The sequence below is a fragment of the Caulobacter sp. ALps2 genome, from assembly GCF_058681635.1.
Genome location: NZ_CM178743.1, coordinates 959,891 through 1,017,152, shown reverse-complemented (window position 1 = coordinate 1,017,152; position 57,262 = coordinate 959,891). Strand labels below are relative to the sequence as shown.

At 66.9% G+C, this 57,262-nt stretch carries 49 protein-coding genes and 1 pseudogene (2 of these 50 cut by a window edge); 34 read left to right on the top strand and 16 right to left on the bottom strand.

All coding sequences use genetic code 11. From position 1 onward, the window contains the following. Both ACW173_RS04560 and ACW173_RS04555 read left to right on the top strand, forming a co-directional pair. Positions 1-672: the 3' portion of an IS3 family transposase gene (locus tag ACW173_RS04560; protein WP_492083691.1), read on the top strand. Its footprint begins 441 nt before the window's first position; the window shows 672 of its 1,113 coding nt (coding positions 442-1,113); its start codon lies off the left edge, out of view; it ends in the stop codon at positions 670-672. A 473-nt stretch (positions 673-1,145) separates the two neighbouring features. Continuing rightward, a complete protein-coding gene (locus tag ACW173_RS04555; RefSeq protein ID WP_492083690.1) occupies positions 1,146-3,947 on the top strand; it encodes a beta strand repeat-containing protein in 2,802 nt (933 codons plus the stop codon). Here the strand turns inward: ACW173_RS04555 and ACW173_RS04550 are convergent. After that, complete coding sequence (locus ACW173_RS04550) at positions 3,934-4,725, bottom strand: hypothetical protein (protein ID WP_492083689.1); 792 nt, start codon at positions 4,723-4,725, stop codon at positions 3,934-3,936. The genes ACW173_RS04555 and ACW173_RS04550 overlap by 14 nt on opposite strands. A 323-nt stretch (positions 4,726-5,048) precedes the next feature. Between ACW173_RS04550 and ACW173_RS04545 the strand changes: the two genes are divergently transcribed. The 3 genes from ACW173_RS04545 to ACW173_RS04535 all read left to right on the top strand — a co-directional run bounded on the left by ACW173_RS04545 (position 5,049) and on the right by ACW173_RS04535 (position 8,327). Beyond that, on the top strand, positions 5,049-6,299 hold the full coding sequence (locus tag ACW173_RS04545) for a glycerate kinase type-2 family protein (RefSeq protein ID WP_492083688.1): 1,251 nt from the start codon (positions 5,049-5,051) through the stop codon (positions 6,297-6,299). Positions 6,300-6,309: 10 nt separating this feature from the next. Next, positions 6,310-7,392, top strand: a complete 1,083-nt coding sequence (locus ACW173_RS04540) for a tartrate dehydrogenase (protein ID WP_492083687.1) — start codon at positions 6,310-6,312, stop codon at positions 7,390-7,392. A gap of 122 nt (positions 7,393-7,514) precedes the next feature. Then, entirely contained in the window at positions 7,515-8,327 is an 813-nt protein-coding gene (locus ACW173_RS04535; RefSeq protein WP_492083686.1) for a MipA/OmpV family protein, read from the top strand. A gap of 62 nt (positions 8,328-8,389) precedes the next feature. Here ACW173_RS04535 and ACW173_RS04530 read toward each other — a convergent pair whose 3' ends face one another. Together ACW173_RS04530 and ACW173_RS04525 are read right to left on the bottom strand one after the other, a co-directional pair. Continuing rightward, complete coding sequence (locus tag ACW173_RS04530; RefSeq protein ID WP_492083685.1) at positions 8,390-10,549, bottom strand: TonB-dependent receptor; 2,160 nt, start codon at positions 10,547-10,549, stop codon at positions 8,390-8,392. Between the two features lie 150 nt (positions 10,550-10,699). Then, positions 10,700-11,458: a GntR family transcriptional regulator gene (locus ACW173_RS04525; protein WP_492083684.1), complete on the bottom strand. Its 759-nt coding sequence runs from the start codon at positions 11,456-11,458 to the stop codon at positions 10,700-10,702. A 158-nt stretch (positions 11,459-11,616) separates the two neighbouring features. Here ACW173_RS04525 and ACW173_RS04520 point away from each other — a divergent pair, with 158 nt between their 5' ends. From ACW173_RS04520 to ACW173_RS04495, 6 genes are all read left to right on the top strand, one after another. Continuing rightward, positions 11,617-12,954, top strand: a complete 1,338-nt coding sequence (locus ACW173_RS04520; protein WP_492083683.1) for a CitMHS family transporter — start codon at positions 11,617-11,619, stop codon at positions 12,952-12,954. A 113-nt stretch (positions 12,955-13,067) separates the two neighbouring features. Next, positions 13,068-14,453: an acyclic terpene utilization AtuA family protein gene (locus tag ACW173_RS04515; protein ID WP_492083682.1), complete on the top strand. Its 1,386-nt coding sequence runs from the start codon at positions 13,068-13,070 to the stop codon at positions 14,451-14,453. Next, a complete protein-coding gene (locus tag ACW173_RS04510) occupies positions 14,453-14,761 on the top strand; it encodes a DUF4387 domain-containing protein (protein ID WP_492083681.1) in 309 nt (102 codons plus the stop codon). The genes ACW173_RS04515 and ACW173_RS04510 overlap by 1 nt, the downstream gene beginning before the upstream one ends. A gap of 73 nt (positions 14,762-14,834) precedes the next feature. Then, positions 14,835-15,206: an acyl-CoA thioesterase gene (locus ACW173_RS04505; RefSeq protein ID WP_492083680.1), complete on the top strand. Its 372-nt coding sequence runs from the start codon at positions 14,835-14,837 to the stop codon at positions 15,204-15,206. Between the two features lie 4 nt (positions 15,207-15,210). Continuing rightward, the gene (locus ACW173_RS04500; protein ID WP_492083679.1) at positions 15,211-15,879 is read left to right on the top strand and encodes a YjbE family putative metal transport protein; all 669 of its coding nucleotides are present in this window, start codon (positions 15,211-15,213) and stop codon (positions 15,877-15,879) included. Further along, complete coding sequence (locus tag ACW173_RS04495; protein ID WP_492083678.1) at positions 15,876-16,952, top strand: AbrB family transcriptional regulator; 1,077 nt, start codon at positions 15,876-15,878, stop codon at positions 16,950-16,952. Before ACW173_RS04500 ends, ACW173_RS04495 begins: the two co-directional genes overlap by 4 nt. Here ACW173_RS04495 and ACW173_RS04490 read toward each other — a convergent pair. The 4 genes from ACW173_RS04490 to ACW173_RS04475 form a co-directional block, all read right to left on the bottom strand. Next, complete coding sequence (locus tag ACW173_RS04490) at positions 16,949-19,276, bottom strand: TonB-dependent receptor (protein ID WP_492083677.1); 2,328 nt, start codon at positions 19,274-19,276, stop codon at positions 16,949-16,951. The genes ACW173_RS04495 and ACW173_RS04490 overlap by 4 nt on opposite strands. Before the next feature lie 37 nt (positions 19,277-19,313). Beyond that, a complete protein-coding gene (locus tag ACW173_RS04485; protein WP_492083676.1) occupies positions 19,314-20,261 on the bottom strand; it encodes a FecR family protein in 948 nt (315 codons plus the stop codon). Between the two features lie 82 nt (positions 20,262-20,343). Next, complete coding sequence (locus ACW173_RS04480; protein ID WP_492083675.1) at positions 20,344-20,898, bottom strand: RNA polymerase sigma factor; 555 nt, start codon at positions 20,896-20,898, stop codon at positions 20,344-20,346. Between the two features lie 97 nt (positions 20,899-20,995). Further along, entirely contained in the window at positions 20,996-21,688 is a 693-nt protein-coding gene (locus tag ACW173_RS04475) for a Crp/Fnr family transcriptional regulator (protein ID WP_492083674.1), read from the bottom strand. Between the two features lie 103 nt (positions 21,689-21,791). Here ACW173_RS04475 and ACW173_RS04470 point away from each other — a divergent pair, with 103 nt between their 5' ends. Next, positions 21,792-22,571 (top strand): class II aldolase/adducin family protein, encoded by a 780-nt coding sequence (locus tag ACW173_RS04470; RefSeq protein WP_492083673.1) that lies wholly within the window; start codon positions 21,792-21,794, stop codon positions 22,569-22,571. Between the two features lie 257 nt (positions 22,572-22,828). Here the strand turns inward: ACW173_RS04470 and ACW173_RS04465 are convergent, their stop codons facing one another. Continuing rightward, entirely contained in the window at positions 22,829-23,749 is a 921-nt protein-coding gene (locus ACW173_RS04465) for a LysR family transcriptional regulator (RefSeq protein WP_492083672.1), read from the bottom strand. A gap of 42 nt (positions 23,750-23,791) precedes the next feature. Beyond that, positions 23,792-24,805 carry a phosphoglycerate dehydrogenase gene (locus tag ACW173_RS04460; protein WP_492083671.1) on the bottom strand — a complete coding sequence of 338 codons (1,014 nt, stop codon included), beginning with the start codon at positions 24,803-24,805 and terminating at the stop codon, positions 23,792-23,794. A 263-nt stretch (positions 24,806-25,068) separates the two neighbouring features. Here ACW173_RS04460 and ACW173_RS04455 point away from each other — a divergent pair. Beyond that, positions 25,069-25,977, top strand: a pseudogene (locus ACW173_RS04455) (transposase); the annotation flags it as partial. 281 nt (positions 25,978-26,258) lie between these two features. Here the strand turns inward: ACW173_RS04455 and ACW173_RS04450 are convergent. The 5 genes from ACW173_RS04450 to ACW173_RS04430 all read right to left on the bottom strand — a co-directional run bounded on the left by ACW173_RS04450 (position 26,259) and on the right by ACW173_RS04430 (position 30,098). Continuing rightward, positions 26,259-26,456: a hypothetical protein gene (locus ACW173_RS04450; protein ID WP_492083670.1), complete on the bottom strand. Its 198-nt coding sequence runs from the start codon at positions 26,454-26,456 to the stop codon at positions 26,259-26,261. Next, the gene (locus tag ACW173_RS04445; RefSeq protein ID WP_492083669.1) at positions 26,410-27,060 is read right to left on the bottom strand and encodes an RNA polymerase sigma factor; all 651 of its coding nucleotides are present in this window, start codon (positions 27,058-27,060) and stop codon (positions 26,410-26,412) included. The genes ACW173_RS04450 and ACW173_RS04445 overlap by 47 nt, the downstream gene beginning before the upstream one ends. Positions 27,061-27,163: 103 nt before the next feature. After that, positions 27,164-27,538 carry a flagellar protein FliS gene (locus ACW173_RS04440; RefSeq protein WP_492083668.1) on the bottom strand — a complete coding sequence of 125 codons (375 nt, stop codon included), beginning with the start codon at positions 27,536-27,538 and terminating at the stop codon, positions 27,164-27,166. Beyond that, complete coding sequence (gene fliD / locus ACW173_RS04435) at positions 27,525-29,213, bottom strand: flagellar filament capping protein FliD (protein ID WP_492083667.1); 1,689 nt, start codon at positions 29,211-29,213, stop codon at positions 27,525-27,527. The genes ACW173_RS04440 and fliD overlap by 14 nt, the downstream gene beginning before the upstream one ends. A gap of 60 nt (positions 29,214-29,273) precedes the next feature. After that, positions 29,274-30,098, bottom strand: coding sequence for a flagellin (locus tag ACW173_RS04430; RefSeq protein WP_492083666.1), 825 nt, complete (start codon positions 30,096-30,098; stop codon positions 29,274-29,276). 236 nt (positions 30,099-30,334) lie between these two features. On the opposite strand from ACW173_RS04430, the gene ACW173_RS04425 reads away from it, so the two are divergent. From ACW173_RS04425 to ACW173_RS04405, 5 genes are read left to right on the top strand one after another with little or no spacing between them, the layout of a single operon-like run. Continuing rightward, positions 30,335-30,613 carry a flagellar hook assembly protein FlgD gene (locus ACW173_RS04425; RefSeq protein WP_492083665.1) on the top strand — a complete coding sequence of 93 codons (279 nt, stop codon included), beginning with the start codon at positions 30,335-30,337 and terminating at the stop codon, positions 30,611-30,613. Between the two features lie 3 nt (positions 30,614-30,616). Continuing rightward, positions 30,617-31,894: a flagellar hook protein FlgE gene (gene flgE / locus ACW173_RS04420; RefSeq protein WP_492083664.1), complete on the top strand. Its 1,278-nt coding sequence runs from the start codon at positions 30,617-30,619 to the stop codon at positions 31,892-31,894. 2 nt (positions 31,895-31,896) lie between these two features. Then, positions 31,897-32,199, top strand: a complete 303-nt coding sequence (locus tag ACW173_RS04415) for a hypothetical protein (protein ID WP_492083663.1) — start codon at positions 31,897-31,899, stop codon at positions 32,197-32,199. A gap of 5 nt (positions 32,200-32,204) precedes the next feature. Next, entirely contained in the window at positions 32,205-33,917 is a 1,713-nt protein-coding gene (gene flgK / locus ACW173_RS04410; RefSeq protein ID WP_492083662.1) for a flagellar hook-associated protein FlgK, read from the top strand. Further along, positions 33,918-34,817, top strand: coding sequence for a flagellin (locus ACW173_RS04405; protein ID WP_492083661.1), 900 nt, complete (start codon positions 33,918-33,920; stop codon positions 34,815-34,817). A 321-nt stretch (positions 34,818-35,138) separates the two neighbouring features. Here ACW173_RS04405 and ACW173_RS04400 read toward each other — a convergent pair whose 3' ends face one another. Beyond that, positions 35,139-36,101, bottom strand: coding sequence for an MBL fold metallo-hydrolase (locus tag ACW173_RS04400; protein ID WP_492083660.1), 963 nt, complete (start codon positions 36,099-36,101; stop codon positions 35,139-35,141). 304 nt (positions 36,102-36,405) lie between these two features. Between ACW173_RS04400 and ACW173_RS04395 the strand changes: the two genes are divergently transcribed. From ACW173_RS04395 to ACW173_RS04385, 3 genes are all read left to right on the top strand, one after another. Further along, complete coding sequence (locus ACW173_RS04395) at positions 36,406-37,458, top strand: hypothetical protein (protein ID WP_492083659.1); 1,053 nt, start codon at positions 36,406-36,408, stop codon at positions 37,456-37,458. A gap of 211 nt (positions 37,459-37,669) precedes the next feature. Then, positions 37,670-40,912 (top strand): TonB-dependent receptor, encoded by a 3,243-nt coding sequence (locus ACW173_RS04390; RefSeq protein WP_492083658.1) that lies wholly within the window; start codon positions 37,670-37,672, stop codon positions 40,910-40,912. Positions 40,913-40,978: 66 nt separating this feature from the next. After that, complete coding sequence (locus tag ACW173_RS04385) at positions 40,979-42,577, top strand: adenosine deaminase family protein (protein ID WP_492083657.1); 1,599 nt, start codon at positions 40,979-40,981, stop codon at positions 42,575-42,577. A 129-nt stretch (positions 42,578-42,706) separates the two neighbouring features. Here ACW173_RS04385 and ACW173_RS04380 read toward each other — a convergent pair whose 3' ends face one another. Further along, positions 42,707-43,171, bottom strand: coding sequence for a MarR family winged helix-turn-helix transcriptional regulator (locus ACW173_RS04380; RefSeq protein WP_492083656.1), 465 nt, complete (start codon positions 43,169-43,171; stop codon positions 42,707-42,709). Positions 43,172-43,920: 749 nt separating this feature from the next. Between ACW173_RS04380 and otsB the strand changes: the two genes are divergently transcribed. The 13 genes from otsB to ACW173_RS04315 form a co-directional block, all read left to right on the top strand. Continuing rightward, positions 43,921-44,694, top strand: coding sequence for a trehalose-phosphatase (gene otsB / locus ACW173_RS04375; RefSeq protein ID WP_492083655.1), 774 nt, complete (start codon positions 43,921-43,923; stop codon positions 44,692-44,694). Then, on the top strand, positions 44,691-46,106 hold the full coding sequence (otsA, locus tag ACW173_RS04370) for an alpha,alpha-trehalose-phosphate synthase (UDP-forming) (protein ID WP_492083654.1): 1,416 nt from the start codon (positions 44,691-44,693) through the stop codon (positions 46,104-46,106). The genes otsB and otsA overlap by 4 nt, the downstream gene beginning before the upstream one ends. A gap of 230 nt (positions 46,107-46,336) precedes the next feature. Next, the gene (locus ACW173_RS04365) at positions 46,337-46,726 is read left to right on the top strand and encodes a hypothetical protein (protein WP_492083653.1); all 390 of its coding nucleotides are present in this window, start codon (positions 46,337-46,339) and stop codon (positions 46,724-46,726) included. Between the two features lie 305 nt (positions 46,727-47,031). Beyond that, the gene (locus ACW173_RS04360) at positions 47,032-48,405 is read left to right on the top strand and encodes a chloride channel protein (RefSeq protein ID WP_492083652.1); all 1,374 of its coding nucleotides are present in this window, start codon (positions 47,032-47,034) and stop codon (positions 48,403-48,405) included. Then, complete coding sequence (locus ACW173_RS04355; RefSeq protein ID WP_492083651.1) at positions 48,402-48,710, top strand: hypothetical protein; 309 nt, start codon at positions 48,402-48,404, stop codon at positions 48,708-48,710. Before ACW173_RS04360 ends, ACW173_RS04355 begins: the two co-directional genes overlap by 4 nt. Positions 48,711-49,015: 305 nt before the next feature. Then, positions 49,016-51,430, top strand: coding sequence for a TonB-dependent siderophore receptor (locus ACW173_RS04350; RefSeq protein WP_492083650.1), 2,415 nt, complete (start codon positions 49,016-49,018; stop codon positions 51,428-51,430). A gap of 62 nt (positions 51,431-51,492) precedes the next feature. Continuing rightward, a complete protein-coding gene (locus ACW173_RS04345) occupies positions 51,493-52,797 on the top strand; it encodes an MFS transporter (RefSeq protein ID WP_492083649.1) in 1,305 nt (434 codons plus the stop codon). Between the two features lie 18 nt (positions 52,798-52,815). Continuing rightward, on the top strand, positions 52,816-53,880 hold the full coding sequence (locus ACW173_RS04340) for an LLM class flavin-dependent oxidoreductase (protein ID WP_492083648.1): 1,065 nt from the start codon (positions 52,816-52,818) through the stop codon (positions 53,878-53,880). A 5-nt stretch (positions 53,881-53,885) separates the two neighbouring features. After that, the gene (locus ACW173_RS04335) at positions 53,886-54,530 is read left to right on the top strand and encodes a cysteine hydrolase family protein (protein WP_492083647.1); all 645 of its coding nucleotides are present in this window, start codon (positions 53,886-53,888) and stop codon (positions 54,528-54,530) included. 3 nt (positions 54,531-54,533) lie between these two features. Continuing rightward, positions 54,534-55,919, top strand: coding sequence for a zinc-binding metallopeptidase family protein (locus tag ACW173_RS04330; RefSeq protein ID WP_492083646.1), 1,386 nt, complete (start codon positions 54,534-54,536; stop codon positions 55,917-55,919). After that, positions 55,919-56,413, top strand: coding sequence for a flavin reductase family protein (locus ACW173_RS04325; protein WP_492083645.1), 495 nt, complete (start codon positions 55,919-55,921; stop codon positions 56,411-56,413). Before ACW173_RS04330 ends, ACW173_RS04325 begins: the two co-directional genes overlap by 1 nt. A gap of 12 nt (positions 56,414-56,425) precedes the next feature. Continuing rightward, the gene (locus tag ACW173_RS04320; RefSeq protein ID WP_492083644.1) at positions 56,426-57,238 is read left to right on the top strand and encodes a TauD/TfdA dioxygenase family protein; all 813 of its coding nucleotides are present in this window, start codon (positions 56,426-56,428) and stop codon (positions 57,236-57,238) included. Further along, a protein-coding gene (locus ACW173_RS04315; RefSeq protein ID WP_492083643.1) for an NAD-dependent epimerase/dehydratase family protein crosses the window boundary here: on the top strand, positions 57,235-57,262 show its start. 779 nt of this gene lie beyond the right edge of the window; only the first 28 of its 807 coding nucleotides appear in the window; it begins with the start codon at positions 57,235-57,237; the stop codon falls past the right edge of the window. Before ACW173_RS04320 ends, ACW173_RS04315 begins: the two co-directional genes overlap by 4 nt.

The window sequence follows — 57,262 nt, the reverse complement described above, 5'->3', positions numbered from 1 at the left end:
CGCGAGGAGAAGCTGACCGTGCGCCGGCGCGGCGGGCGCAAGCGGGCGATCGGCACGCGGCGGCCTCTGGAGGTCCCGCTGACGCCCAACCAGCGCTGGAGCCTGGACTTCGTCTCCGACCAGATGACCGACGGCCGCCGCTTCCGGATCCTGACGGTGATCGACAACTGCACGCGCGAGTGTCTGGCCCTGGTGGCCGACACCTCGCTGTCAGGCCGGCGAGTGGCGCGCGAGCTCGATGCCATCATCGCCCAGCGCGGGCGGCGGCCCGACACAATCGTCAGCGATAATGGGACCGAATACACCTCCAACGCCATCCTGGCCTGGACCGACGACAGCGGCGTGGGCTGGCATTACATCGCACCGGGCAAGCCCCAGCAGAACGGCTACAACGAAAGCTTCAACGGCCGGCTACGCGACGAACTGCTGAACGAGACCCTGTTCCGGTCCTTGCCGCACGCCCGCGCCGTACTGGAGACCTGGCGGCGCGACTACAACGAGCGCCGGCCGCACTCCAAGCTCGGCTGGATGACGCCCAGGGAGTACGCCAGCGCCTTCTGCGGAGAGACCGGCCGGCACGCTGCGCAGGCTGATAGCTCCGCGCGCCGGCCTCTTGCCACCCACCAACACCAAGGCTCAAATCAACCCAGGACTCTCGTTATGGCTGGATGAGAAATGGGGGTCACGTCACCGCGCTACGGTCACTAAACGATCTGCAACAGGATTGCGCATGAGTACAAGACCCCTCTCACCTACGAAGAGGTTCATGCTTACGTTGCGGTGCTGGAGGCTGCTAACGTCGACTTTACAGGCCATTTCGCTTCTAGTCCTAAGGCCGCTCGGGAACTCGGTTACGACGACATCTTTGGCTTGATGCATGAGTCAACAAAGCATCTATTCTTCGAGTTAGGCTTTACATTGGACGATGCCGGTGGCGACAATCTAATCAGTTGAGCGATAACTAAGCGCCCGGCCAATCCATCGGCGAGACCGCCGGCCAATTCTGGCAATCCACGGAATCTACTAGATTGTGCACAAAGACACGAATATCCGTTCGATTGCCCCGCGAACGGAGATAGGTGTCGCGATTATCTTGGTCGCAGAGGCCTATGAGAGGTCCTGCTTTTCATAAGAGAGCACCGGCAATGGCCTATACGTTAGACCAACTAACCGCAGCCTACCGGGCCGCCAACAATGGCGTGCAGCCCGACGCAGCCGCTTCGGTCGAGCTGCAGGTGATCGCCCACAGATTGCTAACCGGCTGGATCACAGACCAGACCGCCATGTCCTATGTGGTCAACAGCGCCGACAACGATGTTTCCGTCGCGGTCCAAGTCTACCAGTTCTTCACCGCCAGAACCCCGACCAAGGCCGGCCTCGACTATCTGGTCAACTCTCCCGCCAACCCCAACGACCTGAACGACTCCTATTACGCGAAGTTCGGACTGGAAGACCGCTACATCAATTTCGCGCTCAACCTCGGCGTATTGGGTGAAGGCGCCTCCCACTTCAGCGCCGTCTATGGCGGTCTGACCTTCGACGCCTTCGTCACCGCCGCCTACCAGGCCATAATCGGCTCCAGCTACGCCATCGCCGCCGGAATCGATCCCGCCGCCGCCATCGCAGACATCACCAGCCGCAAGGCCAATTTCGAAGCTATCGCCCGTCAGGCCGGCGTGATTGGCGCCACCTCCACCGCGGCCCAGGTCGACATCGCCGTCAAGGCGGCGCTGATCGGCTATCTGATGGGCGAGGGGGTAAAGGCCGACGTGGGCCTGTACGCCGCCGGCGCTAACAACTTCATCCACGCCCTCGTGACAGGCAACGCCCAGTACGGCGTCGACCTAACCACGGTTTATTCCTCGCTCGGCGGCGGCATGGGCAACAACAACGTCCCCCCGCCGCCGCCGCCGCCGCCGCCGCCGCCGCCGCCGCCCGAGGAGGAAGAGCCGGTCAGCCAGTCTTTCACCCTGACCACGGCCGCCGATACCATCACGGGCGGCGGCGCCGACGACACCTTCACCGCCTATATCTCCGCCAGCGGCCCGAACAGCACGCTCAATGCGACCGACGTCCTCAAAGGCGGCGGTGGGACCGACACATTGGTCCTGACAGTGGACGGGGCCGGCGCGGGCGCCTTCCCCGCAGCGACCATCACCGGCATCGAGGTGTTCAGGATCAACGAGACCGGCGGCACGGACGGCGTCTACGACTTCGCCGCTGTCTCTGCTGAGACCTCTGTGGTCAACAACAAGAGTACTGACGCCGTCACCTTCAACAACATCGGCACGGGCGCGTCGCTCAGCATCGTCGGCGACGGGGCGGTCACCAACGGGGCCACCACCTTCACCATGGCCGCGGCCACCAACGCCGTGACCCTGAACCTGCAGGGCGGCCTGAAGGGCGGGGCCAACATCACTCGCAACCAGACAGGCGCGGCCACGGTGGAGATCAATTCCACCGGCGGCGCCAATGCCGTCGGCGTAATCGACCTCGACACAGCCACCGCCCTGAGCGGCCTCACCATCAACGCCACGACCAACCTGACCGGCGCGCTCGCGGCTGACTACGCCGCCGCCTCCACCCTGACGGTAACGGGCGCGGGTCAGGTCGACCTCTCCGCCGCGACCCTCAGCACCAACTTCAGCCAGATCAGTTCCGCGGCGCAGACGGCGGGCGGTCTCATCGTGAAGGTCGGCGCGCTGACCAATTTCACCGGCGGAGCGGGGAACGACGGCGTCTATGTCGACGCCCTGGTCTATAACAACCCGGCGATCACCGCCGTTGGCGGCGACGGAACCGACACAGTCCGTTTCACCGATCAAGCGGCGCTGACCGCCACCACCGCCCTCTACCTCACCGGCTTCGAGGTCATCGCCCTGGCCGACGACAACGACGGCGCCCTCGACACCTTCGACGCCTCACTGATGGCTGGGATCCAATCGTTCGTCCTGGGCGCCGACTCCGCCGGCGACGGCTATTCGGTGACGAACCTCAGCGTGGCCCAGGCGGGTGCGATCACCATCAGCGGCGCCCAGACCGTGGCCCCGACCCTTGCCCTGGCCAACGCTGCCGGCGGGACCGACGTGGTGTCCATCACTGTCAACGACGGCCTGGCGGCGGTGAACACCCTGAGCGTGGCAAACCTCAACATCGCTAGCGTCGAGACCGTCAACCTAGCCCTCACCGACAACCTGACGCTGTCCTCGATCGCCGGCCTGACGGGCTTCACCAAGCTCGCGGTCACCGGGGCGGGGGCGCTCAACCTGACGACCGGGGCCCTGGCGGTGAACCCCGCCACGACCATCGACGCCTCGGCGGCGACCGGGACTGTGACCATCAACGCCTCGGCCGCCACAGGCAACGGCCTGACCCTCAAAGGCTCGGCCACCCAGGCCAACACCCTCACCGGCACAACACAGGCGGACACCATCGTCGGGGGGGATGGCGTCGACATCCTCACCGGTCGTGGAGGCAACGACACCCTCACAGGCGGAAATGGCGCCGACATTTTTGTCGTCACAAACCTTACGCAAGCGGCCAATGGCACGGACAGCTACACCGACTTCAACTTCGGGACCGCAACCACCGCCGTCGACCAGATTCGCGTCGACCTCACCTCCACCACCATAAGATTCGGCACCGCCAGCAGTGGCATCACCGCCGCCTCGGGTACGGAAATCCTAGTCTTGGATGTTAACACATACGCAGACGCCAACGCGGCCCAAACCGCGGCCCGTTCGCTCTTCGGCAACAACGACAACGCAGCCGAGGCCATCGTGATCTGGCAACTTGACGGTGGGGATCTACAACTGTCGCTCTATACGGACTTCAGCGCAGACGCGACCGCCAACGGCGCCTTGCAAACCCAGATGGTCACCTTCGTTGGCCTGACCCTGGCCAACGCCGCATCGCTGATCAACGCGGGCGACTTCAGTCTGGTCTAATCCCCAGATCTCGGTTCTCCAGTCTACGCGAAAGCCTGAACCCGCCCCTCAAGGGCGGGTTCTTCGTGCTCTGGCGGGACCGAAGGCGAACGGACAGGCCGTCGCTGAAGAGCGATTTCGCCGATAGAGCCGCGCCGAAGCGCTTGTCACGCCTCACGACGCCACGCGCCAGCCCAGAAAACGGAGGCGCCGCCTTTGTGTGCGGAAGACTGAGCGATGCTGGAATGGTGCGGGCGATCGGAATCGAACCGACACGAGCCTTGGCGTCCGAGAGCCCATCGTGTCGAATCATGTAGTCCAAGAGCGCCGATAGAGGCGGCGGTTGGGGTTCGTCAGCGAATTGTGGAAGGGCCTCCTCGGGCGGCGGCGACTTGGGCGCACACTTTGGTGCGGGATGGGACTTGCCAATTGCGGCCTGAGTTTTGCGATCGAGCTGAAGCGCTCGGACCCTCTCCCCGTACTGGTCGCGGACGGCCAGTTCCATGGCGCCATAAGCGGCGGCTTCAGCGATTACGAGTATGTCTGCGTCGACCCACGCCGCGAGATAGACCTTCAGGGCGCGCAGATACTTTTCCCGGACGACAGTTGGGATCGCTGAAGACTGGTCAAGATCGAGGGAGACCAGGGCCTCAAGCCATTCTTGCAATGACTCGAAAGTCCGGAAGGGCAATTGATCCAGTGGCAAGACCCAAGGCACCGAGAGCGTTCCGCCGGCACGGAGCCGCTTGGCCGCCAGTTCGAGCGGGTGCTTTGGCTTCGTCGCAGGCCTCGTCGCCATCTCGGGCCTTCTCCATGACCTAAGACGGTAGGTTTACCCTGGTTTTCTCAATGTCGTGCTGAATGTCTAGTTTCTGGAGCGGCACCAACGTCTCCTCATGGCGCGAGATGACCCCGCCAAATCTACACAGCGCGGGCGCTTGGCCGAGGGCGCCATGCGATTGCGGCGACATCTCGGACTATGCCTGCTTGGCCCCCGAGAAGCTTCGCGAATTCCATTCTTGAAGCTGCGATGTGCGCTTGGCCGATGATTTGATGCGTTTTGCGCATTGGCATGAACGATCGCCGCCAGCCTACCTGGGCGGAAACGAAAGGCTAGGCGACGTGACCAACGAACAGTCCCAGGCGGCTCTGGAGGCGCTTTTCAAAGCCGCGGTCGCCGTCGCCTCGCCCGCGCTTTGCCTGCCGTCGCATCTGCCCACGCCACCCAAGGGCCGCACCGTCGTGGTCGGGGCGGGCAAGGCCGCCGCCGCCATGGCTGCGGCGGTCGAGGCCCATTGGGAAGGGCCACTCGAAGGGGTAGTCATCACCCGCTATGGTCATGGCGCGGTCTGCGAGCGGATCGCCGTGATCGAGGCGGGCCATCCGATCGCCGACGCGGCGGGGGCGGCGGGGACCGCAGCCATGGTCGATCGGCTGCGAGGGCTTACCGCCGACGACCTAGTGCTATGCCTGCTGTCGGGCGGCGGCTCAGCGCTACTGGCCGCCCCAGCGCAGGGCCTGACCCTGATCCACAAGCAGGCGGTCACCAGGGCTTTGCTGCGCGGCGGCGTGCCCATCGATGAGATCAACTGCGTCCGCAAGCACCTGTCGTCCGTCAAGGGCGGGCAGCTGGCCCTGCTGGCCGCGCCGGCCCGGGTGGTGACGCTGGCGATTTCGGATGTGCCCGGCGATGAGGTTTCGACCATCGCTTCGGGCCCGACCGCGCCCGATCCGACGACGCGCCAGGACGCGCTGGCGATCCTGGAGCAGCGGGGGATCGCCGTCCCCGAGGCTGTCCGGGTCTGGCTGAACGACCCGCGCAGCGAGACGCCAAAGCAGGTCCCCGGGGCGGAGGCCATGCTGATCGCCCGGCCGCGCGACGCCCTGTCGGCAGCGGCGCGCGAAGCCTCTGCCCGAGGATACACGCCCATCGTCCTGGGCGACGCGATCGAGGGCGAGGCGCGCGAGGTCGCGCGTGAGCACGCCCACTTGGCTCTTAAGGTCGCCGGAGAACGGCGTGGTCCTTGCGTGCTGCTGTCGGGTGGCGAGACGACGGTGACCGTGCGGGGCAAGGGGCGGGGTGGCCGCAACGCCGAATACCTGCTGGCGCTAGCGACGGCGCTGGACGGCTGCCCCGGGATCCACGCCCTGGCCGCCGACACCGATGGCGTCGACGGCTCGGAAGACAATGCTGGCGCCCTGCTATTTCCCGACAGTCTGGCGCGCGCCACGGCCCTGGGCCTGAACGCCGCGGAGCGCCTGGCCGATAACGACGGCTACGGCTTCTTCGCTGCTCTGGGCGACCTCGTGGTCACCGGCCCGACCCGCACCAACGTCAACGACTTCCGGGCGATCCTGATCGACGCCCCCTAGGAGAGTTCGCATGAGCCAGCGTCGTTATCGGATCGCCGTCATACCAGGCGACGGGATCGGTAAGGAGGTCGTGCCCGAGGGGCTACGGGCGCTGGAGGCCGTTTCGGCGCGTTTTGGCTGCCGCTTCGCCTTCGACCACTTCGATTTTGCCTCGTGCGACTACTATCTCGAGCACGGGGCGATGATGCCGGCTGATTGGAAAGACCGGATCGGCGGCCACGACGCCATCTTCTTCGGCGCGGTCGGCTGGCCAGACAGCGTGCCCGACCACGTTTCGCTCTGGGGCTCTCTGATTCAGTTCCGGCGTGAGTTCGACCAGTACGTCAACCTGCGCCCCGTCAAGCTGATGCCTGGCGTGCCCAGCCCTTTGGCGGGCCGCCAGCCGGGCGACATCGACTTTTACGTCGTGCGCGAAAACACGGAGGGGGAATATTCCTCGATCGGCGGCCGCATCTTCCCGGGCACCGAGCGCGAGGTCGTGATGCAGGAGACGGTGATGACCCGCGTGGGTGTCGACCGGATCTTGAAATACGCCTTCGAGCTGGCCGCGCGGCGAGAGAAGAAGCACCTGACCTCGGCGACCAAGTCCAACGGCATCTCGATCACCATGCCCTACTGGGACGAACGAGTCGAAGCCATGGCGCCGTCCTATCCGGGTGTGCGGTGGGACAAGTACCATATCGACATCCTCACCGCGCACTTCGTGCAGCATCCTGACTGGTTCGACGTGGTGGTCGCCTCGAACCTCTTCGGTGACATCCTCTCGGATCTGGGACCGGCCTGCACCGGCACCATCGGCATCGCGCCCGCCGGCAACATCAATCCCGAGCGGACCTTCCCGTCGCTGTTCGAGCCGGTGCATGGCTCGGCGCCGGACATCGCCGGGCAGGGAATCGCCAATCCGGTCGGCCAGATCTGGTCGGCGGCGCTCATGCTGGATCACCTCGGCGAGCACGAGGCCGCCGCCGCCGTGGTCGCTGCGATAGAGACGGTTCTGGCTCGGCCCGAGTTGCGCACGCGCGACCTGGGCGGACCCCTGGGTACGGAAGCCTGCGGGCGGGCCATCGCCGAGGCGATCGCGGCGAGCCGCTAACAGGCTCGATGCAAGAAAGTGAGATTTTGGACGCAAAACTGAGAGGGTGATCTTCGACGGGTGGCGTCTTGGCCGTATCCCAGCGCCTGGATGTCCCGGGCGTCTCCCGTCAGGAGATATCGATGCGGCTTCTACCCTTGGGCTCCATGCTCGCGCTTCTTCCCTTGCTGGCCACGCCTGTCGCGGCCCAGGTCGCGGGAGGCAAGAGCGAGCCGCGCGCCTGGTCGGGCGACATCGCCGTCGGGGCCGGCGTGCGCCCGGACTATGTGGGCTCGGACGACCTGGAGGCCACGCCCTACATCGCCGGCCGCATCAACTACGGCGCATTCTACCTGGACTTCCAGGGCCAGCAGGTCCGGCTGAACCTTTCGCCGTTCGAAGGCGTGGCGTTCGGCCCGATGATCGACGTGGAGAACAAGCGCGACGATGACGTCAAAAGCCTGCGCGTCGCCAAGCTGCCCAAGCTGGACGACGCGCTCGAGGCGGGCGGCTTCATCGCCTACTCGCGCCGGGGCGTGCTGTCCGAGCAAGACCAGTTGACCTTCATGGGCTCGTACATGGTCGACACGTCCGACACGTTCGATGGCGCGGTCGGCGGCATGTCGGTGATCTATGGCCGGCGCCTCAACAGCCGCTGGTCGATCGGCGGCTCAGCCAAGATCGACATCGTCGATAGGAAGTACGCCCGCGCCTATTTCGGCGTCACGCCATCCCAGGCAGCCCTCAGCGGCCTGGCGGCCTATGACCTCAAGGGCGGCGTGCGCGACATCGCCCTCAGCACCAAGGTCGCCTACGCCCTCACCGAGCGCTGGAACCTCCAGTTGCTGGGAAACTACAAGCGCCTGACAGGCGACTTCGCCGACAGCCCACTGGTCAAGGGCGAGGGCTCGGCTGACCAGTTCAGCGCCGCCATCGCCGTCGGCTACCGCTTTTAACCCCCGGACCGGAAAGGCCGCCGCCCGTGCGAGGGGGCGGCCGATCCGTGCGCGAGAGAGTCTCAATGCTTCCAGTTCAGAGTGACGCCGAAGGTGCGCGGCGGGTTGTAGGCCCCGAAGTTGGCCCCGAGGAACACAGCCTGGAAGGTGCGGGTCACCTCATTGGAGAGGTTCTTGCCCCACAGCGACACCGACCAGTGGTCACCCGGCGCGCTGTAGACGATGCGCGCGTCATAGAAGTTGGTCGGCGGACGGCGCTCGGGCCCGTCGTTGGAGTTGTCGTCGAAGATCATGCTCTCGTAGTGATAATCGACAGCGAAGCGGACATCGCCGCCGCCGGCCAGCGCCAGGTCGTAGGAGGGCGAGAGCACCAGCTTGTGCCTGGGCGTGCGCGAGATGCGGTTGCCGGAATAGTCCTCGCCCGGCTCGGGGCTGAACTCGTCGAACTTGCCGTCGGTGTAGCCGTAGCTGGCGACCAGGCGGGCTCCGGCGAACGGACGCCAGGCCAGATAGGTCTCGTAGCCCTTGATGGTGGCCTTGCCGGCGTTGTCGGTGACGACCGACAGGTTGGGCAGGGTGCGCCGCGTCTGCAGGTCAGTGTACTTCATTACGTAGACGGTGTTGTTCCAGACCAGAGTCCCGTTCAGGAACGTGCTCTTCTGGCCGATCTCGTACTGGGTGGCGTATTCAGGCTCGAAGCCGTCGGCCGCGTCGGCGGCGCTGGCCGGAGTGTCCTGGAAGCCGCCGCTTTTGAAGCCGCGCGACGCCATGGCGTAGAGCATGTGGTTGTCGACGGGCTTGAAGTCGAGGCCGGCCCGCCAGGTCCAGGCCTTGTAGGTGTCGGACACCGAGACGTTGAAGCGCTCGCCGGCGCGGAACAGCGTGTTGCCGGCCAGGTTGTCGACCCGATAGTCCTTGTCGTCCTTGGAGTAACGCAGGCCGCCGATCAGGGAGAACCTGTCGCCCAGTGGCACGGTGACGTCGCCGAAGGCGGCGTAGCTCTTGAGGTTGGCCGACTGGGTGTAGATCTCCGTGCCTGGCCGTCCCAGGTTGATGACCAGCGAGTCCTTGCGGTCGGTGTCGCTCTTGAAAGTGTAGAGGCCCGCAACCCAGCGCACGCCTTCGCCTGGCAGCGAGGACAGTCGGAGCTCGTGACTGGAGAAGTCGCTGGCCTCGTCGTTGCCGCCCGAGATGCCGGCCGGATTGAAGGACGGGTTGCCGCCGTCGAAGTCATAGGCGGCGTGATAGTCGAGGTCGCGGTACGAACCCAGATAGGTGAGGGTGGCGAACGGCAGGTCCCAATCGGCTTGCAGCCGCAAGCCCCAGGTGTCACGGTCTTGGTAGCCGTCGTCGGAACCGGCGGTGTGCTTGCGGTCGCGATTGATCGTCCACAGCGCCGAGGTCGGATCGCTGGTGTCCAGGTCCAGGACGTGCTGGGCGGGACCCGTGCCCCTGTCACGCGTTCCGTCGACCGTGGCCTGGACCCGCAGGCCCTCGCCAGGATCAACGAGCAGCGAGACGCGGCCGCTGCGGGTGTCCTGGTCCTCGACATCGTTGCCGGTGAAGGTGTTCTTCACGTATCCGTCGTGGGTGCGCCAGGCGCCGCTGGCGCGGATCGCGGCCTTGCCATCGGCGAACGGCGCGTTGATCACGCCCGCGCCTTCCAGGCGGCTGTAGTTGCCGACGGTGACCTCGGCGGCGGCGTCAAAGGCGCCCAACTGAGGCTTGCGGGAGACGATGTTGATCGCCCCGCCCACGACGTTGCGGCCGTAGAGCGTGCCTTGCGGGCCCTTCAGCACCTCGACGCGCTCGACATCGAAGGCGTCAAAAGCCACGGCGGCGGGGCGGCCCAGATAGATCTCGTCGAGGAAGACGGCCGAGCTGGGATCGCCGGCTGCGCCCCGGTCGGACGAACCGATGCCGCGGATCGAGATGCGGGGTTGCGAAGCGGGGAAGGCGTCGAACTGGAGGCCGGGGGTGAGACCGGCGACATCGTCGATCTGGCGGATGCGGGCCTGCTGCACCTGCTCGGCCCCGAAGGCCGTCACGGTCACCGGCACAGCCTGCAGGCTTTCGCTGCGGCGCTGGGCGGTGACGACCACCTCCTCGATTTGGCTGACCTCGGACGTGGTCGCGGGTATCGCCTGGGCTAGGGCGCCCGAGGCGCCAAGCAGCGCTACGAGCGCCGGCGCATAGGTCAAGGCTTTGCGGCTGACCGGCATGTTTCAACTCCCCAATTGTTGTTCTTGCGGCGCGGGTCATGCCTCGCCGTCGAGCAACCTTAAGAGAGGTGGATCACATCGGTCAATAAAATGGATGCAATTGATATGTTGTTTGGATGTGTCTATGACGAATCCTGGGAGGGCCGTGGCTCATCGCCGAATGGCGAGAGCATGCAAGCGGGTCCGTGTAGCGAGAACGTGGTCCGACATGAGACGTCCCGCCTCGATGCTGTCCTCGGCCTTGATCGCCGCCAGGATCTTTTCGTGATCGTCCTGCGACTGGCGGATGTGGTCGGGCGGCGTGGCGGGCACTTGGCGCAGGCGCGGCGGTACGCAGGCCGAGACCGTGGGGCAAAGGCGGGCCGCATCGCCAAACAGCGGATAGACCAGGGTCATGCGGATGGCGTTGCGGAGAGCGGTGTTCTGGGCCGCGTGCAGGATCTGGGCATGGAACTGGCGATTGATCGTGTACCATTTCAGTTCGATCGCCTCAGACCACTGGCCCGCCTCGACGATCTCGCGGCCGGCGCGGGCAAGGCCCTCCAGGCGCTCGAGCGCTTCTGGCGCCCAGCCCAGGTCCACCGAGGCCCGCGCCGCCAGGCTTTCCAGGGCCCCGCGGGCCTCGATCGCATCGAAGATGTCGCCCAGCGACATGGTCCGCACGGTGTAGCCGCGATTGACGCTATAACTGACCAGGCCCTCGGCCGAGAGCACCGCCAGGGCGCTGCGGATCGGCGTGCGCGAGACGTTCATCTCGGCCGCCAGTCCCTCGGCGCGCAGGCGTGTGTCGGGCGCGATCTCGCCGGTAACGATGCGCTCGCGCAGGCTTGTCAGCACCGTATGGGTGGCCGGCTCGGTGTGCGGCGTGTCGATCACGCCCGCCTCTTGCCCCGCTTCAACCGCCGCCATGTCCGTCCCCTGATCGATGCGCTCGTCGGCGCGCATCAAGGCGCGCCGTTCTTTCTCTACACCGGTCCGCCCGCGACCGCGCAAGTCACCGGTAACATCAATCGCCAAGACTGGATTCATTCTGGTCTTTGGCCTGCACCCCCAATGGAGATCGCTTCGTGATCGACGTTCTGCGCCAGCCCGCCGTGCTGGGCCTCCTGATGGTCGTGACCTTCATGACGCTGATCATGACCAAGCGAATGTCGGCGGTCGCCGCCCTGCTGATCGTGCCCATCGTCTTTGGTCTGCTGGCGGGCGCCGGGGCGGGCCTTGGCGACATGATCATCAAGGGCGTGCTGCAGGTGGCGCCAACGACGCTGATGCTGTCGTTCGCGGTGCTCTATTTCGCCGTGATGATGGACGCGGGCCTTTTCGAGCCCCTGGTGCGCAAGGTGCTTTCCATCGTCGGCGATGATCCCATGAGGATCAGCCTGGGCACAGCGATCCTGGCGACGACCGTGTCGCTGGACGGCGATGGCACCACCACGGCCCTCATCGTCATCACCGCCTTCCTGCCGGTCTATCGGCGCGTGGGCATGAACCCGCTGATCCTGGCCACCTTGCTGGGCCTGACCAACGCCCTGATGAACTACGTGCCCTGGGGCGGACCCGCGGCGCGCGCGGCGGCGGCGGTGCATGTCGACCTGGGCGCTGTCGTCGGCCCAATGCTGCCGGCCGCCGGGGTAGGCCTTTTGGCCGTCTTTGGCCTCGCCTGGCATTTTGGGCGGAGCGAGCGGCGCCGGCTGGCCGGACGCGGTGCGGTGTCCGCAGACGACGTCCCATCCCTTGCGGTCCTGGCCGCCGTTCAGGCGATCGAAGTCGAGCGCGAGGTCCGCCGACCCAAGCTCTTTTGGTTCAACCTCGCCCTGACGCTCGTGCTGATCCTGGGCATGGTCTCGGGCCTGGCGCCGCTGCCGGTGCTGATGATGAGCGCCTTCGCCATCGCCATGACCGTCAACTACCCCTCGCTGAAAGACCAGAAGGCGCGCATCGCGGCCCATGCCGAGAACGTCGTCAACATCGTGGTCCTGCTGTTCGCCGCCGGCGCCTTTACCGGCATTCTCAATGGCGCGGGCATGGCCGACGCGATGGCCAAGTCGGCCCTGTCGGTAATCCCGCCGCATATCGGGCCGTACCTGGCGCCGATCACCGCCCTGGTGAGCATGCCCCTGACCTTTGTGATGTCCAACGACGCCTACTATTTTGGCGTGGTGCCCGTCGTGGCCCAGACCGCCGCCAGCTTCGGCGTCGAGCCGGTGGAAATCGCCCGCGCCTCGCTGATCGGCCAGCCCGTCCATTCGATGAGCCCGCTGCTGGCCCCAATCTACCTGGCCTGTGGCCTGCTGGGCGTGGATGTCACCGACGCCCAGCGCTTTAGCCTGAAGTGGGCGCTGATGATCTGCTTGGTCGTGCTGTGCGCGGCCTTGGTCTTCGGCGCGTTTCCGCTGCGGGCCTGAGGATGTAGCTCCAATCAACAAATTGGATCCAATTTGTTGACATAGTGGATCCTAAGACGTTAGGCACTCTCATGAGGCGGCTGACTAGGCCGCGCCCTTTGCTGGTGAAGTCAATGTTGGAAGGTCCGATCAAGATCATCGTTCCGTGCGGGTCGCTTGGCGCGGGCGTTCACGAGGACGAGGTCCGCCGGGGCTTGGCGATGGGCGCACACGCCATCGCCACGGACGCAGGGTCGACCGACAGCGGAGCGGCCTACTTGGCGCTCGGTGTCTCGAAGAACAACCGCGCCTCGGTCAAACACGACCTGGCCATCCTGATGAAGGCTGGCGCCGGGGCCGGCATCCCGGTCATCGTCGGGACCAGTGGCCAGGCCGGGGGAGACAAGAACGTCGACTGGACGCGCGACATCGCCCTGGAGATCGCCGGCGAGCTGGGCCTCAAGCCCAGGATCGCGCTGCTCTATTCCGAGCAGGACAAGGCATCCCTGAAGGCCCGCAACGCGGCTGGCGCGATCAAGCCGCTGCCGCCGCTTGGGCCGTTGGCGGATACGACGATCGATGCCTGCGACCACATCGTTGCTGTCCTGGGCGCCGAGCCCTATGTCGCGGCCCTGGAGGCCGGCGCGGACCTGATCCTGGGCGGGCGCACCACCGATACCGCCGTGCTGTCCAGCTTTGCCTTGATGAAGGGCGCGCCGTGGGGACCGTCCTGGCACGCCGCCAAGATCGCAGAATGCGGCAGCCAATGCGCTGTCTACCGGACCAAGGGCGCGGGCGTGCTGATCAGCATCGACGCCGACGGTTTCGAGGTAGAGACGCTGAGCCTGGAAAACCACTGCAACCCGCATAGCGTCTCGGCTCACATGCTTTATGAGAACGCCAACCCGTTCCGGCTGACCGAGCCTGGCGGGGTGCTGGACGTCACGCAGGCGCACTACGCCGCGCTTGACGATCGCAGGGTGCGGGTGACGGGCTCGGCCTGGGACGAAAAGCCTTACACGATGAAACTGGAAGGTGCCGGCTCGGGCGGCTTCCAGACGATCATGCTGATCGGCATCCAGGATCCCGAGGTCCTGTCGCGACTGAATGAGTTTCACGACAAGATGCTGGCGGCGATGTACCACCGGGTGCGCACGACGATCGGCGAGGCCGCCGGCGACTTCAATATCTCGCTGCGGATCTATGGCTGGAACGCCGTTTCGGGCGATCGTCCGCCCGAGGGCACGCCAGCGCCGCGCGAAGTGGGCGTGATGTTCGTCGCCACCGCCGCGACCCAGGAGATGGCCTCGCAGATCGCCAAGGCCTGCAATGCCTGGTTCTTCCACTTCCCGATCGTCGAGGACGAGGAACTGCCCAGCTATGGCTTTGCCTTCACCCCTGCCGACATCGAGCGCGGCGCGGTCTACGAGTTCAAGCTGAACCACGTCGTCGAGGTCGATGACCCGATGGCCCTCGTCCGCACCGTCTGGGTCGACCTGAAGAAGAAGGAAGCGGCGTGATGACGACGCTCAGGGATGTTTGCCGCCACGTGCGCTCCAAGAACGCCGGCCCCTACTGGGTGACGTTCGACCTCTTCTTCGACGGGGCAGAGACCTTCGAGAAGTACCAGGGCAGCGAGGCCTTAGGACCCAAGCTGTTCGAGCGCCTGTTCGGGGCCGACCCGTCGCTGGTCCGCCACTACCCTGTCCCCGACCTCAATGTGGTCAAGATCTCGTATGCGCGCACGAGCGCCCAGGGCGGGGTGGTCGAACGCGACATGCATTGCGGCCAGCAGTTCGTCCGGCTGCTGGACGTCAAGCTCGACTGATCCGGTCTCGATGTCCTCTTCTCGCCGAGCGTCCCCTGGGGCTCCGCCGCCAGGACCGCTGACCGAGTATCCGGTGACCATCCGGCTCGAGGACATCGATCACCTGGGCCACGTCAACAACGCCGTCTACCTGCAATGGGTGCAGGCGGCCGTCATCGCCCATTGGGAACGGGTCGCCGACGCTGAAGCAGTGGCCCGCCACCTGAGGGTGGCGCTGAAGCACGAGATCACCTACCGCCGCCCTGCCTTCCTGACCGACGCGATCGTGGCCACCACCGGCATCGAGGCGGCGGCCGGCGCCAAGGCCCAGTTCCAGACCCTGATCCGGCGCGGCGATGAGCTACTGGCCGAGGTCACCAGCCTCTGGTGCTGCATCGACCGCCAGAGCCACCGGCCGGTGCGGCTGCCCAAGCCAACCCTGGCTCGGTTCGTCGCTCCGGCTTGACGTGATGCCGGCCAGCGCGATCGCGGAATTGACGGCCCTGGGCCAGGTGCTGATGATCGACTTGGTCCTGGCGGGCGACAACGCGCTGGCCGTGGGCTTGGCGGCCGGAGGCTTGCCGGCGGCCCAGCGGCACCAGGTGATCGCTTGTGGCCTGGCCGTTGCGGTCGCGCTGCGGATCGGCTTCGCCCTGGTCACCACATGGCTGCTCGGCGTCGTGGGCCTCCTGCTGGTTGGCGGGCTCCTGCTGCTGTGGGTGTGCTGGAAGATGTGGCGCGACCTGCGCGCCGGCGAGGCGGCGGCCGAGGCAGGCAAGGTCGCGCCGACAAAGAGCTTCGGCGCCGCCTTCGTGCAGGTGCTGGTCGCCGACGTCTCGATGTCGTTGGATAACGTCCTGGCCGTGGCCGGCGCGGCGCGGGAGCATCCCGGCGTGCTGGCTGCGGGCCTGCTTATCTCCGTGCTCCTGATGGGTCTGGCCGCCAACCTGGTGACCGGGCTCCTGCGTCGTCACCGCTGGATCGGCTATGCCGGCCTTGTGGTCGTAGTGTGCGTCGCCGGCCGGATGATGTGGGAGGGGCATCGGGAGGTCGTGGCCGATCTTGGCGCGGCCCAGGCCTATAACCGTCTTATGCCAGGAGCGCTGGCGATCACCTCGGCCGATAAGGTCGCGCCATGACCCTGCGGGATCATCTCAGACGTCCTTGGGTACAATGGACGCTGCTGGTCGTCGCCACCGCTCTCGCCGACGCCGTCCTGGCGGCCGTTCACGCGCCGGCGGCGCTCCTCCTGGGTCCACTAGCCATCGGGATCGCCTTCGGGGTCGCCGGAGCAGACATCCGGCCGCCGCCGCTGGTGCGAATGGGCAGTTCGGCGCTGATCGGCTGCTTGGTCGCCGTGTCGCTGGGCGCGGCGATGGGACCGGCCATGCTGGGCCACCTGCCAACCTTCCTCGCTATCAACGTCTCGACCCTCGCCTTGAGCCTCGGCCTGGGCTGGCTCCTGGCGAAGGTGGGGTGGTTCGAGGGCGCGACCTCGGTCTGGGGCCTGTCGCCCGGCGGCGCGGCCAGTATGATCGCCCTGGCCCAGGACATGGGCGCGGACGCCCGAACAGTGGCCATGATGCAGTACTTTCGAGTGCTGCTGGTGGCGGCCGCCGCCATCGGTCTGGCTCATCTGGCGGTTCCGGCGACGCACGCGGCGCCGGCGCGCGACTGGTTGGGCGCAATCCACTGGCTGGGCTTGGCCGAGACCTTCGGCCTCGCGCTGATCGGCGCCGTCCTGTCCAAGGTCCTGAAGTTCCCCGCCGGAATTTTCCTTATCCCCGGCCTACTGGGGGCGGGACTGATCGCGGCGGGCTGGCTGCATCTCCAGGCCCCGCCGCTGTTGGGCGCGGCGGCCTATGCCGTGGTCGGCTGGAACATCGGTCTTAGCTTCACCCGCCCGACCCTGGCCCATAGCGCCCGCGCCTTGCCCAGGATCATCGCAGCGACGCTGATTCTGATCGCCTTTTGCGGACTTTCGGGTCTGGCGCTCAGTCGGATGTGCGGCGTCGATCCGCTCACCGGCTACCTGGCCACCAGTCCCGGCGGGGTGGACTCCATCCTGATCATCGCCGCCTCCACGCCCGTCGACCTGCCGTTTATCCTCGCCGCCCAGGTCATGCGGATCATCCTGGTGTTGATGGTCGGTCCGTGGGCGGCGGGTCAGGTGGCGCGCTGGACGCAGGCGCCCATCGAGACGAGCGACTAGAACCGCGCCGACAGCCGCACGCCCGCCGTCCGGGGTCGCAGCGGCGTCACCTCGGCGTCGGCGCGATTGAACGGATTGCCGAATGCGAAGCTGTCGGAGGTCCGGTCAAACAGGTTGTCGGCATAGGCCGTCAGGGTCCAGCGTGGGGTCTCCCACGAAAGGCTCGCCGAGGCCTCGATGAAGTCGGGCGCGGGGGGCGCCTGGGGTTCCAGGTTCAGGACGGCGTGCCCGACATAGCGTGCCCGGCCCTGGAGACGGATCGTCGTCTCCGCGGCGAGGGACCGGTGGTAGTCGAAGGCGACGCTCGCTGTGGCGCCATTGATCCCGGCCAGGGCCACGCCCGCCGGGTCCAGCGCCGGGTCGCGCCGCTTGAGGCTAGGCTGGCTGATCAGCGCCGCCGTCCGAACGTCCAGGCTTGGCGTGACGCGCCACGTGGTTTCCAGCTCGAGCCCCAGATTGTGGCCCGCGCCGATATTGGCCGTGTAGGCCAAGCCGTCGGGTCGGTACTGGTCGCTCTGGATCGAGGTCCAGTCGGCCGCGAACAGGGCCGCGCGCATCTGCAGACGCCCATTCAGCCACCCGGCCTTGACGCCGATCTCATAGTTCCAGAGCTCGTCGGGATGGTAGCGGCCGGCCGCGGCGCCCAGGCGACCGGCGGTGTTGAAGCCGCCCGCGCGGTAGCCCTCGGCGGCCTGGGCGTAGAGCAGGAGGTCGGGAGAGGGCGCGTAGCTCAGCAGCAGCTTGGGCGACAGACCGTTCTCGTCAATGCGTCCAGAGAAGGCGCGCAAGCCTCCGCCCTGCGTCACCCGCGAGGCCGTGTCCAGGCCGTAGTCAAACCATCGCAGGCCCGCCGTCAACGACAGCCGCCTAGCCAGGGCGTAGGTGAGCTCGCCGTAGAGCGCCGCCTCGCGGATATCGTCAACGCGGGTCTCGGCGTAGGCTGCGTCCGTCTGAGCGCCGCGCGCATCGAGGCCGCCAAGCGCGGCGCCCATGCGGGTCTTGCCCGCCGAGACGAAGGCGCCGGCCAGGCCTTGAAGGCGTCCGCCGACTGGCGTGGCGTAGGTAACCTCGGCGACGGTCAGGTTGGTGCGCCTGGCCTCGTTGAACGCGGCGGTGACCGGCGGCAGGCCATACAGCGCCGTGGCTCCACTGGCGTCGAAGCGACTGGCGAAGTGGTGGCCCAAGCGCGAGGCGCTGGCGGTCAGTCGGCCCCAGGCGCCTTCGCCCGATACGGTCAGCGAACCCTGATCAAAACTGTTGTCATGGGGCTCGCGCACGGCGTTGTCGCGCAGCAGGGGGCCTAGGCGTCGCAGGCCATACTGGGTGTCGTCGTTGTGGATGGACTGGTGGGTCACCACCAGGTCGACGCTCCAGTCCTGGGCCAGGATGGCGCGCAGGGAAAGGCGCCCGCCGTGGCGATCGGAGTCGTTGGCGTGGGCCAGGCCCAGGGCGGGATTGGCGATGTAACCGTCGTTGCGCTCCCGGTAGGCGACCACGCGCGCCGCCGCCTTGCCCGCGAGCAGCGGCAGGTTGGCCGTCCCTTCCAGCTCGCTGCCCAGGCCCGCACCGCGCGTGACCGAGGCCCCGACGATCAGGTTGAGCGAGGTCTCGTCCAGGTCGGGCTTGCGCGTGACGATGCGGACCACTCCGCCGATCGAGCCGCCGCCGTAGAGCGTGCCCTGCGGTCCGCGCAGGATCTCGACCCGCTCGACGTCCGCCAGGCGCAGATCAGGATCGGGGGCGTTGTAGGTGACCGGGACCTCGTCGAGATAGAGGGCGACGATCGACTGGGTCTGGCCGGTATAGGCGCCGTCCGACAGGCCCCGCAGCAGGATCTTGTCGCGGCCAGGGCCAAGGTGGGTGGTGCTCATGCCGGCGACCTCGCCCCCCAGATCGCCCAGGTCCGCGACCCGGTCGCGGCGGGCCTGCTCGCCCGACAGCACTGATAGGGAAAAGGGCGTGCGGCCGGGCAGGTTCGGCTGACGCTGTGCGGTGACGATGATCTCTCCGAGCGGCGCTGTCGCCTTGAGCGCGCGGGGCGCGGGCTTGGGCGGGGCTTTCGCGACGGGGCGGATGATGATGGTGTCGGCGTCGATGCGCGTCCAGGCGCAGGCCGAGCCGGCGAGGACCCTGTCCAGGGCCTCGTCCAACGGCATCACGCCCGCGAGTCGCGGCGCGTGGCCACCGCAGCGTTCGAGATCGCCGCCCAGCGAGAGGTTGGCCTGCAGCGCCAAATCCAGCAGGGCGGCGCGCACCGGCTTAGCCGCCAGGCGCAGGCGGACCTTGGCCGGCGCGGCGGCCTGGGCCGGGGCGGGGATAAGCATCGCCGCGACTGCCGCCGCCAGGATCCAGCGGGCGGCCTTAGCGGGCCTTAAGGATGATCTCATCGCGACCGAACTGCGCCCGGATCGGCGCGAAGGCTTCCAAGCGGCGAACCATGGCCGCCTGGTCGTCCTGTTTGAAGACGCCCGTCACTCTGACGGAGAGGACACCCACCTCCACCCGCACCTTGCGCGGGCCATAACGACTGAAGTCGGCGGCCACCTCTGCGAGGGGCGTGCGGTCGTAATAGAGCTGGCCGCGCGTCCAGCCGAAGGCCTGGTCTGGATCGGCGGCGCGAACGGCCTGGGCGAGCGAGCCCTCGCGGTGCGCCAGCTGCTGCCCCTTGCCGAGCCGGACAATGCTCCGGCCATCGAGATCGCCGACGGCGACCAGGCCGCGCCGGACGGTCACGGTCGTCTGCCCGGCTGCGCGCACAATGTCGAATTCGGTCCCCAGCACCCGCACGCTCCGATCGCCGGCGGTGACCACGAACGGGCGATCGGGGGCATGCGCCACGTCGAAGGCCGAGGCGCCGGCAACCAGCTGTACCTCTCGTAAGCCTCGGGCGAGGCGCGCGCGGACGTGCGTCGCCGGCCCCAGGGTCAGGCGTGAGCCGTCCTCCAGCACCACCGTGCGCAACTGGCCCGGTGCGGTAGCATAGTCGCTCCAGGACGAAGAGGGCGGCCGAGCGATCAGCACGGCTGCCAGGATCGCGGCGGCCGCAGCCAGGCCGCCGAGCAGCCATGCCCGCCTGCGTGGCCGGGCGGATGTCCGGACCCGCCGCGCGGCGGGGGCGATCGGCTCCGCCGCCGGCGACTCAAGGTCCTCCCAGAAGGCCTCGACCGCGTCATAGGTCTCGCGGTGACCGGGCGAGGCGTCCAGCCACGCGGTGAAGACGCGCCAGTCGTCGACCTCCATGTCGCCGCGCACGCGGGCGCACCAGCCGATGGCCTCCCGCTCCACGGCGCTGATCTGTGGCTTGGTCATGCGCATCCGCCCACGGCCCGGCCTTGGTCGGCGCGGGGCTCGGCCACAAAGACGCCGCGGTCCGCCCTCCACCCTACGAGGTTCATCGTCCCACCTTTGCGTAGAGATGGGCCAGGGCCGCGCTCATGTGCTTCTCGATCGACTTCTTCGCGAGGCCCAGGCGCTGGGCCGTCTCGGCGTAGGACAGGCCCTCGATCTTGTGCAGGCGGAAGATCTCTTGCGTACGGAGGGGCAAGGCTCGCAAGGCCTCGCCGATCCGCTCCAGTCTCTGGCGGGCGATCAGGGCGGTTTCGGCGTCGGGATCCTCGGCCACGTCGACCCGGCCCGACGCGCTGTGGCTTGCCTGGCGCCAGGCGTCATCGCGGACACGGCTGCGGCGGCCGCGCCGCAGCCAGTCCAGCATGTGATTGTGGGCGAGGCGGTAGAGAAAGGCGGGAGCGTTGCGTACCTCCTGCTCCTCGATGCCGCGGATCTTCACATAGAGGTCCTGGACCAGGTCCTCGACATCGGCCTGCGGGCCAAGGCGCGCGCGATAAAAGCCTCGCAACTCGTCCTGGCGCGCCAGGTAGGTTTCGAGGAGCCGCGTTGCAGCCGGCGCGGGATGGGCGAGCGGAGCTTTTTCGTCGGTCGTGGACAAGTCTTACGCACGCGATCCTGAGCCAGAGCTTCTTGCCTCAAGGATTCTATTTAATCAATAACTGGATCCAAAATGGTCGAATGTGGATGCTTTCTGCTCAGGCCCAGGAACCACCGGGTTCGCCCAGCCGGGTCAGGCGCGTCTGGTCCAGGATGGTGATGCTGGCGTAGCCCAGCGCCACGACACCCGCATCTTCCAGCGCGCGCAGGCCCCGGTTCAGCGTCTGGCGACTGACGCCGACCACGCTGGCCAGTTCGGTCTGGCGGATGCAGAGCGGACCGGGCGCGCCAGCCTCGGCGGCGGCCTTGGCCAGGGCGCGGGCCAAACGCACGGCGGTCGGCTGGGCGGCGCGCTGCTCGATGAAGGCCAGGGCCGCGCGCTGGTTGGCGCAGACCAGTAGTCCAAGGTCCCGCCATAGGACGGCCGCCTGCTCGCCCAGCCGCGTCACCGAAGCTGGCGACAGGTGCAGCACGCTGGCCGCGCCAAAGGCGATGGCGTCGTGCGGCCTGGGCCCTCCGTCCAGGGTCGAGAGCTCCCCGAACCAGGCGCCCGCGCCCAGGATCCGCACGAGGATCTCCAAGCCGCTAGCTGGATAACCGACGAGCCGCACCTGGCCCTCCAGCACCGCCCACAGGCCGTTGGGGGGATCGCCGGCCCCGTAGAGTCGCGTCCCTTCGGGCGCCAGCGTGACGCTGGCCTCGCCCAGGATCAGTGCGCGTCGCTCGGCGGGGAGGGCGGCGAACCAACCGCCGGTCTCCAGGATGCGGCGATGCTCGATAGTGGGGCGCATGGCGGTATTCTAGCGAGGTCTTCCGACGAGATTGTCGCGGGCGCGACAATCTCGTTCTCGGCCGGGTGCTAGCTTCGCGTCAAACATAACGGAGGATATCGATATGACGGCCACCCTGAAAGTCGCCCCTGGTGTGCGTGAACGGGTCTCGTCGGCGGAATGGGCCCTGCGGGTCGACTTGGCCGCAGCCTTCCGCCTGGCGGCGCTCTATGGCTGGGACGATCTGATCTTCACCCATATGTCGGTGCGGATCCCCGGACCAGAGCACCACTTCCTGATCAACTCCTACAGCAACATGTTCGAGGAGGTCACCGCCTCCAACCTGGTGAAGATCGACCTGAATGGCGACAAGGTCATGGACTGCCCCGGTGCGGTGATCCGGGCGGGCTTCGTGATCCATTCGGCGATCCACAGCGCCCGCGAGGACGCCAACGCCGTCATCCATCTGCACACCCCGCAGGGCCAGGCCGTGGCCGCCTCGGCTGATGGCCTGCTGCCGGTGACCCAGACGGCGATGATCATCCACCCCGAGGTCGCCTATCACGAATCCGAGGGCATCGCGGAGGACATGGCCGAGCGCGAGCGCTTGGTCGCAGACCTCGGCGCCAAGAACGCCATGATCCTGCGCAACCATGGCACCATGGCGGTGGGCGAGACGATCCAGCAGGCCTTCCTGCGCATGTACTTCCTTGAACGCGCCTGCCAGGCCCAAGTGATGATGCCCGGCGCTGGCGCATGGGGAATTCACTCGCCACAGGCCGGGGTGGCCGAGGTGATCAGGCGACAGGTCAGCGGCCCGGCGACCAAGCTGATTTCCGAGCAGTTCGCCTGGCCGGCGCTGCTGCGCAAGCTGGACCGGATCGACCCGACCTTTCGCGACTGAGCATACAGGGCGATAGAAAATCCGCATCGAACCATGCTTGGCGCAAAGTTGGAAAATCGCCCTTGGAACCAGGCGGCCGGGCTAGGATCCGTCGTCAGTCGAAGACTGGTTCCCACCTCGCTGAGCCGCTCGTCCCTTCCGGTTCTGGGGAGCGCCGACCTTGTCCTCTTGCACGTCGTGGACGAGGCGTTGGCCGCAGGGGCGACTCGGACCGGGCGCGTCGATGCCCTGTGGCGCGCCCGGTCTTTCTTTTCTTTTCAGGTCGCCTCGGCCCGGGTCTTCAGGCGTACCCAAAACGCCTCGGCGGCGACCGTCTGACGCGCGCGTGGGCGATACAGCCGGATGTCGATCGGCACGTCCCACGTCTCGTCGCCGGCCCGTACGAGGCCGCCGTCTGCCAAGTCGCGGGCGATCAGGCTCGTGGGCAGCCACGCCAGTCCACGACCGGCCCGGGCCATCGCCGCCAGCACCGTCGCCACGTGGGCGGTGAAGCGAGGCGTCAGCCACATTGACGGACCATCCAGCGCGTGGGTCGAGGCCAGGATTCTACCCATGCCCGAGACCTCGCCGAACGCCAGGTATGGCGCAGGCGCGTCCGGCCGCCCGGGCAGGGAGAACCGCGGCCGCATCGGGGTGTCGAGGGCCGGCGCGCTGACCGGGACCAAGACGTCGCGACCGATGTCGATCCAGGTGAAGTAGTTTGGCCGGAACGAGACCGGCGTCGAGGGATGGTGATGGCAAAGCAGGAACTGGGCCTGGCCCTGCTGTATCAGCCGTTCGCACCCGGTCATGTTGTCGGTCACCAGGCTAACGGACGAGCTGAGCGGGGCCTCGGTCTCTATCGCCTCCAGCCACTGCGGGAAGAAAGTGATCGACAGGGCGTGGGTCGAGGCGAAGCGCAAGGTCGAGACGAAATCCTCGGCCATGGCCCGGGTCTGTTCGCGGCCCAGCTGCAGGCGGCGCAGCAGGTCCTCGGCGGTCGGTTTCCACTGCTCGCCGGCCGGGGTCAGGGCGACGCGATGGGTGTCGCGGTTGAACAGTGGCGCGCCGAGCCAGGTCTCGAGCAGGCGGATCCGGCGGCTGAAGGCGGGCTGGGAGAGGTTGCGCGCCTCGGCCGCGCGCCCGAAATGCTGGTGGTCGACCAGCGTTAGGAAGTCTTCGAGCCAGTCCAGTTCCATGAGGCGCGGTGCTTTCCGCGGTTCACCCGCGGTCCTTGTCGATCAGTGGCCGGAGCGGCCGGGGCGACCGTCGGCGACAACACACTCTGGCGCGGGATCGCCACCGTCAAGGACGGCTACAATCGAGCGGGCCGCGACCAGGTTGGTGCGGTCCAGGCCTTCGCGCGACGAAGCTCCCGCGTGCGGCGTGCCGACGACGTTTTGCAGCGCCAGCAGCGCCTGGGAGATGGGCTTGTAGGCTGGGTCGCTCTCGCTGGCAAAGACGTCCAGGCCGGCTCCGCCTAGCCGTCCCGCGCGCAGGGCGTCCAACAGGTGTGCGTCCTCGACGAGGCCGCCGCGCGCGGTGTTGATGAGGATAGCGCCCGGCTTCATCGTCTCGATGGCGCTGGCGTCGATAAGGAACCGGGTTTGCGGCGTCAGCGGCGCGTGCAGGGTGACGTAGTCGCTGCGCGCGAGCAGCTCGGGAAGATCGACGACCTCGACACCGGAGGTCTTGGCATAGTCTGGATCGGGGCGCGGCGTGCAGACCAGCACCCGGCAATCGAACCCGGACAGCCGCTTGACCACGCTCCTGCCGATCCGGCCCAGGCCCACGACGCCAACGGTCTTCTCGCAGAGGTCCGAACCCATCAGGATCGACCAGTCGCCGTCCAGCATCCGCTGTTGAGATTCGCGGAAGCGCCGGCCGACAGCCAGCATCAGACCAATCACATGGTCGGCGACCGAGGCGTCGTTGCCGCCCGCCGCGATGGCCACCACCCGGCCTAGATCCCGCGCGGCTTGGAGATCGACCCGCTCGTAGCCCACGCCCCGCCGAGAGACGACCTGCAGATCCGGCAGGGCCTCCAGCAGCGCCCGCGTCACCCGCGCATGGCCGACGATCCAGCCCGACGCGCCGGCCAGCATCGCCACCAAGGCGTCATGATCCAGGTCGCCGTCGGCCTTGCCCGTCGGCAATGACGCGATCTCGACCTCGATCCCGTTGGCGCGCAGATAAGCCAGAGTCCTATCGTCGAAGAAGCGCTGTGTGATGACGATTTTCCGAGAGCGAGGCATGTCCTGCGATTTCCTGACGCGTATTCCAAAGCCCAGAAAAAGGCCATGGTCGTGAAGCGTGCCACCTCGTCATGCGCATTGTTCGATGCAAATATTGGAATGCCAGTCTGATCGGCCAGATTGCGGCGTTCCCAATGGGCCCACGCGAACATCCGCTTCCCGGAGCGAAGGCAATGTCAGCAATTGACTGATTGTGTTGAAAAAGGCCGTTGAGGCGGCGCCTGCGGCCTGATTCACTCCTGTTGTAGCAGGAGGTCGCGGCCATGATGGGCGAGCGTCGGATCGAGCAGCCGGCTCTGTTCTACGAGTTCTCGCTCGATGGGCACGTGCCCCAGGATCACCTGCTGCGCGCCATCGATCGGTTCGTCGATCTGGAAGGCGTGCGGGCCCATTTGGCGCCGTTCTACAGCGTGATCGGCCGGCCCTCGATCGATCCGGAGCTGATGATCCGGATGCTGCTGATCGGCTACTGCATGGGCGTGCGCTCCGAGCGCCGACTGTGCGAGGAGGTCCACCTCAACCTCGCCTACCGCTGGTTCTGCCGCCTGGGCCTGGACGGCGACGTGCCCGATCACTCCACCTTCTCCAAGAACCGCCACGGCCGCTTCCGCGACAGCGACCTGCTGCGCGAACTGTTCGAGAGCGTGGTGCGCCGCTGCATGGCCGAGGGCCTGGTCGGCGGCGAGGGCTTCGCCGTCGACGCCAGCATCATCCGCGCCGACGCCAGCCGGCACAGGACCGCCGTCGACGGCGCCGCGGGCTTGCCGGCAGAGGCCGCCGGGCGGGCCATCGAGGAGTATCTGGCGGTCCTGGACGACGCGGCCTTCGGCGCGGCCACGCCCGTCACGCCCAAATACATCTCGCTGTCGGATCCGGCCTCGCGCTGGACCACCGCCCAGGCCGGGCCGGCCAGCTTCGCCTACTGCACCAACTACCTCATCGACCTGGATCATGCGGTGATCGTCGATGTCGAGCCCTCGACGGCGGTGCGCCAGGGCGAGCTGGCCGCCTGTCGCACCATGATCGAGCGGGCCAACGACCGCCTTGGTCTCTATCCCGAGCGCCTGGCCGCCGACACCGCCTACGGCACGGCCGAGATGCTCGACTGGCTGGTCCATGATCAGGGCATCGACGAACATGAGCCGGCTCTGGGTGAGCGAGGCGCGCTTGACGAGCTGGCGCTGCCGCTCTGTCTCGCGCTGGTAGGCTCGGGTCTGTACCGATGCCCAGACTTGATCCGGCTCTATGTAACGTGGGGGCTGTCACGTTAACCGCGCCAAGTCGCGAAGGGTGAATACTTGACCGCCTCGGGCGGTAGCTGTCGCCCACGCCGCGTGGGCCTGCGCGCGGAAGCGCCGAAGCGTTGGGCGGCTGATCAGATGAGGTTGGGTGTTGAAGGTGTTGTAGAGGGCGGCGTGAGGGGGGGGGAGAAAGCGCTGGGCGGCGGCGCTGCTCAGGGATGGTCGCGAACGGCGGCGACGATCATCTCGGTCAGGTCTTGATCGGCGCGCGCGTTGTCGCTGGCCGCCGCCAGCAGAGCCACGGCCTCGTCGCAGCGCGCGAGGAGCTCGATCGCGTCATCGCGGTCGGTCCAGGCCGAGAGGTCAGGGCCGAGCGCCGAGAGGTGTCGTCGAAAGTCGGAAAGATCCATGACCGCTGAGGCTCTTCTGCCTTTGGATGAGGGTCCGTAAGCTCTGCTTGCCCCGCTTGAGGAGCGAGCGCACGGCCTGTTCGGTTGTGTCCAGTGCGCGCGCTATTCTAGCCACGTCCTGGTCCTCGAAATAGAACATTGTCAGCGCCCGGCGCTGACTGTCGGGCAGCCGGGCCAAGCCGTCGCGCAGGGAGATCGCGCGCTCGCGCCGTTCCAGCGCCTGGTGCTGGTTCTCGACGTCGCCGGCCGGCGCCGCCTCGGCCAGGCGGGTGATGGTCTCATGCGATTCCGGGATCGCGCGGCGGGCCCGATAACGATCGATGGCCTTGTTGACCGTGATCCGATGCAGCCAGGTCGTGAACCGCGCCTCCTGGGTCCAGGTCGCCCGCGCCCGCCAGGCGGCGACGAAGGCCTCCTGCGCCACGTCTTCGGCCTCGTGCGCGTCGGCCAGGATGTTGAGCGCCAACCGCCGCACGACGCCGGCGTGGCGGTCGACCAGCACACGAAAGGCAAGCTCGTCACCATCGCGGCAGGCCTTGAACAGAGCCTCGTCCGGCAAAACGGAAAGCGTCTGGGCATGATCGGTGGCGGTGTGCGTCGACATGAGAATTTCCGCAGTTCTGTGCGAATTCCTCAGAGCAACGACCGTGCCAGAAATATGTATTCACCGGCGATTCAAGCGACAATCTATCATAATATTCTGCGAGTTATCCCTGAGTAGATTTGTGAAACTCTTTGCACAGGGGCTGAAGCAATTGGATAGCTGCTTCGTATGATCTGGATGCATTTTCGCCACGATCGCCACCATTCATCAGGTTCAGCAATCTTTGGTAGAAGGCTTTGAGCGCCGCTCCATCTCGTCCGACTGCGGAAAAATTCAAAGTTGCAATAAGAATAGTAAGTATGCGTACCGAGCGAACGACGTAATCGCACATAACATCGAGTCTTTTTTGCTCATGGGCATCTTTTGCCGAGATAATCGCGCGATATAGGTCGGCATGGACATTCGCCAGAATGTCACGAGGGTTTTGATTTAGCTGCCGAGAAGCGTTGTATGCTCTCAGAGCGCTATTCATCGTCATTGCTTGAGCTCCCGAGTATGGCCTTGATTTGCTGCTGTAGTACCTGGGCTGCATACAGCTCCTGCTCCATGGCCGCGTATTTCTGGACCAGCTTGGTGCGGTAGGTTTCGGCGTCGTCACGGATCTGGCCGGACTTGTCCGAGAGGGTTGTGTTGGCGTCGTTCAGGCTCTGGATCTGCTGCTGGATCATGCCTGTCGCGCTGTCGGCGTAGCTGTTGAGCAGGGTGGTCACGAGGTCGGCGAAACCCTGCCGCAGGCTGACGTCGATCGAGGTGCTCTGAGTGGCGACGAGGGCGAACGACAAGCCGTCGTAGATCGTGCCGCTGGCCCCGACGATGCGGTTGCCCGAGACGGTGAAGAGATCGCTCTGCCCGCCCACCGTCACGTCGGTGATCGCCCCGTCCACCACGGTGACGTCCATCGTGAACGCCAGCGAGGCCGAGGTGTCGTTCTTCAGCCATTTAAGAGCGCTGTCGCTGCTCGAAAACTTGGTCTCGAAGAAGCTCCGCAGGCTATCCAGGTTCTCCAGCAGCAGGTTGTCCAGCGTGGTCTCGTCCGAGAGTTCCAGCTGATTGTCGGCGTTGAGCGTGATCCCCAGCGAGGCCAGGGCGCCGACCGTGTCGTCGGCCGAGGCGGGGCTCTCGCCCAGCAGGTCCGACAGTTGCTTGGTGACGCCGCGCAGGATGGAGTCGGCGAACAGAACCGCGTCGTCGGCCACCGCGCCGTCGGCCGAGACCGTCTGGTTGGTGTCCACGAATTCGCGCAAGGCGTTGTAGGCGTCGACAAAACCGGTGATCGCGGTTTTCACGTCCTCGTAGTTGGGCTCGATATCCAGCGTGATGGTCTGGCCGGAAGTGGCCTGGAGCAGCGAGATCGACAGGCCCGGAATGGTGTCGGTCAGCTGGTTGCCGGAACTGGTCACCTCCAGCCCGTCGATGGTGACGACGGCCGGCTGGGCCGCTTGCAGCACGTTGGCGAAGGCGCCGTCGCTGTTGGTGAGGCCGATCGCCTGGGCCGCGCCGCTGGTGTCGCTGACCTGGATGTCGACATCGGTGTCGTCGGCCGACAGCACCAAGCGATAGTCGCCGTCGGCCACCTTCAGCAGGGAAGCGTTGACGCCGGTCGTTCCGCTCTGGGCGTTGATCGCGGCGGCCAGGCCCGTGAGCGTCATGTCCGAGGTCAGGGCGATCGTCGCGCTGGTCCCGCCCTCGACGCCGATCGTGAAGTCGCCGCTGGCGCCCAGCGCCGCCGCGGCGTCCTGGGCGGTGGAGGCGACCTTCATCGCCTTGGCCAATTGGGTGACGGTGATCTCATACGAGGCGGCGACGGCGTCGTCGTCGGCCGCCACGGCGATCACGTCGGTGGCGTCCGAGCCGTCGGAGGCCGTGAGATAGGCCGCCTTCTCGTTGAACGCGTTGCCGTCGGCCGAGAGGCTGGAATAGGCGACCGACTTCAGCGAAGACAGTGAACTGGTGATGTTCGACAGCAGCGACCGCAGGCTCTGGTAGGCGCTGATCTTCGTCGTGTTGGTCGTGACCTTGGCGTCCAGCGTGTCGGCGCGCGCGGTCTTCTGGGCCACCGCCGCCGAAACCAGCGAGGCGGTGTCCATGCCTGAGATCGTGCCGCTGATGTAGCTGGTCGACCCGTTGGTCGAGACGGAACTGGTGGAGGTCATTGGGGGCGCCAAGAAGCGGCGGGAGGACGCCTAAGCCCTCCCGCCAAGAGGAAGAGCCGACTACTGCAGCAGCTTCAGAAGCGACTGGCTCATCGAGTTGGCCTGCGAGAGGGCCGAAATCGCGGCGCTGGTCAGCGTCTGGTAGTTGGTGAAGTTGGTCTGCTCGGTCGCGATATCGACGTCCGAAATCGCCGACTCCGCCGACTGCAGGTTCTCCAGCGAGGTGCTGATCACGTCGCCCCGGAACTCGAAACGCGACAGGGTCGCGCCGACATTGGCCCGCATCTCCGACACCTGGGTGATGGCGGCCGAGATGAGGTCCATGTTCGCCGCGGCCGAGGCCGCGTCCGTGATCGCGGTGCCGCTCAGCGACAAGTCCGACGTGGTGGCGCCGTCCAGCTTCACCGTGATGGTGTCGGTGCTGGCGGTGCCGACCAGGAAGTCCACGCCCGTCGAGTAATCGCTCGCGCCATCCAACAGGGCCACGCCGTTGAAGTTCGTGGTGTTGGTGATGTCGTCGATTTCCTCAAGCAGCTGCTGGTACTCCGCGTCGATGTAGCCGAGGTCGTCGGCGCTGGAGCTGCCCGACTGGGCTTGGGCCGTCAGCGAATTCATGCGCTGAAGGATGTCGGCCACGTTGGACAGCGCGCCGTCGGCCGTGTTCAGCACCGAAGTGCCGCTGGTGACGTTGGTGGCGGCTTGGTTGAGCACGGTGATGTCGGCGTTCATGGAGGTGGCGATAGCGAGGCCTGAGGCGTCGTCCTTCGCGCTTACGATCCGCGAGCCGCTCGACAGCTTGGCCAGGGATTCGCTCTGCGCCGTCGAATTGTTGTTCAGATAGCGCAGGGCGGTGTTGGCCGCCGTGTTGGTCGAGATAACAGGCATTTTCTAATCCGCTTCTCTTCGGACGCCGGTCGGGGAAATCCCGACCGGAAAGCGACGCCCGCGGTTCTTCGCAAGCGTGCTTCGAAGGCTTGAACGGCGCGTCCCACGAGGATGGGGCGGTTTTTCTTGGCCTGAATTTTTCTCGAATTTTCTGCGCCCCATGGGTCGGGGAGCCTCCGTTCAACAGGTCATCGGCGCCGGCAGGGCGTCGCACCGCTCGAACCAAGAGGCGTCCGATGACCGCCATCACCTCCACGACCAGCGCCGCGACGACGACCGCCACCACGGCGTCGACTTCGCTGAAGCTGGGCACGACCGATTTCCTGCAGCTGCTGATGACCCAGCTGACCAACCAGAACCCGCTGGATCCGAGCGACCCCACCGAATTCACCAGCCAGTTGGCGACCTATTCGGGGCTCGAGCAGCAGATCTCGATGAACGACACGCTGACGACGATGTCGGACAGCCTCTCGTCGCTGCTGACCCAGGTCCAGCTGATGTCGTCGGAGGGCTGATCCATGTCGCTTTCCGCCGCCCTCTCGACCGCCGTCTCGGGCCTGACCGCCCAGAGCCGCGCCCTGTCGGCGATCTCCGAGAACATCGCCAACTCCTCGACCACCGCTTACAAGACCACCGACGTCTATTTCCAGACCCTGGTCAGCGGCTCCAAGGGCTCGGCCACCTCGACCAGCGCGGTCACCGCCAAATCGTCCCAAGGCATGAGCGTCCAGGGCACGATCTCTTCGACCAGCACCGCCACCAACGTCGCCATCCAGGACGCCGGCTTCTTCGTCGTCACCGCCAACCCCGGCAGCGCGGCGTCCGAGGACATGTACACGCGCAACGGCAGCTTCGAGAAGGACGCCGACGGCTACCTCGTCAACACCGAGGGCTACTACCTTATGGGCTGGCCGACCGACGCGGACGGCGACGTTCTGGCGTCGAACACCAACGACCTGACGGGCCTGTCGGCGATCAACCTGTCCTCGATCGGCGGCACGGCCAAGGCCACCACCACCATCGAGATGACGGCCAACGTCCCGGCCGACGCGGCGACGGGCGCTTCCTATACGACCAGCATGCAGCTGATCGACTCCCTGGGCGTCAGCCACACGGTCGGCCAGACCTGGACCAAGACCGCCAGCAACACCTGGGCGCTATCGCTGTCGGACCCGGTGCTGACCTCGGACGGCGTCACGACCTCGGGCACGATCAGCGGCGGGCCCTATACGGTCAGCTTCAACACCGATGGCTCGCTGGGCTCGATCACGCCGGATCTCGACTTCTCGATCACCGGGTTCGACAGCGGCGCGGCCGACAGCGCCATCACCCTGGACATCGGCGACATCGGCGGCACCGATGGGGTCACCCAGTACGCCTCGACCTCGTCGACCCTGGGGTTGGAGAACGTCTCCACCGAGCAGGACGGCGCCCTCTATGGCGAGCTGTCGGGCATCAGCATCGACTCCAACGGCCTGGTCACCGCCAATTTCGACAATGGCATCAGCCTGGCGATCTTCCAGATCCCGATCGCCACTTTCAGCAACCCGAACGGCCTGACCCTGGTCTCGGGCACCACCTATGACGAGAACACCGCCGCCGGCCAGGTGCACCTGAACCTGCCCGGCGAGGGTGGGGCCGGTTCGCTGGTCGCCAGCGCGCTGGAAGGCTCGACCACCGACATCGCCAGCGAGTTCAACAAGATGATCATCGCGCAGCAGGCCTACTCGGCGGCCTCGCAGGTGGTCAGCACGGCCGGCGACATGTTCGACACCCTGATGCAGGCCGTGCGCTGACCATGGCCGTGGTCGAGAAACTCCAAGCCAGGGTCCGGGCCTCGCGGGCCAGCGGCGGCGAGACGCCGGTCGTCGAGACGGTGGCCGACGCCATCGCCCTGGCGCGCGCGGTGTCCCAGCGGCTGGACGACCTGTCCGGCGACGAACGCCTGCTGATGCTGTCGAACCTGGACGAGGTGCGCCGCGCCCTGGATGGCCGCATGGCCCGGCTGGAGGCCGACATGGCCGAGCGGCGCGGACGCCTCACGGCGGTCAGCCAGGGCCTGCGCGCGATCGACGGCTATGCCGGGCGGCGGGGAGGCTAGAGCCGATGTCCCTGACCTCCATCCTGGTCTCGGCGGGCGCGGGCCTGACGACCGCTCAGTACCAGATGGCGGTCTCGCAGACGAACGTCGCCAATGCCGACACCGCCGGCTACAGCCGCAAGACCGTCGCCGCCACCGCCACGACCACGACCCTGGCGGTGTCCTCGGCCACGGTGACGCGGGCGGCGGACGCCTACCTGGGCAAGACCGTCGACAAGACCGCCGCCGCCAACGGCCGCGACGCGGTGATCGACACCTACCTGCAGGCCTATGACGCGAGCCTGGGCTCGGTGGGCGGCGGTGACGACATCTCCAGCCTGCTGACCACCTTCCAGACGGCTTTGACCAACCTGGCCGCCTCCAGCACCGCCTCGACCAAGGCGGCGACGGTCTCGGCGGCGTCTGGCCTGGCCTCGTCGATCCGCGCGCTGTCGGGCGAGATCCAGTCGCTGCGCACCCAGGCCAACAGCGACATCGCCGACACGGTCGACACGATCAATGCGACGCTCTCGACCCTGAAGACCCTGAACGACCAGATCGTTTCCACCACCGCCTCGGGCGGGGACACTAGCGACCTCTTGGACCAGCGCGCCGCGGCGGTCACCACCTTGTCCTCGCTGGTCGGGGTGACGACCTACACCACCTCCGACAACCGGGTGATGGTCTACACGACCGCCGGCCAGCAGCTCCTGGGGACGGCGGCGGCGACCCTGTCCTACGACGCCTCCAGCGCCCTGTCGGCCAGCGCGACCTATCCGGGCTCGATCTCGGGGATCACCGTCAACGGCCAGGACATCACCACATCGATCACCACCGGCAAGCTGGGCGGGCTGATCGCCCTGCGCGACGACACCCTGGTCGACGAGCAGGCCGGCCTGGATCAATTGGCCGCCAGCCTGATCGCCCAGGTCAACGCCGCAGCCAACACGGGCTCCAGCAGCCCGGCGGCGTCCAGCCTGACCAGCGCGTCGACGGTCTCGGGTTCGGACGCCTTCAGCGCCTCGGGATCGCTGCGCGTGGCGGTGACCGACTCCAGCGGGAAGGTCACGGCGACGGAGGGCCTGGATCTCTCGGCCTATGCCACGATCGACGACCTGGTCACCGGACTGAACACCGTTGGCGGGCTCAACGCCACGATCACCGACGGCAAGCTGGTGATCGCCACGACCTCGCCCAACGGCGTGGCCCTGGGTGACATCGACACCTCGATATCGGGCCAGGGCTTTTCGAACTGGTTCGGCTTTAACAACGTCTTCAGCGGATCCTCGGCCAGCGACATCGCCGTCTCGTCGAGCCTGGCGGCGGACTCCTCGACCTTTCCGACCGCCAGGCTGGACACCGCCGGGACGCTGGGCGTCGGAGATGTCGCCATCGCCTCAGGCGCCTCGACCACGGCCGACGCGATCTCGGCGGCGCTCTCGGCGGACATGTCGTTCACCTCGGCCGGCGGGCTGGCGGCCGGCAAGTCCAGCCTGATCAACCGGGCCGCCGGCTTCGTCTCCGCCGCCGCCACCCTGGTCTCGAACGCCGCCACCCAGGCGACGACCTCCAGCGACGCCTACACGTCGGCGACCACGCGGCTCTCCAACCTGACCGCCGTCAATCTGGACGAGGAGTTGGCCCAGCTGGAGATCTACCAGCAAGCCTATCAGGCCAACGCCCAGTTGGTGTCGATGGTCCGCGACCTGTTCGACGCCCTGATGAGCATGGTGAGCTAGATGATCACCCGGATCGGCTCCTTCGCCCATTCCAGCGCCCTGATCGCCGCCAGCCTGCGCACCCAGGCCAAGCTGGCCAACCAGCAGACGCAGGAGGCCACCGGCCTCAAGTCGACCTCGTTCGGCGGACTTGGCGCGGACGCCGCTTCTCTGCTGCGCCTGTCCAGCCAGTCCTCGCGCCTGACCGCCGACAACGCCGCCGCCGGCATCGCGGCCAGCTATGTGCAGTCGGCCTATGCGGCGGTCGGCGACATCGCCGACCTGGCCTCGACCATCAAGACCCAGCTGGCCGCCCAGATCAGCGGCTCGAACCTCGACGCCAGCGGTCTGGCCGCCTATGCGCGAGGCTGGCTGGATGACCTGCAGACCCAGCTGAACAGCCAGGTCGGCGGGGTCTATCTGTTCGGCGGCGAGGCGGTCGACCGCGCCCCCGTGGACGTTAGCGATCCGGACTATGATCCGACCACGGACGGCGACACGGGCTACTACCAGGGATCCTCGTCGGCTCGGACCTTCACCAGCGTCGACGGCACGAAGATCGCCCTTTCGACCACCGCCCAGGCGGCCGGCTTCGAGGCGCTGGCGCGCGCCCTCTCGGCGATCATCGCCAATCCCGACGACAAGACGACACTGGCCTCGGCCTTCGACCTGGTCGGCCAGGCGGTGACCGACATCGGCGCAAGCCAGGCCGCCCTCGGCGTCCAGGCCGACCAGCTCGCCAGCCTGGTCAGCCGCAACGAGGCCAAGATCGGCACGCTGGATGACCTGGCTTCCCAGCTGCGGGGCGCGGACCTGGCCCAGGCCGCCGTCCTGGTCACCAACTATCAGACCCAGCTGGAAGCCCTCTACTCGACGATCAGCACTCTCTCCTCCTCGAGCCTGCTGCAGTACCTTCGATAGAGCTGGTCAAGCCCTTCAGCTTCACGATTGGGATTCGTGGGAAACGACCCGCGCTTTGCGCGCGGGTCTGACGGGGGCGTCTCGCCAGAACTCTCGCGGGATAAAATCGCCAGGCGTCCGAATGCCAGTCCGTCGCTCAACCCGTGCCTTGAGTTCGCTCAATGCCATCGCACGGCGCTCTTGGCGGTCCGATCCCGATTTATTCTCTTCCGGATACGATTGGCATGGTCCGAGAACGAGGCGTGCGAGGCTTTCTGGCCACGCGTATTTGAGAGATCCAACTGGCCCGGCTTGCGCCGGGCCTTTTTCGCGACGGGCGTGCTAAAGCGCGTATCGGCGCCCTTCCTCCGCGATGACGAAGTTGAAGAAGCCGATCTTTTCGAGTTGTCGCTTGACCGACCCGCGGCTCGATCCCGGCGCTCCCGAAGGCTTTATGTGCGTGATGAGGATGGGCAGAGCGCTCATGCGCGCGTCGTCGTCTGTCATGCCGCGCAAGGTCTGAAGCTCGTTGTTCAGCCACATCGGGGTCAGGTGCCCGTAGAGCCTGGCGGTCGGAACGGGGTCGGGATAGGAGACCTCGATCAGCATTCCCCTCAGCCGCCCTTGCCGCACCAAGGGGGCCACGGCGCGCCAAAGATCTTCCAGGTTCGTGGAGTGCTCAACCGCGTCGGGCCCGGTATCGCCGAGGCAGAGAAAGGCGTCCGGTCCGCTTCGGAGCAGGAACGCGGTCGACGTCACGCCTCCGTGGGAAAGCGGGTAGGCGGTGACGGTCATGCCCGTTCCGGCGATCGGCGCGGGCGTCCCGCCCGGTTCCAGGTCCTTGTAGTGATACTTGGCGATGCGTGGCGGGGCGCCGCGGTCGCCCATGTTGGGCCATGCGACCCAGTTGAAATAGTGATCGGCAAGCGCCTGGTTCACTTGTGGCAGGCTCATGATGTCCTTGCTGGTGTCGTCCGGAGACGCCAGCACAAGTCCCGCGACATGGTCGAGGTGGGCGTGTGTGATCAGGTAGGCGGCGATCGAGCCCATCACTTGTTCGCGCGAGTTCGACCCTGGATAGCGCCCCGCGCGCACGGCCCGATCAAGGCCAGACGCGAGCGTGCCCGCGTCGCACATCACGCCGGACCGGGCCCCGCGGGCGACGATATGGTAGGCGCTGGTCGGCTCTTCCACGCCGCCCTTGACGCCCAGCGCGACCACCTCGAAGGCCGATGGCGGAGGCGCGGCCGCCGTGAGCAGGAGAAGCGCCGGAAGAAGCGCCCGCGAAAAACCTCGACCTTGCATCGCGCCTTGCCTGGAAAAGATTCGGAGCTTGTCGCGCCGGCGGCTGAATGACCAGCGTATCGGGCCTGGCGGCGTCGCGACGGGCGAGCAGCTTCATCTTGTCGCCGCCCGAAGCAGCAGGGCGCGCACGGGGGCGCCCGGTCCGGCGTCACACTGAAGTAAGATTTTATTTCCCACCTCGCGCTCGCTTGACCGGTATGCGTCCGACGCAGTTGCTTCCGGCCGGAACAGATGTTTCGGCGATACGCTGCGGCGTCGGGATCTATGTGCGGTGTTGCTGGGGCCGGTTGGGGAATTTGCGAGCATGTTGAACCTGTCCGTCTGGACGCGCCGATTCCTTCTGGCCGCGGCCTTCGCGGGGGCGATGACGACGTCGGCTCTGGCCCGGGCGCCCGTTTCGTCGCCCGCGCCGGCCGTGGCCTCCGCGCCCATTCCGATCCGCGTCGTCGTGGTGACGGCCTATGCGCTGGAAGACAAGGCCTGGATGGCCGAGGCTCCCCAGACGCTCGACTTCCCTAACGGTGTCGCGCCGTTGGGCTACGACCCGGCCAAGGGCGTGCTGATCCTGCGCACCGGCGTGGGCACCAACCATGCGGCCATCACCACCTTCGCGCTGGCGACCGATCCGCGCTTCGACCTTTCCAAGGCCTACTGGGTGATCGCGGCCATCGCCGGGGTCAATCCGAGCGAGGCCTCGCCGGGATCGGCGGCGTGGATCGGCAATGTCATCGACGTCGACTTCGGCAAGTGGGTCGATCCGCGCGAGGCCCCGCCGGAATGGACGGGCGGCTATCCACCGTTCCAGGCGCCGCGCGCCGACCGTCCGAGCAGCGTCTATTATCCGCTCAACATCGGCCTGCGCGATTGGGCCTACGGCCTGACGAAAGACGTTCCGCTTCCAGACACCGAAGCTCTGAAGACGGCGCGGGCGCGCTTTTCCAGCTATCCGAACGGTTCCAAGCCGCCGTTCGTGCTGACTGGGGATGAGATCTCCGGCCAGGCCTACTGGCACGGCGAAATGCTGACCAAGCGCTACGCCAAGCTCACCACCGACTTCAGCGGCGGCAAGAGCCGGTTCGTGATGACCGCCATGGAGGACACCGGCGTCGCCAACGCGCTGCGGCGGCTCACCGCGGTTGGCAAGGCCGACTACGATCGGCTGATCGTCCTGCGCACCGCCAGCAACTATTCACAGCAGGCCCCGGGCGAGAGCCCGGTCGACAGCATGAACCGCCCCTATGCCGGGGTCGGCGACGCCGCCGCCTACGCCGCGCGCGTCGTGGCCGGCAAGGTCGTCGACGAGCTCTCGGGCGACTGGGTCAAGTATCGCGACAAGATTCCCGGCGACGGGAAGTGAAGACCTGAGACGGCGGACCGCCCCCTCGCGGGTCGGTTCAGCCGCGAGGACGCGCCAAGCGTCCCGACCGTTGGGGGAAACACCGCAGGTTCCGACCTCACGGCTCGCCGTGCGCTCCGGCGCGTCGGCGAAGCGAGGGGGGCGGGGACGTAACGGCTTCAGTTCGGTGTGGCTCGGGGGGACCGCGGCGCACCACCACAAGGGGACCCACATGCGACATCTTTATGCCGCGAGCGCCATCGCGCTCGCCTTGTCGGCCACCGCGACAGCGGTCGTCGCGCAGGAAACGACCTCCTCGATCCGCGGCTCGGTGACCGCCGGCGGCGCGGCCGCCGTCAACGCCAGCGTCAGCGCCGTGCACGAACCCTCGGGCACGACCGCGAACGCCACCACCAACAGCGCCGGCGCCTTCAACCTGACCGGCCTGCGTCCGGGCGGCCCGTACACCGTGACGGTAACCGCGCCTGGCTTCGCGCCGGTGACCTCGCAGAACCTGTTCCTGAGCGTCGGTCAGCCCTATGTCCTGCCGATCAGCGTGGGCGACACCCAGGTCGACGAACTGGTGGTCACCGCCACGCGGGCGGAAAAGAGCGGTCCCCTGGTCACCGTGTTCGACCGCGATAGCATCGCTGGCGTGGCCTCGGTCTCCCGCGATATCCGTGACATCGCCCGTCGTGACCCGTTCGCCTCGTTCAACCCCAGCACCCGTGGCGTCTCGATCGCGGGTCAGAACGGCCGGACCAACCGCTTCTCGGTCGATGGCGTGCGCTTCTCGGACAACTTCGGCCTGAACCAGGGCGGCCTGCCCAGCGCGCGGGGCCCTATCCCCCTGGACGCCGTCGAGCAGCTGTCGGTCAAGATCGCGCCCTACGACATCTCCGAAGGCGACTTCCAGGGGGGCTCGATCAACGTGGTCCTGCGCTCGGGGGGCAACAAGTTCACCGGCGCCGCCGGCTATACCTATTCCGACGACAGCCTGATGGGGACGAAGTCCAAGGGCAGCACCTTCTCGCAGGAGATGACCTCCAAGACGCGCAACGCGTTCATCTCGGGCCCGATCATCAAGGACAAGCTGTTCTTCGCGTTCGCCTACGAGAAGCTCGACGAGACCGTCCCGTCGGTCTTCGGCCCGCCCGGCTCGGGCAACGCCGTGCCGAACCTGACCCAGGCCCAGGTCGATCAGGTCACCTCGATCGCCAAGTCGGTCTACGGCTACGACACGCTGGGCGTCCTCACCAGCCGTCCGGAGAAGGACAAGAAGTGGACGCTGAAGCTCGACTGGAACATCAACGACAACCAGCGCCTGTCGTATTCGACCATCCAGAACAAGGGTGAGACGATCGCGCTGAGCGGCGGCAGCTCGTCGATCACCTCGCCGGGCCTGGGCCTGGGTTCCTACGCCACCCATGAACCGGAACGGGTCGAGACCCACGCCCTGCAGCTGAACTCCAGCTGGACCAACGCCTTCAGCACCGAGCTGCGGGTCAATTATCGCGACTCGATGAAGGCGCCGATCTCGTTCGGCTCGCCGGGCTATAGCGACATCACCGTCTGCCTCGACCCCGTCACGGTCGGTTCGCTGAACCAGTGCACCCAGACGGGCACGCCGCGACTGGTCTTCGGCACCGAAGCGTTCAGCCAGGCGGACATCGTCGGGCAGAAGCAGTACGGCGCCGAGTTCGTCGCCCGCTACAACCTCGGCGACCACGCTTTCAAGGTGCATGCGTCGTATAGCCGGCTGAAGATCACCAACACCTTCGTGGCCAACTCGCTGGGCACCTACTATTTCGACTCCCTGGCCGACTTCCAGGGCCGCCAGGCCGGCCAGCTTCTTTACCAGTATTCGATCACCGGCTCGCTGGCGGATGTCAGCGCCAGCTTCGACTATGACCAGCTGACCTTCGGCGCCCAGGACAGCTGGGACATCACGCCCGACCTGAACGTCACCGCCGGCTTCCGTTTCGACGGCTACGAGATGAAGGACAAGGCGCCGCTCAAGACCTCGTTCGTCAATCGCTACGGCTTCGCCAACAACGCCAATATCGACGGCAACCTGGTTGTCCAACCCCGCGTCGGCGTGACCTGGCGGGCGACCGATCGTCTGACGGTCCGCGGGGGCTTCGGCCTGTTCAACGGCGGTTCACCGGACGTCTTCGTCGGCAACAGCTTCTCGAACGCCGGCGTCTTCACCAACACGGTGACGATCGGGCGCGCCGTCAGCGCCACCGGCTGCACCATTCCGGTCACGGTGACCAACGCCGCGGCGATCTGCGCGGCGGCCCTGAACAATGTGCAGGGCAACAAGATCGACCCGCTGGTGTCGGGCTACCTGCAGACCAACACCGCCGCCCTGGGCGCCTCGCCGACCTCGTTCTTCCTGCCGAGCTTCAAGCTGCCGGCGCAGTGGAAAACCAACCTGTCGGTCGACTACGTGGCCGATCTGGGCGAGCGCCTGGGCGACGGGTGGCGCTTTGGCGGCGATCTGTTCTACGGTCACGCCGACTCGGCGGCCTATTATACCGACCTGCGTCTGACCAAGGTCGGGACGGCGCCAGATGGCCGTCCGATCTATGCCGACACCTACACCAACACGGCCAACAGCGACCTGGCCATGCTGAGCACCGACAAGGGCAAGTCGATTATCGCCGTCGCCCGGGCCAGCAAGTCCTTCGACTTCGGCCTGGATACCGGCGTCAGCTACACCTACTCGGACGTGAAGTCGTTGTCGGACATGGGCAGCTACGCCTCGGGCGGTTCGACCGCCAGCGGCACCTATGGCGGCCAACCGATGGGCGATCCGAACCAGCCGGCGTACGGGACCTCGAGCTACGAGGTTCGGGACAACTGGAAGTTCAACATCGACTACGCCCACGCCTTCTTCGGTGACTACAAGACGAGTTTCAACCTGTTCGGCGAACTGCGCTCGGGCTCGCCCTACAGCCTGACGATGAACACCACCTCGTCCAACAGCCGCTCGACCCTGTTCGGCACGACCGGCGGCACCAACCGCTACCTGCTGTACGTGCCGGACGTCTCCAGCATCACCGCCGACTCCAAGGTCAGCTACGCCTCAACGGCCGTCTATGAAGCGTTCCGCGACTTCGTGAAGGCCAACGACCTGAGCCAGGGCATCATCGGCAAGAACACCGAGAAATCCCCGGACTACTTCAAGGTCGACTTGCACGTCGAACAGGAAATCCCCGCCCCGTTCCTCGGCTCGGCCCGCTTCAAGCTGTTCGGCGACGTCGAGAATCTGCTGAACCTGATCAACAGCGACTGGGGTTCCTACCGGACCTACAACCCGCTGACCTCGGTGGTGAACGTCGCCTGCGCCCAGCAGGCTGGCACGAGCTGCAACCAGTACTCGTACACGGCCTTCACCAAACCCACCCTGCAAGCCAACGCCCAACTGGGCGTCTGGCGCGTGCGCCTCGGGGCCCGCTTCGAGTTCTAGTTTTTACCGCTTAAGCTTCGGCCTCGGCGTTCTCGCCGAGGCCGATTCCATATCAGGGGGCAGCGCATGATGTCCGGATCCATGAGGGGCGTCGCGGCCCTGTTCGCCGCCAGCTGCCTGGCGTCCGCCTGTCCGGCCATGGCGGAAACGCCCGTGGACGCCGAGCTGGACGCCCTGTTCGCCAAGGCGGCGGCCTCTCCACCCTTGCTGCGCATCCTGTTGACCAAGCTGCCAAAGGGCGCGGACCTGCATAACCACGCGGGCGGCGGCACCTATGCCGAGGATTTCATCGCCTGGGCCGCGGCCGCCGATGGCTGCTTCTCCAGGTCGACCCAATCCCTGGTGTCGGCTCCCTGCGCCGGCGAAGCCGACGCCGATCGGGTCCCGCTGAAGGGTCTGCCCGAGCGCGACCCCGACCTCTATAGCGACATCGTCGATGCGCTCTCCACCCGCCGCTTCGAGCAGGGCGTGGGAGATCCGCAAATCTCCGGCCACCGTCGTTTCTTCCGCACCTTTGGTCGCTCGGGACGGGGCGGCGGCGAGGATCGCGGCGTGAGGATCCAGGCCGAGGCCCTGCGCCAGGCCGCGCTGGACAATACGCTGTATCTGGAGCTGATGGCCGGCTCGAGCGCCTCGCGCGCGGTCGTCGAGGCCTCGGTCGCCATCCCGTGGGCCGATCCGTGGGTCCAGACCGCCGACGGCTCGCCGCCCCAGCGCCTCGACGCCAAGATCCTGCAGCACCGCCTCGACCAGCTGAAGCCGGCGATCGCCAAGGCCATGCCGGCGGCGACCGCGGGGGCTGACGCCAATGACAAGGCCATCGCCGCCCTCAATCGCTGCGGGACCGCGAGGCCCGAACCAGCCTGCGACGTAACGCTACGCTATCTGCTGTCGATCTCGCGCCAGCGCCCGCCCGAGGTCGTGTTCGGCCAGATGGCCGCCGCCTTCGCCCTGGTGAAGGCCGATCCGCGTTATGTCGGGATCAACATCCTTGAGCCCGAAGACGGCCCGGTGTCGCTGCGAGACTACCGGCTGCACATGCGCCTCTTCGCCTTCTTCAAGACGCTGTATCCCGATGTGCCCCTTACCCTTCACGCGGGCGAGCTGGCGATGGGGCTGACTCCGCCGCGTGACCTGCGTTTCCATATCGCCGAGGCGGTCGAGATCGCCGGGGCTCGCCGCATCGGGCATGGCGTCGATATCGCCTACGAGGACGACGCCGAGAAGGTGCTGGCGCGCATGGCCCACGACAAGATCGCCGTCGAGATCAACCTGACCAGCAACGACGTGATCCTGGGCGTGAAGGGCAAGGACCATCCGCTGGCGCTGTATCTGGCCGCCGGTGTGCCCGTCACTCTGTCGACCGATGACCTGGGCGTCTCGCGAAGCGATTTGACCCACGAGTATATGCGCGCGGTCGTGGAGCAGGGCGTGCGCTACGGTCAGCTGAAACAGATGTCTCGCGACAGCCTGACCTATTCGTTCCTGCAGGGCGCGAGCCTGTGGGATGGTCCGTGCGCGGGCGCCCGCGGCCCGACGCCCTCGGCGGCGTGCGCGGCGGTGCTGGAAACCAGCCCCAAGGCGCGCGATCAGTGGCGCCTGGAGCGCGCCTTCGAGGCCTTTGACACCAAGATGAGGACCATCGTCTCCAAGCTCGCTCCGTAGGGCGCGGCGTCGACCGCCGTCATCCAGACGATGGCGCGCGGCCTTTTACCAGTGCGGGCGGCGGAGGGTGCGAATTTCGCCGAAACTCCAGGGGCATTCGCTAGCGTTCCGCCCTGGTCAGTCGAAGCGCTAGCGGACGGGCCGCGCCGCGCGTCGAGCCGCGGCGATAATGTCGGAGAGGATGTCGGCGCCCTGGCCAAGGCGAGCCAGGTTGCGGCGCGAGATGGCTTCTAGCGCCTCGGCGCCCTCGGGCCGAAGCTCCAAGACCACGCGCCGGCGATCGGCCTCGGAGTCGCGCCTCGCGACCAGGTCGTGCTCGACGAGCCGGGCGACGAGTTCGACGGCGCTGTGGTTCTTGATCATCAGGCTGTCGGCCAAGTCTCCGATCGAGATCGGATCAGGGCCGGGATGGGCCTTGATCGCCAGCAAGGCCTGGTGCTGCTGGCTCGTCAGGCCATAGGTCCTGGCGCCTTCTTCGCTGAACGCGAGGAACTGGCGGATCGCCCGCCGAAACTCGCCCAAGGCCCGATAGTCCTCGGGCGTGAGCGCCTCGTCGTCGGAGAGGGGCTTGGCGGTCGTCGAACGAGGCGGCAACGAGTTTGATCCTGCGTCGCGGAGGCTGCGACGTCGTCGTTCTATCACGGCTGGCGAGTCGTGCGACCGTCGGTCGTTTGACGAATGTATCGTGAAACGATATTTATGACCGATGGCTGTTCTGGACGACGACTTGGCCAGGGGCGCGGGGGCGCCGGCGCGATCCTTTCGGGTCCGGCTCGCGCCGGCGCTTCGCACGCGGCGGTTCTGGTTGACGCTGGCCGGCGCGGGCGCCATGGCGCTCGCGGGCGCGGTGGCCGGCGCCCAGATCAAGCTCGACGAAGGGGAGTTACAGCCTTTGAGAGGGCCGCGCCTGCGGATCTCTCCGGCGGCGACGCTCACTCCAGCGTCACTATCGCGTGACCCGGCGTCCATCGGCCGTCTAGCCTGCTAGGCTCAGCCCACCCGGAGTCCAACACACCGGTTTGGAGCCCTTGGCTCCCGTCGCATCGGGCGACAGGGTTCGCCGTCCTCTCGACGGCCGATCCTTCAATCTGGAGACCTCCTCACGCCGCGCACGGCGTCAAACCTGTCAGGGGCTGTTCATGCGATCACCGATCCCGTCCGGCGAACCTCGCCGTCCTCGCGCTCACCGCGCCAAGCCGCGCCGCAAGTCCGCCGCGACCGTAGGCCGATAAGCCGCATCATCGCCCGACGGCCCGCCCGTCGCTCAACGCCGCCGCGCCTTTCGGCGCGAGCGTGCCGCTGCGTCCGAACCTGCGCTTTCGGCGCCTGCCATGGAGATCGCCATGACGGCCCAGATCATTCCCTTTCCCGACCCCTTTTCGCCGCCGCCCTTGATCGAGACCGCGCGATGCGCGCTGTTCCTGGATCTTGACGGCACCTTGGCGCCGATCGTCGCGCGACCGCAGGACGTGCGCCCTGACCCACGTCGGACCTTCATCCTGCGGCGCTTGGCGGAGCGCCTGGACCGGCGCCTGGCCATCGTCAGTGGCCGGACATTATCGGAGATCGCGGCCATCACCGAGGACGCTGTCGCCGCCTTGGCCGGCGTGCACGGCCTGCAGCGCCGCACCGTCCTGGGCGATGAAATCACCGTCCCGCCCGATCCGGATCTCGGCGAAGCCGCCGCCGTCTTCCAGGCCCTGGCAAGGGCCCAGCCGCAGCTGGTGGTCGAGGAAAAGGGTCTGAGCGTGGCGTTGCATTATCGCGCCATGCCGAGCGCCTGCGAAGCGGTGCGCGACGCCGCGCGCCGTCTCGAGGCGGCCACCAGCCTGGTGATGCAGGAGGGGGACATGGTCGTCGAATTGCGCACGGCGGGCGCCGACAAGGGCCAGGCGGTGGACGCTTTCATGGCCGAGTGGCCGTTCAGAGGCGCGCGGCCGATCTTCGTTGGCGATGACCTGACCGACGAGGACGGCTTCCTGGCCGCCGAAGCGGCCGGTGGCTATGGGGTGCTGGTCGGCCGTCCCGGGCGTTCGTCCGTCGCGCGTCATCGCCTGCCCGATGTGGCGGCGGTGCTCGACTGGCTGGAGGCGGCGACCGCCGAGCGCGCCTCGTGAGCCGGCTGATCGTCGTCTCCAATCGTGTCAATCCGCCAAGCGACGCGGGCGTGGGTACGGCTGGGGGACTCGCCATGGCCCTGGCCGCGGCCTTGCGGGAATATTCCGGCGTCTGGTTCGGCTGGAGCGGCGAGACCATCGAGACCTTCACGGGGCAGATCTCGATGCAGAAGATCGGCGGCGTAACCGTCGCTCTCGTCGATCTGGAAGAGCAGGATCGGGAGGAATATTACGACGGCTACGCCAATCGCACGCTGTGGCCTCTGTTCCATTCCCGGACGGACCTAGCCGCGTACGAGCGGTCGTTCGGCGAGGGTTATGAGCGGGTCAATCGCCGGTTCGCGGAGACCTTGGCGCCGTTGATCGGTCCAGAGGATGTGGTCTGGATCCATGACTATCATCTGATCCCGCTGGCCGCGGAATTGCGCCGCCTGGGCGTGGCCAATCGCATCGGCTTTTTCCTGCACATTCCCTGGCCGGGTCGCCGGCAGCTGACCACCTTGCCCCAGCACCGCCAGTTGGTGGAATCGCTGCTGTCCTACGACTTGGTCGGCTTTCAGAGCCGCGACGCCCTGGAGGCCTTTGGAGACTATATCAGCCGCGAGCTGGAGATGATCATTCATGACGGCGCGATCATCCACGATAGCCGCCGGACGCGGATCGGCGCCTTCCCGATCGGTATCGAGGCGGCCGCCTTCGCCGAGCTCGCGACTCAGGATGTGGCCCGCGAGACCTTCGAGCGCATCCGCCTCAGCCAAGCGGGCCGCAAGATGATCCTGGGCGTGGATCGTCTCGACTATTCCAAGGGGTTGGAAGAGCGGTTCCTGGCCTACGAACAGCTGCTGGCCGATCATCCCGACTGGGCCGAGCGGGTGTTCCTGCTGCAGATCGCCACCCCCAGCCGGGACGCCGTCCAGGCCTATCAGGAGATCCGCGCCCGGCTCGACGGAGTTTCGGGGCGGATCAACGGGGCCTACGCCACGATAGACTGGGTGCCGATCCGCTATGTCAACCGCGCTCATCGGCGCGATGAACTGGCGGGGATCTATCGCGCCGCTCAGGTCGGCCTTGTCACCCCGCTTCGCGACGGCATGAACCTGGTGGCCAAGGAGTATGTCGCGGCCCAGGATCCGGAAGATCCCGGCGTCCTGGTGCTATCGCGCTACGCTGGCGCGGCCGAGCAGATGGAAGACGCCCTGATCGTCAATCCGTTCAGCCGGGAGGAGACTTCCGAAGCGCTTGGCCGCGCCCTGGCCATGCCGAAACGTGAACGGATCACGCGGTGGCGGCGGCTCATGGATGGGGTTCTCCGCGACGATGTCGCCGCCTGGCGCGATTGTTTCGTCGCGGCCCTGCGGCTGGACGCGGGTGGCGATGTCGCGGAAGGCGGCGGTAACCGAAAAGCATCGTGATGCGATATTCATCTGGGGAAAGACCGCCGATGAGCGATCTTGATCGGGTGGACGCGCGCGAGATGGTCGTTGCGTCCGTGAGCGGTCTGGGGCGTCAGCGCGCCGGCGCCAACCCATGCCGCGACCATCCGGCGGGATTGGGCCAGCCCTTCGCGGATCTCGGGACGCCCTCTTTTCAAATCGCGCCTTCACGCCGGGATCAACGTGTCCGCGCGGGCGCGGAATTCTAGATGCCGCGTCGCGAAAATCCGGGGTTCGACGAGGACGTCGTGCGGTTCGTCCTGAAGGACCTTCGCACGGTCTGGACGCTCGAGCTCCTGCTTCTGATGCGCGGCGGGCCGGAGAAGATCTGGACGGCGGCGGCGCTGACGGGAGAATTGCGGGCCAGCCTGCCGATGGTCGAGGACATTCTTCGGCGGCTGGAGATCCTGCGGCTGATCGGGCGCGAGGGAGAGGACTGGACCTATCGGCCCGCGACCTCCGATCTCGACAGCCTTTGCGCGCGCGCCGAAAGCGCCTATCGGCAAAAGCCGTTCGCGATGATCAGCATGATCGGTCGCGGCGAAAGCGTGCTTCGCGATCTCGCCAACGCCTTCCGGTTGCGGGACGAGGCGCCATGAGCCTCCTGGCGCCCAAGCTCGTCTATCTCCTTTGTCTGGCGACCAGCCTAGTTCGCGCCGGGCTACTGGCGCGGGCCTATCGCCGCGCGAGGGGGAGGTTGTTGCTGTGATGCGCGATCAGCTTCTCGCTTTTCGCCCTCAATAATCTCCTGCTGGTCGCCGATCTGCTGATCTTCCCGACCCACGACCTTTGGGCCTGGCTTGACCCGGATCGCCGCCACCTTTACGGCCTGAAGCATCGTAAGGCGATGTAATCGTCTTTCGCCTTCACCAATCTGGCGCGCACGCGCCGAAAGTCGCTGCCCATGAACTTGCCCTTCGAGACCCTTGGCCGTCAGCGCAAGCTGGTCAGCCTGCGGGCGCGACGCTCCATGCGTACGGGCGCGGTGGTCGCGGCGGCGGTGGCGGCGGGCGCGGCGGCGGTCGGCTTCGCCAAGCTCTGCGACGCGGCGATGGCGATGCATGCGAGCCTGATCGCGGGGCGGCCATGGCTGGGCCCGCTGTTACTGGTCGCGGGGTTGCCGCTCTGCGTCTTTCTCATGCGCCGCCTGGCGCCGGCCGCCGCCGGGAGCGGCATTCCCCAGGTGATCGCCGCCGGCGAAATCGGCCGGGGGCGAGGCCTGGACGGCGAGAAGATCCACGACGAACGCGTCTCGATCCGAACGGCGCTGGTCAAGGTGGCCCTGGCCGCGCTGCTATTGGTCTGTGGCGGCTCGATTGGCCGCGAAGGGCCAACCGTTCAGGTGGTCGCCGCGGTCATGGTGTTTCTGACCGGCTGGCTTCGCGGGGGACCGGGGCGACGCACCCTGCTGATCGCCGGCGGCGCGGCGGGTGTGTCGGCTGCGTTCAACACGCCCATCGCCGGCATCGTCTTCGCCGTCGAGGAGCTCGCGCGCGGTTTCGACAAGCGCGCCAACACCGTCGTCATTCTCGCGGTCGTCTCGGCCGGCGTGGCCGCCTACGGCCTGGGCGGCAACTACGCTTATTTCGGTGACATGTCGGGCTCGGCGGGCTGGAATGCCTGGATGAGCGCGGCGCTGATCGGCGTCGGTTCGGGCCTGGCCGGCGGACTGTTCTCACGGCTGATGGCCGCCGTACTGGTCGGCGAAAATCCCGTCCGCCGCTGGAAGGAGGCTCGCCCGATCCGCTTCGCCGCTATCTGCGGACTCGTCGCGGCGGGCGCGGCCGTGCTCAGCAACGGCGTGACCTACGGCGCGGGCTATGCGGAAGCCAAATCGCTACTGTTTGGGCGCTTCGCCTCGGGTTGGGGCTTGGCGGTGGGCAAATGGCTGGCGACCCTGTCGGCGGCCGCGAGCGGCGCCCCAGGCGGCATCTTCGCGCCGTCCCTGGCCACGGGCGCTGGTCTTGGCGCGCTGTTCGCTCACGTCGCGCCGTGGGCCGGGAGCCGCGAAGCGGTCACCCTGGGCATGGCCGGCTATCTGGCTGGCGTGGTTCAGGCGCCGCTGACCAGCGCGGTCATTCTGATGGAGATGACCCGCGATCCGGGCTTGGTGGGGCCCTTGCTGCTGTGCGCCCTGATCGCCCGGCGTTGTTCGGAGGCGGTCGCGCCGACGCCCCTCTACCATGCCCTCGCGCGTGCCTGGACGCGACCACGTCGAAGGGGCGCGCGGCCAGCCCAGGTCAGGCCCGAAAGCCGATCGGCGGAGAACGGGTCATGACCATTGGAGCCCTGGCGCGCCGCCTGTTGATCATCAGCGCGGCCTTCATGATCGGCGGGATCGCCATAAGCGTGATGACCCGCGACGCCTGGCTGATCGTCGGACACGTCGCCGGCGCGGCGAGCGCCGTCATCGCGGCGATGGCGGTCTTGGCGTCGCTGGCGGCGGGCCTGCGCCGTATCGCGGTCGACCGTCCGGAAGCGACACTCTCGCGGACGGCGTCCATCGCATCGCACGAGCGGGGTCTGACCGGGCTGGATCCCGCGACGGAACCGGCGCGCCCTTCGGCTGTGGATGGACCTTAAGGTCAATGCTGGGCGTCGGCTCCGGCTCGCGTGACCGGCGCCTCGACGGCGGAAGCGTTAAGCGAGCGCGTCGGTCGAGTGGACGCTTTGAGGGGCTTGTGGTTCGCCTTCAGGCAAGTTTCATGGTCATCGAGCGGCTTTTGCGAGCGCTGATGGCTCAACATCCATGCGGGCGCGACATTTTCAGTGAAATGTCACGAACCGCGCCTCGAAGCCGGCCGAGACAGGCGGATGATCGTCTCGAGGCGTCGACCTGGGGATAACCGCCGCAGGCGGTGGGCGCGACGGCCTCGAATGAGGACCGCATGTCGACTTATCGGCTACTGATGGCGGGTTGTTCCGCCCTAGTCCTGCTAGCGCACACGCAGGCTGCTTTCGCTGACGAAAACACCACGCCGTCCGACACCGTCGACGAAATCGTGGTCAAGGCGCGAGACAAGGCCGGGCTGATCGAAAAGCAGCCCAACAATACCGTCTTCGGCATCGACAAGCCGCTGCTGGAGACGCCGCGCTCGGCCAGCTTCGTCAGCGACGTGACGCTGCAACGCTACGGCATCGAGACGATCGACGGCCTGACCGCCGTGTCGCCGGGCACCTACACGGCCAGCTTCTACGGCGTCCCTGGCGCGCTGAACATTCGCGGCACCCTGGCCGAAAACTATTTCCGCGGCTTCAAGCGCATCGAGAACCGGGGCACCTATTCGACTCCGATCGGCGCGGCCGACCAGATCCAGATCGTGCGTGGCCCGCCGACCCCGATCTACGGCTCGGGCAAGGTGGGCGGCATGCTCAACTTCATTCCGAAGTCGGGCCGCAACGAGGGCGGTTATCTGACGGAGCCGACCGGCGAGGTCACCCTGACCTACGGCTCGTACAACAAGAAGAACGCGACGGCTCAGCTGGGCCTGCCGGCCAATTTCGGCGCGGTGACCGGCGGGGTCTACCTCTATGGCGAGGTCGAGGATTCCCACAGCTACTACAAGGGGATCTATCCGCGCCGGCAGACCGGCGAGGTCTCGGCCGACTTCGACCTGGGCAACGGCTGGACGACGGCCTTCGGCGGCATGCTGTACCACTCGGACGGCGATGTTCAGACGCCGGGCTGGAACCGCCTGACCCAGAACCTGATCGACAATCAGACCTATGTCACGGGCCGCGACACGACGCTGAGGGACACCGACGGCAACGGCCGCCTGACGCCGAACGAGATCGGCTTCTATCCGTACTCCAGCGCCATGTACCAGGCGTACTACGGCTTCCCCTCGACCGACGCTCTGCACACGCTGGACGTCGGCGTCGGCACGACCAAGCTGGACCCCCGCACGGTCTATATCAGCGGGGCCGACTTCTCGAAGACCAACACCAACACCTTCTACTTCGACCTCGCCAAGGAGCTGTCGCCCGACAGCGCGCTCAAGCTGCAGCTGTTCTACGACGATCAGGAGAACAAGCGCTTCGTCAGCTATGGCTACCCAGCCTGGTTCGACAGCAAGGTGTGGGAAGCGCGCGCCACCTACAACTTCGCCTACGACACGGGGATCATCACTTCCAAGTCGTTCGTCGGCGCCTCGTATCGAAGCTTCGAGGGGCGTCGTCGCGAGAGCTACAACAGCGGCCTGATCGCCCTGGACCGTCGCGACATCAGCTTTGGCGCCACGCCGACCGACATCATCGACAGCCCCTTCTCGACCGAGACCGGCGCGGGCGTCCAAGGCCTGCAGTGGGAGAACGACAACAAGAGCACCTGGAACCAGGCTGGCGTCTTCGCGATGACCGACATCATGGTCGGCGAGCGTCTGAACCTGATGCTGGGCGGTCGCTACGACGACTACGACGTCAAGTCGAACGACACGGGCTTCCTCAGCTACCAGATCGCCGGCCAGCAGAAGGCCAGCAAGGGCAAGTTCACCTACAGCGCCAGCGCGACCTACAAGGCGCCGGCGGGCATCATGCCCTACATCACCTACGCCAAGGCCTCGGCCCTGGAGATGAGCCAGGCGGGCGACATCGCCCCGGGTCTGGTGGCGGACGCCAGCGACGCCTGGCTGTCCAACAGCGACCTGGCCGAGGCGGGCCTCAAGTTCCAGTGGCTGAAAGGCACGCTGGTCGGCTCGCTGGCGGGGTACCGCCAGAACCGCACCCAGCTGACCGGCATCACCGGCACGCCAACCGGCACTCGCGCCAAGGGCGTGGAGCTGGAAGTGCGCTGGCTGGCCAGCGAGAACTTCAGCTTCACCTTCTCGGGCAACACCCAGCACACGACCGTGAAGGGACCCGACAACTCGTTCCAGTACATCCCGGCCTACACCGCCGGCGTGCCGGGCGCCCAGGCCTATGGCGGCACCTATGTCGTGTGGGCGTTCAGCAGCCTGCCGGGCCGCTCGGGCGACTACGACTACACCCTGATCCCCAAGTCGGTGGTCAGCCTGTACGGCGCCTACACCAGCGACGATCACGACTGGGGCAAGGTCGGCGGCACGCTGGGCGTCACGCACGTGACCAAGACCGCGGGCACCGTCCAGAACGCCGTGACCTATCCCGCCTACTGGGTGGCCAGCGGCAGCGTCTATTACGAATTCGGTCCGTACACGGCCACGCTCAACGTCGATAACCTGTTCGACAAGCTCTACTTCACGCCCGACGCGGACAGCTACGCCAACCTCGGCGCGCTGCCCAGCAAGGGCCGCGAGTGGCGCATGACCCTGTCCCGTAAATTCTAGTTCCCCGCGCGGCGCGTCCCCGCGAGGGACGCGCCGCGAGCTTGCATGGAGGCTCGATGGCGATGTCGACGATCCAATGGCGTTCCTGGACCCTCCTGGGCGCGCTTTCCCTGTTGTTGTTCCTGATCACGGCCTCGACGTTCTCGTCGCTGGGCGTGGTCCTGCCGGCCATGATCAAGGACCAGCAGTGGAGCTTCGCCTCGGCCTTCCTGGGCTTCACCCTGCTGGGCGCGTTCTGCGGCGGCTCGTCGTGGCTGCCGGCCTTGCTGATCCGCAAGATCGGCGTGCGGGCCACGATCATCGCCGGTTCGGCCGTGATGATCGCCGGCTTCCTCTGCCTGACGATGGCCCACGGGCTACCGGTCTACCTGACCGGCACGGCCCTGCTGGGCGTCGGCTACCAGATGATGGCGTTGATCCCGGGCACGCACCTGCTGTCGATGCTGTTCAAGAAACGCGCCCTGCCGTTCGGGGTCTACTTCACGATCGGTTCGCTGGGCGGCGTCGCCGGTCCCTGGATGGCGCTGGTCGGCATGGAGATGGCGGGCGGCGCCTGGCGGCCGTATTGGGCGTGGCAGGCCGTCGCCTCGGCGGTCGTCGGCGCCCTGGCCGCGGCCCTGGTGGGCGGCAAGGCCTGGCTGGAGAGCGCGGCGGTCGAGACCGACAAGGCCGTGGCCGAGGAGGCGGCCGCTCAGCCCGCCGATGCTCGCGTCTACCGCACCCAGGTCGATTGGACGGTCAAGGAGGCGATCCGCACCCCGCAGTTCTACGTGATCGTCGCGGCCTATTTCGCCCACCTGCTGGGCGGGGTCACCGCCGTCAGCCTGGCGCCCAGCCACTTCAGCGAGATGGGCGTGGTCTCGGCCGTGGCGGTCGCGGCGCTGAGCCTGGAATCCCTGATGCAGGTCGTGGCCCGGATGAGCGGCGGCCTGCTGGGCGATCGCATCGATCCGCGTTGGCTGCTGGCGGGCGCGCAAGGGATGATGGCCGCGGGCCTGCTGGCGCTGGCCAGCGCCGCGACCTGGCCGATGATGGTGATCTTCGCCCTCGGGGTCGGGGTCGGCTTCGGCATGACCGTGCTTGCCGTCAGCATCCTGCTGCTCAACTACTATGGCCGGAAGAACAACCTTGAGCTCTTCTCGATGGTCTGCCTGGTTGGGGCTGTCTCGGCGCTGGGTCCGGTGATCGGCGGCTTCATGCGTGACCGCATGGGCGGCTTCGCCCCGACCTTCCAGGTCTTCGCCGCCGTGATCGGCGTGATCTTCGTCGCGGCCCTGTTCATGCGTCCGCCGCGCAAGTCCGTCCAGGAAAACACCGTCGCGCCGGTCCCGGCGCCCACGCCCGCCCTGCTGCGCGACGCGGCCTAGAGTCCGGAGAGTACAGCCATGTTCCACCGTCCTTCCCAACACAAGGACTTCGGGGTCTTTTTGCCGGTCGCCAACGGCGGCTGGATCATCTCGAAGACCGCCCCTGTCCTCGACGGCCTCTACGAACAGAACAAGGCGGCGGCCGTGAAGGCCGACGAGGTCGGCATGGACTTCGTGATGTCGATGGGCAAGTTCCGCGGCTTCGGCGGCGAGACCGACCACTGGGGCACGGCCCTGGAGTCCGTCACCATGATGGCCGGCATCGCCGAGGCCACCAAGAACGTGAAGATCTGGGCGACCATCCACCCCCTGCTGCAGAATCCGGCCGTGGCGGCCAAGATGATCGCCACCCTGGATCACATCAGCGGCGGCCGCGCGGGCCTCAACATCGTCGCCGGCGCCTATCGCGGCGAATTCGACCAGATGGGCGCCTGGGACGACAGCCTGAGCCACGACGATCGCTACGCCTTGACCGAGGAATGGACGACGATCGTCAAGCGGCTGTGGTCCGAGGACAGCGTCGACTTCGACGGCAAGTACTTCCAGATGAAGGACTGCCAATCCAAGCCCAAACCCTTGTCCAAACCGCGCCCGGATCTCGTTTGCGCGGGCATGAGCGACCGGGGCTTCCAGTTCTCGGTGCGCGAGGCCGATATCTGCTTCATCGGCGGCCGCACGCCCGACGAGCGCCGTGACGCCTCGCTGCGCGCCAAGCAGGCCGCGGAGGGCATGGGTAAGTCGATCAAGACCTTCGCCATGTGCACGGTCGTCCATGGCGATACCGACGCGGACGCCGAGGCCAAGGTCGAGCACTACAAGGACGGCGCCGACATGGGCGCGATCCTGGCCATGCTGGAAAGCTGGGGCGTGCCGGCCGAGAAGCTCTCGACCGTCGCCAAGGCCCAGGGCGCGTTCATGACCCACACCGTGGTCGGCTCGCCCCAGACCTGTAGCGCGCAGATCGAGGAATATCTGCGCTACTGCGAGTTGGACGGCTTGATGATGATCTTCCCCGACTATGTCGAGGGACTGACCATGTTCGGGTCCGAGATCCTGCCGGGCCTGCGGGCGGTGTTCTCGTGAATGCGATGACGACCGTCGCGGGAGCCGGGGAGGGGCTGGCCGCTTGGATCGCGCCGTCGCGCACGGCGGTGCTGGTCATCGACATCCAGGTGGACTTCGCCTCGCCCGAGGGCGTGCTGGCCCAGTATGTCGACATGGCCGCGGTCCAGCCCGCCGTGGCCGCCGCCGAACGTCTGGTCGACGCGGCGCGCGCCGCCGGAACGCCGGTGGTCTTCGTGGGTCTCTTCACCGCGCCGGAAACCGACTCGCTGTCCTGGAAGGAGCGTATGCGCCGCCGTGGCGGCGACCCTGACAACGAGAGCGCCCTGTGCCGCGAGGGCGAGGTCGGCTCGAACTTCCACGGACCCCAGCCAGCGCCCGACGAGTTGGTGGTGAAGAAAGCCCGCTACAGCGGCTTCGTCGGCACCAAGCTGGACGCGTGGCTGAAGGCCTCGGGCGTCGACACCCTGGTGGTGGCGGGCCTGACCACCGAATGCTGCGTCGACAGCACCGTCCGCGACGCCTTCAGCCTGGACTATCACGTGTTCGTCGTCGCCGACGCCTGCGCCGCCTACGAGCCCGACATCCACGCCGCCTCGCTGAAGGTGATGGAACTGAACAGCGCGATCCTGACCGATACGGCCCAGGTCGCCGCCGCCTGGAGCGCCTGACCCATGGCCGATGGATTTCCGAACCTGGGCGCGAGCGCGCCGTACCAAGTCACCGAGGCCGACCGCGCCGCGATCGCCGCCGCCATCGACGAGACCGAGATTGTCGAGCTGGCCCTGACCCTGGGCAACATTCCAGCGCCGTCCGGCAAGGAGCTGGAGGTCGCCAATTACGTCCACGACTGGATGGCGCGCGAGGGCTTCTCCCCGCGCAAGGTCGGGGCCACGCCCGAGCGCCCGAACATCATCGGCACGCACGGCGGCAAGGGTGTCGGCAAGAACCTGCTGTTCACGGCCCACCTCGACACCGAGGCGCCGACCTGGAACCCCGACCTCGACGCCTACAAGTACAGCCCCGAGACCATGGCCAATCCCGAGTGGGAGAAGTGCTGGCTGGAGGACGGCAAGCTCTACGGCTACCCGATCGCCAATGATCGTGGACCGATGAGCTGCTTTCTCATCGCGGCCAAGGCGCTGAAGAAGGCTGGCTATGAGCTGGCTGGCAAGATGTACCTGACCGCCTGTCCCGGCGAGATCGGCCCCGAGCCGATCGAGGAGCACCGGGGCGTGGCCTATATGGGCAAGGACATCGGGGCCCACTACCTGTTCCACCACGGCGGCGTCGCGCCCGACTACGCCATCGCCGCCGAGGGCTGTGACTTCGGCCTGACCTGGGTCGGCTGCGGCTACGCGGTGTTCCGCTTCCAGGTCTGGGGCGAGGGCGTCTTCACCCCGCTGCTGGAGCATCCGGCGACGGCGGCCCAACACCCCAATCCCATCTACAAGATCGGCAAGCTGACCGAGGCTATCCACGCCTGGAGCGGCGAGTACGAGAAAAAGAGCCGCTACGACAGCCCGGGCGGCGTGGCCCAACCCAAGTCGCAGATCGCCTCGGTGCGCGGCGGCATCCCGTTCGCCTTCGGGGCGGGGACAGAGCTGGTCAACCTCTATCTGGAAGTGGGTCTGACGCCCAAGCAGCGGGTGGCCGACCTCCAGCACTCGCTGGAGGCCATGGTGCGCGAGGCGGGTCTGGGCCGGATCGACATCGAGCCGGTGGTCGTGCGTCACGGCTTCGAGGCCGACGCGGCCGAGGTCGCTCCGCTGGTCGGCGCCGTGGACATCGCCACCCAGCTGGGTCTGGGCCACCCGGTCGCCCTGGCCAATCCGGTCTATTCCAGCATGTGGCGCGACCACAACGTCTTCAACATGCACCGGATTCCGGCCATCACCACCGGCTTCCGCCGCTGGCGTCCGACGCCGAAGGACCTGGTCGACAGCGCCCTGATCTACGCCCTGACGGCCTTGGCCATCTGCGGCCGCGCCAGCCCCGAGGAGGGCGCCAAGCGGCCGGCCTCGGCGGTCTATCCCGACAACCCGTTCGGGAACGAGTGATGAGCGCGGCGGCCCAAACCCAGACGCCGGAGCCGGCGGACTTCCGCAGGGCCATGGGCAGTTTCGCCGCCGGGGTGACGGTGGTCACCGCGTGCCACGACGGCCGCCTGGTCGGCACGACGGTCAGCGCTTTCAGCTCGGTGTCGATGGACCCGCCGCTGGTCATGATCTGCCTCAAGCGCGACAGCCGCACCCTGGCGGCGCTGAACCAGGCCAGGACCTTCTGCGTCAACATCCTGGCCCACGAGCAGGGCGACCTGGCCTACCGCTTCGCCAAGAGCGGTGCCGACGATCGCTTCGCCCTGACCGCCGTCGAGGCCGGTGTCCGCGGCGCGCCGCTGCTGGCTGGCTGCGTGACCGCGATCGAATGCGAGCTGCATGCCGCTCACGACGGCGGCGACCACGAGATCCTGGTCGGACGTGTCCTGCGCGTCGTGACCGACGAAACCAAGACGCCGCTCGTCTATGTGCGCGGCGGGTTCCTGAACGCTTAGGGAGGCGGCCGGATGGCCTACGACGTGCTCGACGTGAAGCCCATGACCCGCCGGATCGGCGCGGAGATCTTTGGCGTCGATCTTGGAAAGCCCCTGTCGAACCGCCAGTTCGAGGAAATCCATCAGGCCCTGACCCAGCATCAGGTGATCTTCTTCCGCGACCAGGAGATGTCGCACGACGCCCACAAGGACTTCGGCCGCAAGTTCGGCAATCTGGCCATCCACTCGGGCGTGCCGGGGCTGGCCGACCATCCCGAGATCGTGGCCATCCACGCCGACGCCAATTCCAAGTTCGTGGCCGGCGAGAACTGGCACTCGGACCTGACCTGCGATCCCGAACCGCCTCTTGGCAGCATCCTCTACATGAAGGTCCTGCCCGACGATGGCGGCGACACCTGCTTCGCCAGCATGTACTGGGCCTATGAGACGCTGTCTGACCGGATGAAGGCCTATCTGGAAGGTCTGCACGCGGTGCACGACGCCAATCCGGTCTACAAGGCGATTTTCCCGGACATCGACCGCAAGTACAATTGCTCGACCCACCCGATCGTGCGCACCCATCCGGTCAGCGGTCGCAAGAGCCTGTTCGTGAACCCGTCCTACACGACCCACATCGCCGGCGTGTCCAAGGCCGAGAGCACGGCGATCCTCAATTTTCTCTATCAGCACGCTCAAAACCCGGACTTCCAGGTGCGCTTCCGCTGGAAGAAGAACTCGGTGGCCTTCTGGGATAACCGCTGCACCTGGCACCAGGCGATCTGGGACTATTTCCCCGACACCCGCACGGGCTATCGGGTGACCGTCGCCGGCGACAAGCCGGTTTGAAAGTTCTCCTGCTGGGCGCGGCCG

What these genes read in the sequence shown, in the direction of transcription:
- ACW173_RS04555 (WP_492083690.1), top strand. Translation starts at nt 1,146, where the DNA reads ATGGCCTATACGTTAGACCAACTAACCGCAGCCTACCGGGCCGCCAAC.
- ACW173_RS04550 (WP_492083689.1), bottom strand. Translation starts at nt 4,725, where the DNA reads ATGGCGACGAGGCCTGCGACGAAGCCAAAGCACCCGCTCGAACTGGCG.
- ACW173_RS04540 (WP_492083687.1), top strand. Translation starts at nt 6,310, where the DNA reads ATGAGCCAGCGTCGTTATCGGATCGCCGTCATACCAGGCGACGGGATC.
- ACW173_RS04535 (WP_492083686.1), top strand. Translation starts at nt 7,515, where the DNA reads ATGCGGCTTCTACCCTTGGGCTCCATGCTCGCGCTTCTTCCCTTGCTG.
- ACW173_RS04530 (WP_492083685.1), bottom strand. Translation starts at nt 10,549, where the DNA reads ATGCCGGTCAGCCGCAAAGCCTTGACCTATGCGCCGGCGCTCGTAGCG.
- ACW173_RS04525 (WP_492083684.1), bottom strand. Translation starts at nt 11,458, where the DNA reads ATGGCGGCGGTTGAAGCGGGGCAAGAGGCGGGCGTGATCGACACGCCG.
- ACW173_RS04515 (WP_492083682.1), top strand. Translation starts at nt 13,068, where the DNA reads ATGTTGGAAGGTCCGATCAAGATCATCGTTCCGTGCGGGTCGCTTGGC.
- ACW173_RS04510 (WP_492083681.1), top strand. Translation starts at nt 14,453, where the DNA reads ATGACGACGCTCAGGGATGTTTGCCGCCACGTGCGCTCCAAGAACGCC.
- ACW173_RS04500 (WP_492083679.1), top strand. Translation starts at nt 15,211, where the DNA reads ATGCCGGCCAGCGCGATCGCGGAATTGACGGCCCTGGGCCAGGTGCTG.
- ACW173_RS04495 (WP_492083678.1), top strand. Translation starts at nt 15,876, where the DNA reads ATGACCCTGCGGGATCATCTCAGACGTCCTTGGGTACAATGGACGCTG.
- ACW173_RS04490 (WP_492083677.1), bottom strand. Translation starts at nt 19,276, where the DNA reads ATGCTTATCCCCGCCCCGGCCCAGGCCGCCGCGCCGGCCAAGGTCCGC.
- ACW173_RS04485 (WP_492083676.1), bottom strand. Translation starts at nt 20,261, where the DNA reads ATGACCAAGCCACAGATCAGCGCCGTGGAGCGGGAGGCCATCGGCTGG.
- ACW173_RS04475 (WP_492083674.1), bottom strand. Translation starts at nt 21,688, where the DNA reads ATGCGCCCCACTATCGAGCATCGCCGCATCCTGGAGACCGGCGGTTGG.
- ACW173_RS04470 (WP_492083673.1), top strand. Translation starts at nt 21,792, where the DNA reads ATGACGGCCACCCTGAAAGTCGCCCCTGGTGTGCGTGAACGGGTCTCG.
- ACW173_RS04465 (WP_492083672.1), bottom strand. Translation starts at nt 23,749, where the DNA reads ATGGAACTGGACTGGCTCGAAGACTTCCTAACGCTGGTCGACCACCAG.
- ACW173_RS04460 (WP_492083671.1), bottom strand. Translation starts at nt 24,805, where the DNA reads ATGCCTCGCTCTCGGAAAATCGTCATCACACAGCGCTTCTTCGACGAT.
- ACW173_RS04450 (WP_492083670.1), bottom strand. Translation starts at nt 26,456, where the DNA reads ATGGATCTTTCCGACTTTCGACGACACCTCTCGGCGCTCGGCCCTGAC.
- ACW173_RS04445 (WP_492083669.1), bottom strand. Translation starts at nt 27,060, where the DNA reads ATGTCGACGCACACCGCCACCGATCATGCCCAGACGCTTTCCGTTTTG.
- ACW173_RS04440 (WP_492083668.1), bottom strand. Translation starts at nt 27,538, where the DNA reads ATGACGATGAATAGCGCTCTGAGAGCATACAACGCTTCTCGGCAGCTA.
- fliD (WP_492083667.1), bottom strand. Translation starts at nt 29,213, where the DNA reads ATGACCTCCACCAGTTCCGTCTCGACCAACGGGTCGACCAGCTACATC.
- ACW173_RS04430 (WP_492083666.1), bottom strand. Translation starts at nt 30,098, where the DNA reads ATGCCTGTTATCTCGACCAACACGGCGGCCAACACCGCCCTGCGCTAT.
- ACW173_RS04425 (WP_492083665.1), top strand. Translation starts at nt 30,335, where the DNA reads ATGACCGCCATCACCTCCACGACCAGCGCCGCGACGACGACCGCCACC.
- flgE (WP_492083664.1), top strand. Translation starts at nt 30,617, where the DNA reads ATGTCGCTTTCCGCCGCCCTCTCGACCGCCGTCTCGGGCCTGACCGCC.
- ACW173_RS04415 (WP_492083663.1), top strand. Translation starts at nt 31,897, where the DNA reads ATGGCCGTGGTCGAGAAACTCCAAGCCAGGGTCCGGGCCTCGCGGGCC.
- flgK (WP_492083662.1), top strand. Translation starts at nt 32,205, where the DNA reads ATGTCCCTGACCTCCATCCTGGTCTCGGCGGGCGCGGGCCTGACGACC.
- ACW173_RS04405 (WP_492083661.1), top strand. Translation starts at nt 33,918, where the DNA reads ATGATCACCCGGATCGGCTCCTTCGCCCATTCCAGCGCCCTGATCGCC.
- ACW173_RS04400 (WP_492083660.1), bottom strand. Translation starts at nt 36,101, where the DNA reads ATGCAAGGTCGAGGTTTTTCGCGGGCGCTTCTTCCGGCGCTTCTCCTG.
- ACW173_RS04395 (WP_492083659.1), top strand. Translation starts at nt 36,406, where the DNA reads ATGTTGAACCTGTCCGTCTGGACGCGCCGATTCCTTCTGGCCGCGGCC.
- ACW173_RS04390 (WP_492083658.1), top strand. Translation starts at nt 37,670, where the DNA reads ATGCGACATCTTTATGCCGCGAGCGCCATCGCGCTCGCCTTGTCGGCC.
- ACW173_RS04385 (WP_492083657.1), top strand. Translation starts at nt 40,979, where the DNA reads ATGATGTCCGGATCCATGAGGGGCGTCGCGGCCCTGTTCGCCGCCAGC.
- otsB (WP_492083655.1), top strand. Translation starts at nt 43,921, where the DNA reads ATGACGGCCCAGATCATTCCCTTTCCCGACCCCTTTTCGCCGCCGCCC.
- ACW173_RS04365 (WP_492083653.1), top strand. Translation starts at nt 46,337, where the DNA reads ATGCCGCGTCGCGAAAATCCGGGGTTCGACGAGGACGTCGTGCGGTTC.
- ACW173_RS04360 (WP_492083652.1), top strand. Translation starts at nt 47,032, where the DNA reads ATGAACTTGCCCTTCGAGACCCTTGGCCGTCAGCGCAAGCTGGTCAGC.
- ACW173_RS04355 (WP_492083651.1), top strand. Translation starts at nt 48,402, where the DNA reads ATGACCATTGGAGCCCTGGCGCGCCGCCTGTTGATCATCAGCGCGGCC.
- ACW173_RS04350 (WP_492083650.1), top strand. Translation starts at nt 49,016, where the DNA reads ATGTCGACTTATCGGCTACTGATGGCGGGTTGTTCCGCCCTAGTCCTG.
- ACW173_RS04345 (WP_492083649.1), top strand. Translation starts at nt 51,493, where the DNA reads ATGTCGACGATCCAATGGCGTTCCTGGACCCTCCTGGGCGCGCTTTCC.
- ACW173_RS04340 (WP_492083648.1), top strand. Translation starts at nt 52,816, where the DNA reads ATGTTCCACCGTCCTTCCCAACACAAGGACTTCGGGGTCTTTTTGCCG.
- ACW173_RS04335 (WP_492083647.1), top strand. Translation starts at nt 53,886, where the DNA reads ATGACGACCGTCGCGGGAGCCGGGGAGGGGCTGGCCGCTTGGATCGCG.
- ACW173_RS04330 (WP_492083646.1), top strand. Translation starts at nt 54,534, where the DNA reads ATGGCCGATGGATTTCCGAACCTGGGCGCGAGCGCGCCGTACCAAGTC.
- ACW173_RS04325 (WP_492083645.1), top strand. Translation starts at nt 55,919, where the DNA reads ATGAGCGCGGCGGCCCAAACCCAGACGCCGGAGCCGGCGGACTTCCGC.
- ACW173_RS04320 (WP_492083644.1), top strand. Translation starts at nt 56,426, where the DNA reads ATGGCCTACGACGTGCTCGACGTGAAGCCCATGACCCGCCGGATCGGC.